This is a genomic window from Variovorax sp. 160MFSha2.1, assembly GCF_048305075.1.
GTDB lineage: Bacteria > Pseudomonadota > Gammaproteobacteria > Burkholderiales > Burkholderiaceae_C > Variovorax > Variovorax guangxiensis.
The window spans coordinates 4516733-4572768 of the sequence record NZ_CP157624.1; the positions used below are offsets into that span (position 1 = coordinate 4516733).

The 56036-nt window shown below is 67.3% G+C and carries 53 protein-coding genes (2 of these 53 running past the window's edge); 36 read left to right on the plus strand and 17 right to left on the minus strand.

All coding sequences use genetic code 11. The features are described from left to right. From ABL838_RS20585 to ABL838_RS20605, 5 genes are all read right to left on the minus strand, one after another. Positions 1-509 carry the 5' portion of a branched-chain amino acid ABC transporter permease gene (locus tag ABL838_RS20585; RefSeq protein ID WP_126024905.1) on the minus strand. It extends 364 nt beyond the left edge of the window, so only the first 509 of its 873 coding nucleotides appear in the window; the start codon lies at positions 507-509; its stop codon lies off the left edge, out of view. Between the two features lie 153 nt (positions 510-662). Further along, positions 663-1835: an ABC transporter substrate-binding protein gene (locus tag ABL838_RS20590; RefSeq protein WP_418121652.1), complete on the minus strand. Its 1173-nt coding sequence runs from the start codon at positions 1833-1835 to the stop codon at positions 663-665. A 176-nt stretch (positions 1836-2011) separates the two neighbouring features. Further along, complete coding sequence (locus ABL838_RS20595; RefSeq protein ID WP_126024903.1) at positions 2012-3001, minus strand: PDR/VanB family oxidoreductase; 990 nt, start codon at positions 2999-3001, stop codon at positions 2012-2014. A 34-nt stretch (positions 3002-3035) separates the two neighbouring features. Beyond that, on the minus strand, positions 3036-3812 hold the full coding sequence (locus tag ABL838_RS20600; protein ID WP_184641472.1) for a GntR family transcriptional regulator: 777 nt from the start codon (positions 3810-3812) through the stop codon (positions 3036-3038). A gap of 5 nt (positions 3813-3817) precedes the next feature. Beyond that, on the minus strand, positions 3818-4924 hold the full coding sequence (locus ABL838_RS20605) for an aromatic ring-hydroxylating dioxygenase subunit alpha (protein WP_184641384.1): 1107 nt from the start codon (positions 4922-4924) through the stop codon (positions 3818-3820). 150 nt (positions 4925-5074) lie between these two features. On the opposite strand from ABL838_RS20605, the gene ABL838_RS20610 reads away from it, so the two are divergent. The 4 genes from ABL838_RS20610 (at position 5075) to ABL838_RS20625 (ending at position 10337) form a co-directional block, all read left to right on the plus strand. After that, a complete protein-coding gene (locus ABL838_RS20610) occupies positions 5075-6196 on the plus strand; it encodes a 5-methyltetrahydropteroyltriglutamate--homocysteine S-methyltransferase (protein WP_126024901.1) in 1122 nt (373 codons plus the stop codon). Between the two features lie 28 nt (positions 6197-6224). After that, the gene (locus ABL838_RS20615; protein ID WP_418121653.1) at positions 6225-6890 is read left to right on the plus strand and encodes a glutathione S-transferase family protein; all 666 of its coding nucleotides are present in this window, start codon (positions 6225-6227) and stop codon (positions 6888-6890) included. A gap of 48 nt (positions 6891-6938) precedes the next feature. Further along, positions 6939-8315 carry a phospholipase D-like domain-containing protein gene (locus tag ABL838_RS20620; RefSeq protein WP_418121654.1) on the plus strand — a complete coding sequence of 459 codons (1377 nt, stop codon included), beginning with the start codon at positions 6939-6941 and terminating at the stop codon, positions 8313-8315. A 264-nt stretch (positions 8316-8579) separates the two neighbouring features. Next, entirely contained in the window at positions 8580-10337 is a 1758-nt protein-coding gene (locus ABL838_RS20625; RefSeq protein ID WP_418121655.1) for an Ig-like domain-containing protein, read from the plus strand. A 6-nt stretch (positions 10338-10343) separates the two neighbouring features. On the opposite strand, the gene ABL838_RS20630 is transcribed toward ABL838_RS20625, so the two are convergent. Beyond that, a complete protein-coding gene (locus tag ABL838_RS20630; RefSeq protein WP_126024897.1) occupies positions 10344-11426 on the minus strand; it encodes an ROK family protein in 1083 nt (360 codons plus the stop codon). Between the two features lie 111 nt (positions 11427-11537). Between ABL838_RS20630 and ABL838_RS20635 the strand changes: the two genes are divergently transcribed. Next, positions 11538-13091, plus strand: coding sequence for a glycine betaine ABC transporter substrate-binding protein (locus ABL838_RS20635; protein ID WP_418121656.1), 1554 nt, complete (start codon positions 11538-11540; stop codon positions 13089-13091). Positions 13092-13260: 169 nt separating this feature from the next. Here the strand turns inward: ABL838_RS20635 and ABL838_RS20640 are convergent, their stop codons facing one another. From ABL838_RS20640 to ABL838_RS20670, 7 genes are all read right to left on the minus strand, one after another. Beyond that, positions 13261-14697 (minus strand): aldehyde dehydrogenase family protein, encoded by a 1437-nt coding sequence (locus ABL838_RS20640; RefSeq protein WP_418121658.1) that lies wholly within the window; start codon positions 14695-14697, stop codon positions 13261-13263. 141 nt (positions 14698-14838) lie between these two features. Then, positions 14839-16194, minus strand: coding sequence for a glucarate dehydratase (gene gudD / locus ABL838_RS20645; RefSeq protein WP_418121660.1), 1356 nt, complete (start codon positions 16192-16194; stop codon positions 14839-14841). Between the two features lie 134 nt (positions 16195-16328). Beyond that, positions 16329-17315 carry a Bug family tripartite tricarboxylate transporter substrate binding protein gene (locus ABL838_RS20650; protein WP_126024893.1) on the minus strand — a complete coding sequence of 329 codons (987 nt, stop codon included), beginning with the start codon at positions 17313-17315 and terminating at the stop codon, positions 16329-16331. A gap of 5 nt (positions 17316-17320) precedes the next feature. After that, complete coding sequence (locus ABL838_RS20655; RefSeq protein WP_126024892.1) at positions 17321-17770, minus strand: nuclear transport factor 2 family protein; 450 nt, start codon at positions 17768-17770, stop codon at positions 17321-17323. Positions 17771-17824: 54 nt separating this feature from the next. Continuing rightward, positions 17825-18736, minus strand: coding sequence for a 5-dehydro-4-deoxyglucarate dehydratase (gene kdgD, locus ABL838_RS20660; protein ID WP_418121661.1), 912 nt, complete (start codon positions 18734-18736; stop codon positions 17825-17827). Between the two features lie 51 nt (positions 18737-18787). After that, positions 18788-19795, minus strand: coding sequence for a Bug family tripartite tricarboxylate transporter substrate binding protein (locus ABL838_RS20665; RefSeq protein WP_418121662.1), 1008 nt, complete (start codon positions 19793-19795; stop codon positions 18788-18790). Positions 19796-19910: 115 nt separating this feature from the next. Continuing rightward, entirely contained in the window at positions 19911-20780 is an 870-nt protein-coding gene (locus tag ABL838_RS20670) for a FadR/GntR family transcriptional regulator (protein ID WP_126024889.1), read from the minus strand. Positions 20781-21018: 238 nt separating this feature from the next. Here ABL838_RS20670 and ABL838_RS20675 point away from each other — a divergent pair, with 238 nt between their 5' ends. The 19 genes from ABL838_RS20675 (at position 21019) to ABL838_RS20765 (ending at position 43181) form a co-directional block, all read left to right on the plus strand. Continuing rightward, positions 21019-21831 (plus strand): NAD-dependent epimerase/dehydratase family protein, encoded by an 813-nt coding sequence (locus ABL838_RS20675; RefSeq protein WP_418117134.1) that lies wholly within the window; start codon positions 21019-21021, stop codon positions 21829-21831. Between the two features lie 4 nt (positions 21832-21835). Further along, positions 21836-22726 (plus strand): SMP-30/gluconolactonase/LRE family protein, encoded by an 891-nt coding sequence (locus tag ABL838_RS20680; RefSeq protein ID WP_418121663.1) that lies wholly within the window; start codon positions 21836-21838, stop codon positions 22724-22726. Between the two features lie 46 nt (positions 22727-22772). Next, positions 22773-23753, plus strand: coding sequence for a TRAP transporter substrate-binding protein (locus ABL838_RS20685; protein ID WP_126024886.1), 981 nt, complete (start codon positions 22773-22775; stop codon positions 23751-23753). Between the two features lie 134 nt (positions 23754-23887). Continuing rightward, positions 23888-24376, plus strand: a complete 489-nt coding sequence (locus ABL838_RS20690; protein WP_126024885.1) for a TRAP transporter small permease — start codon at positions 23888-23890, stop codon at positions 24374-24376. 146 nt (positions 24377-24522) lie between these two features. Then, on the plus strand, positions 24523-25818 hold the full coding sequence (locus ABL838_RS20695; protein ID WP_126024884.1) for a TRAP transporter large permease: 1296 nt from the start codon (positions 24523-24525) through the stop codon (positions 25816-25818). Positions 25819-25956: 138 nt separating this feature from the next. Beyond that, positions 25957-27531, plus strand: a complete 1575-nt coding sequence (gene garD, locus ABL838_RS20700) for a galactarate dehydratase (RefSeq protein WP_418121664.1) — start codon at positions 25957-25959, stop codon at positions 27529-27531. A gap of 80 nt (positions 27532-27611) precedes the next feature. Further along, positions 27612-28376 (plus strand): SDR family NAD(P)-dependent oxidoreductase, encoded by a 765-nt coding sequence (locus tag ABL838_RS20705; RefSeq protein ID WP_418121665.1) that lies wholly within the window; start codon positions 27612-27614, stop codon positions 28374-28376. A gap of 57 nt (positions 28377-28433) precedes the next feature. Beyond that, positions 28434-29411 (plus strand): tripartite tricarboxylate transporter substrate binding protein, encoded by a 978-nt coding sequence (locus ABL838_RS20710; RefSeq protein ID WP_369661539.1) that lies wholly within the window; start codon positions 28434-28436, stop codon positions 29409-29411. Positions 29412-29420: 9 nt separating this feature from the next. Continuing rightward, positions 29421-30488: a lactonase family protein gene (locus ABL838_RS20715; protein WP_184641399.1), complete on the plus strand. Its 1068-nt coding sequence runs from the start codon at positions 29421-29423 to the stop codon at positions 30486-30488. Positions 30489-30528: 40 nt separating this feature from the next. Continuing rightward, entirely contained in the window at positions 30529-31524 is a 996-nt protein-coding gene (locus tag ABL838_RS20720) for a Bug family tripartite tricarboxylate transporter substrate binding protein (protein ID WP_126024879.1), read from the plus strand. Positions 31525-31635: 111 nt separating this feature from the next. Next, a complete protein-coding gene (gene asd / locus ABL838_RS20725; protein WP_184641400.1) occupies positions 31636-32487 on the plus strand; it encodes an archaetidylserine decarboxylase in 852 nt (283 codons plus the stop codon). A gap of 178 nt (positions 32488-32665) precedes the next feature. Continuing rightward, positions 32666-33121 (plus strand): winged helix-turn-helix transcriptional regulator, encoded by a 456-nt coding sequence (locus tag ABL838_RS20730; RefSeq protein ID WP_369661536.1) that lies wholly within the window; start codon positions 32666-32668, stop codon positions 33119-33121. An 84-nt stretch (positions 33122-33205) separates the two neighbouring features. Then, positions 33206-33556 carry an FKBP-type peptidyl-prolyl cis-trans isomerase gene (locus tag ABL838_RS20735; protein WP_013540334.1) on the plus strand — a complete coding sequence of 117 codons (351 nt, stop codon included), beginning with the start codon at positions 33206-33208 and terminating at the stop codon, positions 33554-33556. Positions 33557-33707: 151 nt separating this feature from the next. Then, entirely contained in the window at positions 33708-34280 is a 573-nt protein-coding gene (grpE, locus tag ABL838_RS20740) for a nucleotide exchange factor GrpE (protein WP_126024876.1), read from the plus strand. Positions 34281-34398: 118 nt separating this feature from the next. Continuing rightward, positions 34399-36336 carry a molecular chaperone DnaK gene (gene dnaK / locus ABL838_RS20745; RefSeq protein WP_184641402.1) on the plus strand — a complete coding sequence of 646 codons (1938 nt, stop codon included), beginning with the start codon at positions 34399-34401 and terminating at the stop codon, positions 36334-36336. A gap of 108 nt (positions 36337-36444) precedes the next feature. Beyond that, positions 36445-37572: a molecular chaperone DnaJ gene (dnaJ, locus tag ABL838_RS20750; protein ID WP_126024874.1), complete on the plus strand. Its 1128-nt coding sequence runs from the start codon at positions 36445-36447 to the stop codon at positions 37570-37572. Between the two features lie 792 nt (positions 37573-38364). Beyond that, a complete protein-coding gene (locus ABL838_RS20755) occupies positions 38365-40287 on the plus strand; it encodes a PrkA family serine protein kinase (protein ID WP_126024873.1) in 1923 nt (640 codons plus the stop codon). 51 nt (positions 40288-40338) lie between these two features. Next, positions 40339-41631, plus strand: coding sequence for a YeaH/YhbH family protein (locus ABL838_RS20760; RefSeq protein WP_126024872.1), 1293 nt, complete (start codon positions 40339-40341; stop codon positions 41629-41631). Further along, on the plus strand, positions 41628-43181 hold the full coding sequence (locus ABL838_RS20765) for a SpoVR family protein (RefSeq protein WP_184641404.1): 1554 nt from the start codon (positions 41628-41630) through the stop codon (positions 43179-43181). Before ABL838_RS20760 ends, ABL838_RS20765 begins: the two co-directional genes overlap by 4 nt. Positions 43182-43199: 18 nt before the next feature. Here the strand turns inward: ABL838_RS20765 and aroQ are convergent, their stop codons facing one another. Both aroQ and ABL838_RS20775 read right to left on the minus strand, forming a co-directional pair. Beyond that, positions 43200-43640 carry a type II 3-dehydroquinate dehydratase gene (gene aroQ / locus ABL838_RS20770; protein ID WP_126024870.1) on the minus strand — a complete coding sequence of 147 codons (441 nt, stop codon included), beginning with the start codon at positions 43638-43640 and terminating at the stop codon, positions 43200-43202. A gap of 37 nt (positions 43641-43677) precedes the next feature. Then, positions 43678-44646, minus strand: a complete 969-nt coding sequence (locus ABL838_RS20775) for a LysR family transcriptional regulator (protein ID WP_418121666.1) — start codon at positions 44644-44646, stop codon at positions 43678-43680. Positions 44647-44757: 111 nt separating this feature from the next. Here ABL838_RS20775 and ABL838_RS20780 point away from each other — a divergent pair, with 111 nt between their 5' ends. From ABL838_RS20780 to ABL838_RS20825, 10 genes are all read left to right on the plus strand, one after another. Continuing rightward, on the plus strand, positions 44758-45432 hold the full coding sequence (locus tag ABL838_RS20780) for a Rieske 2Fe-2S domain-containing protein (protein ID WP_418121667.1): 675 nt from the start codon (positions 44758-44760) through the stop codon (positions 45430-45432). Positions 45433-45446: 14 nt separating this feature from the next. Beyond that, positions 45447-46298, plus strand: a complete 852-nt coding sequence (locus ABL838_RS20785; RefSeq protein ID WP_184641407.1) for an aromatic ring-hydroxylating oxygenase subunit alpha — start codon at positions 45447-45449, stop codon at positions 46296-46298. Then, positions 46295-46948 (plus strand): glutathione S-transferase family protein, encoded by a 654-nt coding sequence (locus ABL838_RS20790; RefSeq protein ID WP_184641408.1) that lies wholly within the window; start codon positions 46295-46297, stop codon positions 46946-46948. The genes ABL838_RS20785 and ABL838_RS20790 overlap by 4 nt, the downstream gene beginning before the upstream one ends. Before the next feature lie 38 nt (positions 46949-46986). After that, a complete protein-coding gene (locus ABL838_RS20795; protein ID WP_184641409.1) occupies positions 46987-48093 on the plus strand; it encodes an S-(hydroxymethyl)glutathione dehydrogenase/class III alcohol dehydrogenase in 1107 nt (368 codons plus the stop codon). Between the two features lie 131 nt (positions 48094-48224). After that, complete coding sequence (locus ABL838_RS20800; protein ID WP_418121668.1) at positions 48225-49154, plus strand: alpha/beta fold hydrolase; 930 nt, start codon at positions 48225-48227, stop codon at positions 49152-49154. Next, positions 49151-50035, plus strand: a complete 885-nt coding sequence (gene fghA / locus ABL838_RS20805) for an S-formylglutathione hydrolase (RefSeq protein ID WP_184641410.1) — start codon at positions 49151-49153, stop codon at positions 50033-50035. Before ABL838_RS20800 ends, fghA begins: the two co-directional genes overlap by 4 nt. A gap of 50 nt (positions 50036-50085) precedes the next feature. After that, positions 50086-50580 carry a GNAT family N-acetyltransferase gene (locus ABL838_RS20810; protein WP_240650801.1) on the plus strand — a complete coding sequence of 165 codons (495 nt, stop codon included), beginning with the start codon at positions 50086-50088 and terminating at the stop codon, positions 50578-50580. Between the two features lie 31 nt (positions 50581-50611). After that, positions 50612-51001 (plus strand): VOC family protein, encoded by a 390-nt coding sequence (locus ABL838_RS20815; RefSeq protein WP_093209674.1) that lies wholly within the window; start codon positions 50612-50614, stop codon positions 50999-51001. Between the two features lie 61 nt (positions 51002-51062). Continuing rightward, positions 51063-51506, plus strand: a complete 444-nt coding sequence (locus ABL838_RS20820; RefSeq protein WP_184641412.1) for a TfoX/Sxy family protein — start codon at positions 51063-51065, stop codon at positions 51504-51506. Next, positions 51503-52123 carry a 3'-5' exonuclease gene (locus ABL838_RS20825; protein WP_418121669.1) on the plus strand — a complete coding sequence of 207 codons (621 nt, stop codon included), beginning with the start codon at positions 51503-51505 and terminating at the stop codon, positions 52121-52123. The genes ABL838_RS20820 and ABL838_RS20825 overlap by 4 nt, the downstream gene beginning before the upstream one ends. 10 nt (positions 52124-52133) lie before the next feature. Here the strand turns inward: ABL838_RS20825 and ABL838_RS20830 are convergent, their stop codons facing one another. Then, a complete protein-coding gene (locus ABL838_RS20830; protein WP_369661527.1) occupies positions 52134-52862 on the minus strand; it encodes an alpha/beta fold hydrolase in 729 nt (242 codons plus the stop codon). A gap of 100 nt (positions 52863-52962) precedes the next feature. Beyond that, complete coding sequence (locus tag ABL838_RS20835) at positions 52963-53931, minus strand: helix-turn-helix domain-containing protein (RefSeq protein ID WP_418121670.1); 969 nt, start codon at positions 53929-53931, stop codon at positions 52963-52965. 160 nt (positions 53932-54091) lie between these two features. On the opposite strand from ABL838_RS20835, the gene gnd reads away from it, so the two are divergent. After that, entirely contained in the window at positions 54092-55516 is a 1425-nt protein-coding gene (gnd, locus tag ABL838_RS20840) for a decarboxylating NADP(+)-dependent phosphogluconate dehydrogenase (protein WP_418121672.1), read from the plus strand. A gap of 15 nt (positions 55517-55531) precedes the next feature. Then, positions 55532-56036, plus strand: the 5' portion of a protein-coding gene (locus tag ABL838_RS20845; protein WP_418121673.1) for an N-acetyltransferase family protein. The gene runs 47 nt beyond the window's last position; only the first 505 of its 552 coding nucleotides appear in the window; the start codon lies at positions 55532-55534; its stop codon lies off the right edge, out of view.

Sequence of the window (56036 nt, forward strand, 5' to 3'; positions counted from 1 at the left end):
AGCCGGCTGCCGAAGCGCGTCTTCGAAAGAATGAGCTGCAGCACCACCGTGAGCACCGCGCACACGCCGATGATGAAGAGCCGGTAGTGCCCCATGCCCAGCAGCAGCGCGCCGTCGCCGATCTCGGTGCGCCCGCGCAGCCATTCGGGCAGCTGCACGTTCTGCTGCGAAGAGCCCACGAAGTAGTCGACCGCCGCCACCGCCATGAAGGCCAGGCCGATGGAAAACAGCACCTGGTCGAGATGCGGCTTGCCGTACATCGGCCGGTAGAGCGTTCGCTCCAGCACCGCGCCGGCCAGCGCGACGACGATGAAAGCGAGCGGCAGGCACGCAAGGAACGGCACGCCCAGCTTCTGCATGGCGAACACCGTGAGATAGCCGCCCGCCATGGCGAAGGCGCCGTGCGCGAGGTTGATGAAGTTCATCAGCCCCAGCGTCACGGCCAGGCCGACGGCGAGCACGAACAGCAGCATGCCGTAGGCGATGCCGTCGAAAAGAATGGTGAGCATGCGAGGGTCTTCGATGCAGTCGCGAAAGCGGAAAGCCGAACGCAGAAGGAAGACAAAAACTACGCGAAAGTCGCAGAGAAAACCATCTTTGGTTTCCTTCTGCGACTTTCGCGGAACCTTCGCGACTTCTGCGTTCGGCTGCCCGATCCCGTATTACTTGGCTTTGCCCGGGTCCTTGACGCCCTTGATCACGTCGAATTCGACGTTGTAGAGCTGCCCGTCCTTCTTCTCGACCTTGCGCAGGTACACGTCCTGCACGATGTCGCGCGTCTGCGCGTCGATCAGCACCTGGCCGCGCGGGCTCTCGAAGACCTGGCCCTTCATGGCCGCCAGCAGCGCCTCGCCGCCGCCCTGGCCCTTGGTGGCCTTGAGCGCTTCATAGATGACGCGCATGCCGTCATAGCCGCCCACGGCCATGAAGTTGGGACGCATCTTGGGGTTGGCCTTCTCGAAGGCCTCGACGAACTTCTTGTTCAGCGCCGAGGGGTGCGCGGCCGAGTAGTGGTGCGAGGTGACCACGCCCAGCGCGCCGTCGCCCATGTCGTTGAGCTGGTCGTCGTCGGTCACGTCGCCGGTGGCGATCATGCGGATGCCGGCCTTGTCCATGCCGCGTTCCAGGAACTGCTTCATCACCGCGGCGCCGGCGCCCGAGGGCACGAAGACGAAGAGCGCGTCGGGCTTCACGTCGCGCACCTTCTGCAGGAAGGGGGCGAAGTCGGGGTTGCGCAGCGGCACGCGCAGCTTGTCGAGCACCTTGCCGCCGTTGAGCTGGAAGCGCTCGGTGAAGAACTTCTCGGCGTCGTTGCCGGGGCCGTAGTCGGCCACCAGCGTCACCACGGTCTTCACGCCGTTCTTCGGCGCCCAGTCGCCCATGGCCACCGACACCTGCGGCAGCGTGAAGCTCGAACGGACGATGTAGGGCGATGCCTCGGTGATGCTCGACGTGGCGGCGGCCATCACGACTTCGGGCGTCTTCGACTGGGTGGCGATGGGCGCCACGGCGAGCGCCAGGGGCGTCAGGCCGAAGCCGGCCAGCACGTTGACCTTGTCGTTCACCACCAGCTCCTGAGCCAGGCGCTTGGTCACGTCGGGCAGGCCGGTGTCGTCCTTGACGATCAGTTCCACCTTCCTGCCGGCCACGGTGTCGCCGTTCTGGGCCATGTACAGGCGCGCGGCGGCTTCGATCTGGCGGCCCGTGGAGGCCGACTGGCCCGTCATCGGAAGGATCAGGCCGATCTTGAACTTGTTGTCCTGGGCACTGGCCAGCGACATCGAAAGTGCAAGAGCCGACAGGGCGGCGGTCTGGATGAGATGGCGTCTTTGCATGTGTTTTCCTTAGAGGGGCGGAACGCGAACCGGGGCTATTTTCAACACTTTGCAACATCCGGCGCAGCAGGCAATCACCTAGCCGGCCACAGTCGCTGACCTTTGTTGCGCGATTGACAAATGAACTGCGCGATGATCGCGCAAGGCAGTCTTCGGCCCGTCACGGGCCGCTTGCATCAGCTGTCGGCGCGGTAGGCGGAATCGAGGGTGAGCGTGCCCACGGCACGCGACACGCAGGCGCAGATGCGGGTGGTCGATTTCTTCTCGTGCTCGCTGAGGAATACGTCGCGGTGGTCGACCTCGCCGTCGACGGCGATCACGTCCATGGCGCACAGGCCGCATTCGCCGCGCCTGCAGTCCGAGAGCGTCTGCACGCCCGCCGCATCGAGCGCATCGAGCAGCGTGCAGTCGGCAGGCACGGTGATGGTCAGGTCGTGGCGCGGAATGCGCACCTCGAAGGACTGCGTGGCCAGCCGGCCGCTGCTGCCGAAGGTCTCGAAACGCAGGTCGGCGATGGGGCGGCCCGCCGCCTGCCAGGCGCGCTTGAGGGCCTCGAGCATCGGCACCGGGCCGCAGGTGTAGAGCTGGGCGCCGGGCGGCAGCGCGGCGATGGCGGCTGCGAAGTCGATGGGTGCTGCACCCTCGTGGGCTTCGACGCCTTCGTCTCCCAGCGCCTCGCGCAGGTGCGGGAGGTAGCCGAACTCGTCGGCGTTGCGAGCGCCGTAGAGCATCTTCACCGGCACGCCGGTGCGCTTCGCATGCGCGGCCAGCCGCTGCGCCATCAGCACCAGCGGGGTGATGCCGATGCCGCCGGCCACCAGCAGGTAGCCCGGGGCCGACAGGTCGAGCGGAAAGTGGTTCTGCGGCGCGCTCACCTGCAAGCGGTCGCCCACCGCAAGCCGCCACATCGCGAGCGAGCCTCCGCGGCCGTCGTCGAGGCGCTTGACGGCGATGCGCCAGCAGCGGCCGTCGCCCTCGCCCACCAGCGAGTAAGAGCGCGTCTGCACCCTGCCCTGCGCCGTGAGCACCTGCACCTGGAGGTGGGCGCCGGGTTCATGGGGCGCGGCGAATCCGCTCTCGGGGCGCAGTTCGAACTCGCGCACGGTGGGCGTCACGTCGCGCAGAGCGACGACCTGCGCCTGCATCCATTGAAGATCGCTTTTCATCGGGGAACACCAAGGGGGAAAAAAAGAAAGTGAATCAGCCGCGCCGGCGGATCAGCTGCACGCCCGGCAGCGGACGCTGCTCGGCGGTGGGCGTGCCGTGCAACGCTTCGCGCAGGTTGCGCCGCGCGATGCGGCTGTGTTCGCGCATCAGCGCCTCGGCGCGCGAGCCCTCGCCGGACTCGATGGCATCGAGCACCTGCACGTGCTGGTCCTGCGCGACCACGAGCATGTCGCGCGCGGCCGGCGAATTGGCCTGCACCACGACGAAGCCCGAGGGCGAGGCGAAAGGCAGGTTGATCACGCGCTCCAGCTGCTGCGCGATGACGGGGCTGGCCGCCATCTCGCACAGCAGCGCGTGGAAGCGCTCGTTGTGCGTCACGTAGCGCGAGAAGGCGGCGTCGTCGAGCGCGGGCTCGCGCAGCAGTTCGTCGATGCGCTGCAGGCAGGCGCGCGCCTCGCGCAACACCACCGGCGCGGCGCCGCGCTCGGCCGCGAGCCGGGCCACCAGGCCTTCGAGCGTGCCGCGCAGCTCGATGGCGTCGGCCACGTCGCGCTCCGAGAAGGTGCGCACCGCATAGCCGCCGTTGGGCAGCGCCTCGAGCAGGCCCTCCTGTTCGAGCCGCATCAGCGCGGTGCGCACCGGCGTGCGCGACACGCCGAGCTGCTCGGAGATCGCCACCTCGGCGATGCGCGCGCCGCCGGGCAGTTCGCCCGCGAGGATCATCTCGCGCAGCCGCAGCTGCGCCTTGACGGCCTGCGAACTGCCGCTGTCGCCGGGCTCGGCGGCAGCGGAGATGGCCGCGACCTTCACACGGCTCACGCGGCCTCCTTCTCGGCCGGCCGGATCGGGATCGCCGCGCGCGCGGGCCTCTCCTTCTCGACCATGCGGTCGATCAGCTTGCGCGCCCACATCGAGCCGGCGTCGATGTTGAGGTTGTAGAACTGGTGGTCGGGGTGCTCGTCGATGGCCTTCTGCTGCGCCTCGAGCACGAGTTCGTCCTCGCGGAAGATGCCGGCGACGCCTTCGCGCAGCTCATGCGTCAGGCGCTGCTCTCCCAGGCAGTAGTTGCGCGCGAAGGCCCAGAAGTACAGGCAGGTCTTGTCGGTCTCGGGCGTGATGGTGTTGAGCACATAGCCGTTGACGCCCTTGCTGCGGTCGCCCGGGTTTCCGTCGGAGGGCACCGCGCCGCTGCCGGCCTCGGCCACGCCGACGTCGATGTTCACGGTGCACGGGCCTTCGAATCGGATGATCTGCCAGCGGTCGACCTTGCCGGTGTAGCCGCGCGCATGCCTGATCTGGCCGCCCCAGAACGGCGGCGGATCGATGTTCTCCATCCACCGCGTGACGGTGGCAGAGCGGTCGCCGTGCGTGGCGACGAAGGGCGCCTCGGCCACTTCGCGGTTGCCGATGGAGGAGCCGTGCACGAAGGTCTCGTGCGTCAGGTCCATGAGGTTGTCGACGACGAGGCGGTAGTCGCAGTGGACCCGGATCATCTTGCCGTCGCCGGCCCAGGCGGGGTCGTCGTTCCAGTGCATGTCGGGAATGAGCGCCGGGTCGGCCTTTGCCGGATCGCCGGGCCAGATCCAGACGAAGCGGTGCTTCTCCGCCACCGGAAAGCTGCGCACGCAGGCCGAGGGGTTCAGCGTCTCCTGGCTGGGCATGTGGGTGCAGCGGCCCTGGCTGTTGTAGACAAGGCCGTGGTAGCCGCAGACCACCTCGTCGCCTTCGAGGCGGCCGAGCGACAGCGGCATCAGGCGGTGCCAGCAGGCGTCTTCGAGCGCGGCCACCTGGCCGTCGGTGCGGCGAAAGAGCACCATTTTCTGGTTGCAGATGGTGCGTGGCAGCAGCGCGTGGCGCACTTCGACGTCGTAGGCGGCGGCATACCAGGCGTTCAGGGGGAAGGCAGTCGTGGGCGTTTTCATGAATACTCAATGTATACAGAAATGGCGAAATTTCCAGCGAAATTGAGCATTTCGAGGGTAAACACCGAGTTCGCTGTATACAGTCATTAACGTTTCTCAGGCGCTACGATGTTCCGTTCGTTCCTCCCAAAGATCACGACGGAGTCATCCATGTCACAGCACGCCGCCTTGCCTGCCCGCTACGACCACGTGGGCAGTTTCCTGCGTCCCAAGTACCTTCTCGAAGCCCGTGAGCAGAATGCCAAGGGCGAAATCACGCCCGAGCAGCTTCGCCTCGTCGAGGACAAGGCGATCACCGAGATCGTCAGGTTCCAGGAAGACATCGGCCTGAAGAGCATCACCGACGGCGAATTCCGCCGCACCTACTTCCACATCGACTTCCTCGACCAGCTCGGCGGCGTGAAGACCGACATCCCGGTCACCATCCGCAAGCCCGACGGCACCGAAGAGCTGGCGCCTCCCGCGATGCGCGTGATCGACAAGGTCCGCCACGTCAAGGACATCCAGCTGGCCGACTTCCAGTACCTCAAGAGCCAGGTCTCGGCGGGCCGCACGCCGAAGGTGACGATCCCCTCGCCGACCATGCTGCACTTCCGCGGCGGCCGCGCCGGCATCAGCAAGGACGCCTACCCCGAGCTCGACCCCGCCTTCTACGACGACGTGGCCAAGGCCTACGGCGACGAACTGCGCTCGCTGGCCGCCGCCGGCTGCACCTACGTGCAGATGGACGACACCAACCTCGCCTACCTGTGCGACGAGCACATGCGCGAGGCCGCCCGCAAGCGCGGCGACGACCCCAACGAACTGCCGCACCGCTACGCCGCCTTCATCAACAAGGTGGTGGCGCAGAAGCCGCCGGGCATGCTCCTGGCCATGCACCTGTGCCGCGGCAACTTCAAGAGCACGCACGCCGCCGCCGGCAACTACGAGCCCGTGGCGGAAGCGCTGCTCAAGGAAATGGACCTCGACGCCTACTTCATGGAATACGACGACGCCCGCTCGGGCGACTTCAAGCCGCTGCGCTACCTGCCCAAGGGCAAGACGGTGGTGCTCGGCCTCGTGACCACCAAGTTCGGCGAGATGGAGGACAAGGACGAACTCAAGCGCCGCATCGAGGACGCCGCCAAGTACGCCTCGCTCGACCAGCTCGCGCTGTCGCCGCAGTGCGGCTTTTCCAGCACCGTGCACGGCAACAACATCGCGGTGGAAGCGCAGCGCAACAAGCTGCGCCTGGTGGTCGAGACGGCGCAGGAGGTCTGGGGCTCGACCTGAAGCCCGCTTTCTGTTGAAGTCGGGGCCCATGACGACTCACATCTACTCAGGCCCCCTCAGCATGTTCGGCGCCAAGGTCGAGATCGCGGCACGCGAGAAAGGCGTGCCCTTCGAACTGGTCATGGTGCCCTTCATCGAAGGAGACCACTATGAGCCCAAGCACCCCGAGGTGCTCCGGGTCAACCCGGTCAAGCAGCAGGTGCCGGTGCTGGTCGACGACGAGGTCTCGCTCTTCGATTCGACGCAGATCTTCGAGTACCTGGAAGACCGCTATCCCAGCCCCGCGCTGTGGCCCGAAGGCATTGCCGATCGGGCCCGTGCGCGGCAGCTGGAGCAGAAATCGGACGAGGTCTTCTTCCCGAACGTGATCAAGCTCTTCGGCCTGCAGGAGGCCATGCAGAGCGCTCCCGCGATCGCGGCCTGTGCCGGTTGCGCGCGCTTCTACGAGGAGGTGGAAGGCCTGCTCGCCACGCGCGAGTACCTGGCCGGCCCCTACTCCTTCGCCGACATCGCCTTCTACATGGCCTGCGTGTTCGCCGACCGCAAGGGCGCGGGCATGACCGAGGCCACGCCGCGCCTGCTGGCATGGCGCACGCGCGTGGGCGACCGGCCCGCGGTTCGCGCGTCGGTCGATCCGATGATGCGCTTCCTCGCCTCGCAGGGACGGGGCGTGCCGGCCTTCCTGCAGCGCTGAAGGGACACTGAAGGCACCGCGCCAGGCGCTGAGGCATCATCCCAGTCCATGCCGACCAAAGAGTTCGACTGGCTGCCTTCTCCCTCGCAGCACTTTCTCGTCGTCACTTTCGCGCTGCTGGTCTATGTGCTGACCACGCGCGCGCGCCGCGAGCAGCGCGCTCCCACCACCGCCATCGCCTGGGTCATGGGGCTGGTGCTGATGCCCTATTTCATCCTGCCGATGTACCTGCTGTTCGGCCAGCGCAAGCTGCGCCCGGCGGGCTCGCCCCGGCCGCCGCGCTCGGTGCCGCCGGGCCATTGGGCCGCCGACCTGATCGAGAGCTTCGGCCTCGCGCCGCCGGGGCGCAGCGCGATCCGCATGCACGCCGACGGCGAGGCCGCGCGCGAGGCGCTTTGGGAGGTGATCGACGGCGCGCGCGAGCGCATCGACGTGTGCACCTTCATCATCGGCGACGACCCGCTGGGCCACGCGGTGCTGGAGCGGCTCGCGCAACGGGCGCGCGAGGGCATCAAGGTGCGGGTGCTGCTCGACGGCTTCGGCGCGCTTTCGCTGCCGCGCCATCACTTCGACCGGCTGCGCGCGGCGGGCGGCGAGGTGGCGGTGTTCCGCCCCTTCTTCAGCCTGCGCCGCATCGGGCCGCGCAACCTGCGCAACCACCGCAAGTTCACCATCGCCGACGACGGCTGGCTGTGGTCGGGCGGACGCAACCTCGCCGACGAGTACTTCACCGGCAACGACGAGCATCCAGAGGCCTGGCGCGATCTTTCCTTCGACCTGCGCGGCAGCGTGGCGGCCGCGGCGGCGCGCCAGTTCGACCACGACTGGGCCTCGGTGCGCAGCCGCAAGGCGCGAGCCATCACCGCGCCCGATGCGGAAGGCCCTGGCACGGCCATGGCGCAGTTCCTGCCGAGCGGCCCCGACCAGACGGAAGACACGGCGCATGCACTGCTGATCGACGCCTGCTTCCGCGCCGAGCACCGCATCCTCGCCATCACGCCCTACTTCGTGCCCGGCGACGGCCTGCGCGATGCCCTGCGGCTGGCCGCGCGCCGCGGCGTGCAGGTGACCATCGCGATGCCCGCCCGCTCCAACCACCGGCTGGCCGACTTCGTGCGCGCACGCGCCATGCGCGACCTCGCGCGCGCGGGCGTGAGCTTTCGCATGCTGCCCTTCATGGCCCACGCCAAGGCGGTGGTGGTCGACGAAGAGCTCGCGATGTGCGGATCGATCAACCTCGACCTGCGCAGCCTGCTGCTCAACCACGAGGCGGCGGTCGTGTTCTACGGGCAGGACCACATCGAATGGCTGGCCGAGTGGATCGAAACCACGGCTTCGGCCGGCGAGCCCTATCGCGCGCGGCGCCCGGGGCTGCTGCGCGACGTGGCCGAGGGGCTGCTGCTCACCGTTGCTTTCCAGCTCTAGGCGCCCGAGGGCCGGAGCGGGGTCTGTAATCCAAGATGTACAGATGCAACAAATCTGAAACCAATTGAACAAGCACACTAAAATACCCACCGGTTTCGGGGATTGACAAACCTTCACGTCCCGCCGGGTCATCACCGGACGGGCACCGGCGGATCTCCCGGCACCCCCTGCCTGGCGGGGTAGCCCGCTCGGGCGCGGCCCTTCACCGGGCCCCGCCGGAGCGCCGTTCGTGGAGTCTTGCGCCCCGGTCCCCGGGGAAAACCGATGCGAGCTTTCTTCTCGCTGCGCGCCCTGGCGAATCTGGCGAACCCGGCCCTGATGCTGGCGACAACGCTTTTCGCACTGTCCGGAATCCCGTCGACCGCCTTCGCCGCCATGGACGAGATCGGCCGGGCCGCCCCGAGCACCCATCGCCTGAAGTTCATCGTCGATCCCGAACTGGCCGCCGACATCGGCCCCGCTGAAGCCGGCCGCCGGCTCGCGCAGTACGTGGCCGACGTCAACACCGTGTTCACGCGCGAGACGGTGCGCAGCTTCTCCTTCGACCCCGCCGCCGACCTGCAGCTGACCGCGCCCGCCAACGCGCCGCAGTGCAGCTACAGCGGGTTGGTCAATGGCGAGGTGGTGGTGTGCGTCTCGAAATCCATCCGCGGCTACAGCCACGGCGGGCTTTCCACGAGCTGGACCTTCCCGCAGAAGGGCGTGGCCTGGAACCTGAACTGGATCGCCATCCACGACCCGCTGCGCCTGACGCGCGCCCCCACGCCGGGCGCGCCCGAGTCCACCGAGAAGGACTACCTCGCCCGCCAGCTCAAGACCCTGCTGCACGAACTGGAGCACGTGTTCGGCGCGGGCTCGGGCGAGTACTACAACAGCGTCGCGGTGACCGACACCACCGGCGTCGCGCCCGTCACCGACCTCGCGCTGGCCAGCGACAGCGACCGCTACTGGTGGAGCCGCCAGCACTGGCGGCTCGACCCGCTGCTGGGCACCGTCTTCGAGCAGCGCCGCGACCCGGCCTCCAACCGCGTCGCCACGCTGGAGATGATCCGCTTCACCGCCGGCACCAAGGCCAACATCGACACCGACTGGACCGACTGGCCCAAGCTCGGCAGTTCGAAATTCATGGCGGGCACCGCAGCCACGCAGGTGCGCGTCACCGACCGCGACACCGGCGCCGCCCTGCCCGGCGCACAGGTGTCGGTATGGCGCAACCCGGGCCCCGGCAAGCCGCTGGTGATGCTCGCGACCGGCGTGGCCGACGCCTCGGGCCGCTACCAGTTCGACTGGGACTGCGGCTTCAGCTGCTTCGCCGTAGGCAAGACCACGCTGCTGGTGAAGGCGCGCTCGGCCAACCGCGCGCCCGGCGCGACCTGGTTCACCATCTTCGATGCCTTCGAGCAGAAGGCGGTGCACGGGCAGACGATGTTCACCATCGACCTCCCTCTCGGCAGCCCCGACACCACTGCGCCCACCGTGTCGGTGGCGGCGCCGTCGATGGCCACAGTGGGGCAGCTCACCGTCATCGCGCCCGCGGTGGTCGACAACGCGAGCATCGTCGGCGTGAAGGTGGTGAGCCGCGACAGCATTCCGATCTGCACTTTCACCGCCCCGCCCTACACCTGCAGCTGGACGCCGAGTGCGCCCGGCGTGCAGACCATCCGCGTGATCGCGCTCGATGCGGCCGGCAATTCGGCCGTGGCGTCGGCTAACGTGATAGTCAACGCGCCTTCGGACATCGTGCCGCCGGCCGTGGCGCTGGCGGTGCCGCCCAGCGTGCCGGTGGGCGTGCCCGCAAGGCTCTCCGCCAACGCATCCGACAACGTGGGCGTGGCCGAGCTGAAGTTCGTCGTCGACGGCAGGACCGCCTGCACGCTGCGCGCCGCGCCGTATGTCTGCGCATGGACGCCGAAGCGCCCCGGCGCCGCGAACATCGAAGTGCGCGCCATGGACGCGGCGGGGAACATCGCCAGCACCTCCGCCAGCATGCGCATCGAGGGCCTGCGCGCCGAAGACCTCTGAAGCGGCTCAGTCCCGGTTGGTGAAGCTCGCGTTGCCCAGCCCGGTGCCGATGGTAAGCACGCCCCAGTGCCGCACGTCGCGCATGAAGGGCAGCTCGCTCAGGCCCTGCACCACCGCGTCGTTGTGCATCAGCACCAGCGTCGGGCCCGAACCCATCATCGGCATGCGGCGCCACAGCTGGCTGGGCAGGTGGAAGGCGTGGCCTTCCCAGTCGCCCGGCAGGTTCTGCGCGCCGCGCGCAATGGAGCCGTCGGGGCGGATCAGGCCCGGGCAGCCGATGCCGATGAAGGGCGCGAGCCGGATCTTCTTGCGCTCGCTGTAGAGGATCATGTCTTCGAGCATGCAGGCGATGTGATCGACCATGCCGCCGCGGTTGGGGCCTTCGTCTGCATGGCGCCACTTCTCGCGCCGCACCACCTTCGCGAGCGAGAAGTCGGGTGCCTTGCGGTGGCGCGTCTTCACGATGCCGCAGCGCACGTTGGTGCCGCCTATGTCCACGGCAAGGATCGCGTCGTGCCCCTTCAGCATGGCCGGCGGCACCAGATGCACCCAGCCGATCAGGCCGCCGTCGTCCACGTCGTGCGAGAGGCGCGCGATCTGCACGTGCACGCCCAGCTCCTCTAGGATTGCGCCGGTCTGCAGAATGGCGCGCTCGCCCACGTCGCTCTCTGGAAAGCCGCCCCCGATCACGATGCGCTGCACCTTCTTCCACGAGGGCTGGCGCATGAAGCGCTGGATGACCTGGGCCAGCTCCTGCGCGAACTCCTCGATGGCCACGTGCATCAGGTCGGTGGCTTCCGACGCCTTCTTCTCCTGCAGCACGCGGTCGAGTTCCTTCTTGCCGAGATCGCGCGAATGCGAGTTGCCCAGCGGATCCTTGCCCTTGCGGCGGCGGCGCTTGCGCCAGTGTTCGAGCAGTTCGCGGAAGGCTGTCTGGCTGGCCTGGTCGCCGACGAAGCCATCCTTGTCGCGCAGCTGGAGGCTGTAGCCGTCCACCTGCAGGCCGGGCAGTTCGCGCAGGCCGTGGACATCGGGGCCGGGGAGCGGGGCATCCTTCGCGGCCTGGGTCTTGGGGGTCTTTTTCTTCATCGCGGATCACTGTGGTCCCGAACGGCCGCCAGCCCCATCGGCACCGCACACCAAGGCGTGTAGGAGATCGACGGGTACGCGCAACGGGAGCTTGTCTATACACTGGCCCGGATGCACCTGCCCCGCAGCCTCCTGCGCGCCGCCCTGCTCTTCGCCCTCGCCTGGATTGCCCTGTGCGGCATCGCGCGGGCGGCGGACGAGACGTTGCGCGTCGGCTCCAAGCGCTTCACCGAGTCGTACATCCTCGCCGAGCTGCTGGCGCAGACGGCGGCGCCACACACGGCCACGCCACCCGTCGTGCGGCAGGGGCTGGGCAACACGGCCATCGTGTACGAGGCGCTGCGATCCGGTGCCATCGACCTCTACGCCGAGTACACCGGCACCATCGCGCTCGAGATCCTCAAGGGCGCGCCGGCAGGCACGCGCGAGGAGATGAACGCCGCGCTCGCGCCGATGGGCCTGGGCGTGGCGATACCGCTGGGTTTCAACGACGGCTATGCGCTCGCGGTGCGCGCCGCCGACGCCGACCGGCTGGGCCTGCGCACGCTGAGCGACCTCGCGAAGCACCCGGAGCTGAAGTTCGGCCTGTCGAACGAATTCATCGGCCGCGCCGACGGCTGGAAGGGCCTGGCCGGGCGCTACGGCTTCACGCAGACGCCCACCGGCCTGGACCACGGCCTGGCCTACGACGCGGTGGCCGCGAAGCAGATCGACGTGATCGACATCTACACCACCGACGCCAAGATCGACCACCTCGGCCTGCGCGTGCTGGAGGACGACAGGAAATACTTTCCGCGCTACGACGCCGTGGTGCTCTACAAGCTCGACCTGCCCAAGCGGCTGCCCAAGGCCTGGGCCGCGCTGAAGACGCTCGAAGGCAAGGTCGACGAGCACGCAATGATCGCGATGAATGCGCGCGCCGAACTGCAGGGCGTGCCCTTCGACGTGATCGCGCGCGACTTCCTGGCGAGCGCGGGCGGCAAGGACGCGAAAGCGCGGCCGAAGGAAGAACGCCGGGGCTTCACGGCCAAGCTGTTCGGCCCCGACCTGTGGAAGCTCGCGCGCCAGCACCTGCTGCTGGTGGCGCTGTCGGTGGGCATCGCCATCCTCGTCGGCGTGCCGATCGCGATCCTGGTGTTTCCGCACATGCGGCTGCGCGCGGTGGTGCTGGGTTTCGCGAGCCTGCTGCAGACCGTGCCCTCGCTAGCGCTTCTGGCCGTGCTGATCTCGATGCTGGGCGCCATCGGCGCGCTGCCGGCGCTGATCGCGCTCACGCTCTACTCGCTGCTGCCGATCATGCGCAACACGGTGACCGGCCTGGCCGAGGTGCCCAACGGCCTGCGGCTGGCCGGCACCGCGCTGGGCATGACGCCGCCGCAGAGCCTTCGCCTGGTGCTGCTGCCGCTCGCGCTGCCCACGCTGCTCGCGGGCGTGCGCACGGCCACGGCGATCGCCATCGGCACCGCGACCATCGCGGCCTTCATTGGCGCGGGCGGCTTCGGAGAACGCATCGTCACCGGCCTGGCCCTCAACGACCGCGAACTGCTGGTGGCAGGCGCACTGCCGGCGGCGGCACTGGCCCTGCTGAGCGAAGGCGTCTTCGAACTAGTCGAATACCTCATGCGCAGGCGCCGCCGGGCACCACCATCGTCGATGCCAACTTGACGCCGTCGCGAAGACGGGAGCGGACAGCCGAACGCAGAAGAAATACAAAGCTACGCGAAAGTCGCAAAAGAACCCGAACACCATTTTTTTGGTATTCCTTTCGCGCCCTCTGCGAAACCTTCTCGCCCTCTGCGTCCGGCTGCCCTCTCCCGCTCCCGATCCCCGAAGCTCAGGCCAGCGTGTAAGCCGTCTTCACCGTCGTGAAGAACTCCTGCGCATAGCGCCCCTGCTCGCGCGGACCATAGCTGGAGCCCTTGCGGCCGCCGAAAGGCACGTGGTAATCGACACCCGCCGTCGGCAGGTTGACCATCACCATGCCGGCCTGGCTGTGGCGCTTGAAGTGCGTGGCGTACTTCAGCGAGGTGGTGGCAATGCCGGCCGAGAGGCCGAACTCGGTGTCGTTGGCCGTGGCCAGTGCCTCCTCGTAGTTCTTCACGCGGATCACGCTCGCCACCGGGCCGAAGATCTCTTCCTTGTTGATGCGCATCGTGGCGGCCGATTCGCTGAAGAGGGCCGGCGACATGTAGTAGCCGTCGGTCTCCAGCTTCAGCAGTTCGCCGCCAGCCGCCAACGTGGCGCCCTCGCTCTTGCCAATGGCGACGTATTCCATGTCCTGGTCGAGCTGCGACTTCGACGAGACCGGGCCCATGTCGGTGCCCTGCGCGAGCGCGTCGCCCACCTTGATCTTCGCCATGCGTTCCTTCATGGCCTCGATGAACTTCGGATAGATGCCTTCGGTGACGATCAGCCGGCTCGACGCGGTGCAGCGCTGGCCGGTCGAGTAGAAGGCGCTCTGCACGCTGAGCTCCACGGCCTGCGCGAGGTCGGCGTCGTCGAGCACCACCTGCGGGTTCTTGCCGCCCATCTCGAGTTGCACCTTCTTGTGGTTGGTGACGCACTGCACCGCGATGTTGCGGCCCACGCCCACCGAGCCGGTGAAGCTGATCGCATGGATGCCGGGGTGGTTGACCAGCGCATTGCCGATCACGCTGCCGCGTCCCATCACCAGGTTGAACACGCCGGCCGGAATGCCCGAGCGGCTGATGATCTCCGCGATCGCCCAGGCGCAGCCCGGCACGAGGTCGGCGGGCTTGAGCACCACGCAGTTGCCGAAGGCCAGCGCAGGAGCGATCTTCCAGGCCGGAATGGCGATGGGGAAGTTCCACGGCGTGATGAGGCCCACCACGCCCACCGGCTCGCGCGTGATCTCCACGCCGATGTTCGGCCGCACCGAAGGCAGCACCTCGCCCGACAGGCGCAGGCACTCGCCCGCGAAGAACTTGAAGATGTAGCCCGCGCGCGCGGCCTCGCCGATGCCCTCGGCCTTGGTCTTGCCCTCCTCGCGCGCCAGCAGCGTGCCCAGCTCTTCCTTGCGCGCGAGGATCTCGTTGCCGATCTTGTCGAGCGCGTCGGAGCGTGCCTGCACGCTGCCCGTGGCCCAGGCCGGGAAGGCCGCCGTGGCGGCGGCCACGGCGGCATCGACGTGCGATGCATCGCCCTGCGTGTACTGGCCGATCACGTCGGACAGGTTGCTCGGATTGACGTTGGGGCTGTAGCCGGCGCCTGCACGCCATTCGCCGCCGATGAGGTTGTCGAAGTTCTGCATCTTGGGTCCTTTTTCAATACGGTTCAAAGAATCGCCAGTCATTCCGGGAATACCGCGGAACCGGCTTTGCCGGGCCGCAGGTATTACCCCCTGCAAGGGGGTTGGCGGCCACACGAAGTGGGCAAGCCTGGGGGTGATTCTCTACCTGACCAGGCAGGGCTTCTTGTTGTCGAAAGTCCACCCCGGGATCAGGTACTGCATGGCCTGTGCATCGTTGCGCGCCCCCAGGCCGTGCTTCAGGTAAAGCTGGTGCGCCTTCTCGACTGCATCCATGTCGAGTTCCACGCCCAGGCCGCCGCGCGTGGGCACCTTCACGAAGCCGTCTTCGATCTTCAGCGGGTCCTTGGTCAGATGCTGGCCGTCCTGCCAGATCCAGTGCGTGTCGATGGCCGTCACCTTGCCCGGCGCGGCCGCCGCCACGTGCGTGAACATCGCGAGCGACACGTCGAAGTGGTTGTTGGAGTGCGAGCCCCAGGTCAGGCCCCAGGCCTGGCACAGCTGCGCGACGCGCACCGAGCCTTGCAGGGTCCAGAAATGCGGGTCGGCCAGCGGGATGTCGACCGACTGCAGCGAAAGGCTGTGCACCATCTCGCGCCAGTCGGTGGCGACCATGTTGGTGGCGGTGGGCAGGCCGGTGGCGCGGCGGAACTCGGCCATCACCTCTCGGCCCGAGAACACGCCCTCGGCGCCGCACGGGTCTTCGGCATAGGCCATCACGCCGTGCAGGTCGCGGCACAGGCGAATGGCGTCCTGCAGCAGCCAGCCGCCGTTGGGGTCGAGCGTGACGCGGGCCTTGGGAAAGCGCTCGTGCAGCGCGCGGATGGCTTCGACTTCTTCCTCGCCGCGCAGCACGCCGCCCTTGAGCTTGAAGTCGGTGAAGCCGTAGCGTGCATGCGTGGCCTCGGCCAGGCGCACGATGGCCTCGGGGGTCATGGCCTCCTCGTGGCGCAGGCGGAACCAGTCGTTGTCGGCGTTCGGGTCGCTCTCGTAGGGCAGGTCGGTCTTCCTGCGGTCGCCCACGTAGAAGAGGTAGCCGAGCATCTGCACCGCGTCGCGCTGCTGGCCTTCGCCCAGCAGGGCCGCCACGGGCACTTCGAGGAACTGGCCCAGCAGGTCGAGCAGCGCGGCTTCGACGGCCGTGACCGCGTGGATGGTCACGCGCAGGTCGAAGGTCTGCAGGCCGCGCCCGCCGCTGTCGCGCCCGGCGAAGGCGCTGCGCATGCCGTTGAGAATGGCGTTGTGCCGGCCGATGGGCTGGCCGACGATGAGGTCGCGCGCGTCTTCCAGCGTCTGCCGGATCTTCTCGCCGCCGGGCACTTCGCCCACGCCGGTGTGGCCGGCGCTGTCGGTCAGGATCAGCAGATTGCGCGTGAAGAACGGGCCGTGGGCGCCGCTCAGGTTCATCAGCATGCTGTCGTGGCCCGCGACGGGGACCACGCGCATGCCGGTGACGACGGGGGCGCCTGACGGCGACGAAGTGGAATCTGAAAGCGTCATCGTTGAATCAATCCAAAACCGAGCCGGTCTTTTCGGGGAACACCGAGGAACCGGCTTTGCCGGGCCTCAGGTGTTGCCCCCGGCGAGGGGGTAGGCGAAGCGACACGAAGTGCGCGAAGCCTGGGGGAGTGCCATTAATCCGCGGTGATGTGGCGGGCTTCGATCAATGTCTTCCATCGCGTCCATTCGCGCAACTGGAAGGCGGTGAATTCCTCGGGCGTGCTGGCGACGATCTCCAGGCCCTGGTCGAGCATGCGCTTCTTCGTCTCCGGGTCCTGCATCGCCGCGATGACCGCGTCGCTCAGCTTCTTCTTCACGGCCGGCGGCAGGCCCTTGGGCGCGGCCATGCCCTGCCATGAATAGACCTCGGCGCCCTTCACGCCGGCCTCGGCCAGCGTGGGCACGTCGGGCAGCACCGGCGAGCGCTTGTCGCCCGTGACGGCGATGGCGCGCAGCTTGCCGCCACGGATGTGCGGCAGCACGGCATTGACGTTCTGGAACGAGAAGTCGACCTGGTTGCCCAGCAGGTCGTTGACCGCGGGCGCGCCGCCCTTGTAGGGAACGTGCACGCCTTCGGTCTTCGTCTGCTGCCAGAAGAGCTCGGCCGAAAGATGGTCGGACGAGCCGTTGCCCGAACTCGCGAACGAGACCTTGCCCGGCGTCTTGCGCAGCAGCGCCAGCACGTCGGCCACGGTGTGTTCGGGTCGCGCGGCGTTCGCGACGAGCACGTTGGGGGCCTGAACTGGCACGCTGATGTAGTCGAAGTCCTTGGTCGCGTCGTAGGGCACGCTCTTCTGCAGGTGCGGGGTGACGACGAAGGCGCCGAGAGAGGAGACCAGCAGCGTGTAGCCGTCGGGCGCGGCGCGCTTGACCTGGCCGGTGCCGATGGTGCCGGTGGCGCCGGGCCGGTTGTCGACGACGAAGCTGCCGCCGAGCTTGGTCTGCAGTTGCAGCGCGATGGTGCGCGCGACCATGTCGGTGGAACCGCCCGCCGGGAATGGCACGATGATGGTCACGGGCTTCTGCTGGGGCCATGCATCGGCTTGCGCCGAGGCAGGCAGCGGCAACAACGCGACCGAGGCGGCCGCGAGGGCGGCCCCGAGAAGGACTCTCTTCTTCATTCGGACTAGATCCTCACGGCCTGACGGGCCAGCAGCTTCCAGCTGCCGCCCTGCTTCTGCCAGACGCCGAGGATCTTCAGCGCCACCTTGCCGGGCTTGCCCGAATCGTTGGTGTCGGCCGTGAGCGTGTGGCGCACGATGGCGGTATTGCCGTCGACCACCTTCACGGTCTGGTCGGTGATGGCGATGGTCACGAAGTCGGACTTGCCGTCGAGCAGGTCGGCGATGAAGCTGGTCTTGGTGTCGACCTTGCCGCCCGAGTGGCCGTAGCTGAGGTCGTCGGCCACCAGCGCGCCGAGCGCGGGGCCGGTGGGGTCGATCATCGCGATGCGCAGGCGCTCGGCGGCGGCGGCCACCTCGGGCGCGGCCGACGCGGCATTGCCCGAGGGCATCACCGAGCAGGCCGAGAACAGGGCCGCCGAGGCGGCGACCAGGAAGAGCTTCTTGAGGAACATGGCGTCTTGTCTCCGTTGTTGTGATGAGGGTCGGTTCGTCCGCCGGGTGCCGGCTTACTGCGGGCCGAGCGATTCGATCAGCGCCTTGAGCTGCTCCATCTCGGCGGGCTTCAGGTCGGTGAGCGGTGCGCGCACGGGGCCGGCGTCGTGGCCGACGATCTTCGCGCCGGCCTTCACGATACTCACCGCGTAGCCCGGCACGCGGTTGCGCAGCTCGAGGTACGGCATGAAGAAGTTCTTCAGCAGGCGGTGTTGGGTCGGCAGGTCGTCGGCGGCGACGGCCTTGTAGAAGTCCATGGCGGTCTTCGGAATGAAGTTGAAGACGGCCGACGAATACACCGGCGTGCCCATCGCCTTGTAGGCGGCGGCATAGACCTCCGCGGTGGGCAGGCCGCCCAGGTAGGCGAAGCGGTCGCCCATCTTCTGGTAGATGGCGACCATGGCCTCGATGTCGCCCACGCCGTCCTTGAAGCCGACGAGGTTGGGATTGCGCTCGGCCAGCGCGGCCAGCGTGTCGGGCTTCAGGCGGCTGGTGGCGCGGTTGTAGACGATCACGCCGAACTTCACGCTCCTGCACACGGCCTCGACGTGCGCGGCCAGGCCTTCCTGGCCGGCTTCGGTGAGGTAGTGCGGCAGCAGCAGGATGCCGTGCGCGCCGGCCTTCTCGGCGGCCTGGGCGCACTGGATGGCGAAGCGCGTGGGGCCGCCGGCGCCCGCGATGATCGGCACCACGCCGCGACAGGTATCGACCGCGGTCTGGATGATGCCGGGGTACTCGTCGCCGGTCAGCGAGAAGAACTCGCCCGTGCCGCCGGCCGCGAACAGCGCGCTCGCGCCGTAGGGAGCCAGCCATTCGAGGCGCTGCTGGTAGCCCTTCTTGTTGAAGTCGCCGTTGCTGTCGAAGTCGGTCAACGGGAACGAGAGCAGGCCGGAGCCCATGATGGTCTTGAGTTCTTGCGGGTTCATCGGGAAGAGTCCAGTGAAGATTTGGGAAAGGAAAAAGATGGATGAGGCCGGTCAGTCGAGCCTGACGTTCGCCTCTTTGATGACCTGGGCCCAGCGCGCGCGCTCCTTGGCGAAGAACTGGTCCTGCTCGGGCGCGGTCATGGTCACGACCTCGGCGCCCTGGCCCGCGAGGCGGGCGCGGATGTCGGCGGTGCGGATGATGCGCACCAGCTCGCGGTTGAGCCGGCTGACGATCGCGTCGGGCACGCCGCGCGCGGCGACCATGCCCTGCCAGGTGCCCGACTCGTAGCCGGGAGCGCCCTGCTCCGCGATGGTCGGCACGCTGCCGATCAGCGGCATGCGCGTGGCCTTGGACACGGCGATCAGCTTGAGCTTGCCGGCCTGCACCTGCGGGTAGGTGGCGAGCATGCCGTTCATGAGCACCTGCGTCTGGCCCGAGACGGTGTCGAGCACGGCCTGCACGCCGCCCTTGTAGGGCACGTACTCCCACTTGGCGCCGATGCGGCGCTGCAGCTCGATGCCCGCGAGGTGCGCGGTGCTGCCGCTGGCGGTAACGGCGAAGTTGAGATCGCTTTTCTTCGAGAGCTCGACCAGCTCCTTCAGCGTGTTCGCCTGCACCGAAGGGTGCACCACCAGCAGGTGCGGCGAATAGGCCAGCATGGAAACGCTGCGCAGGTCCTTCGACGGATCGAAAGGCAGCTTGGGATAGAGCGACGGGCTGATGGCCAGCGCGCCGAGGTCGCACAGCATCAGCGTGTAGCCGTCGGCCGGCGCCTTGGCCAGCAGGTCGGCGCCGAGGTTGCCGTTGGCGCCTGCCTTGTTGTCGATGATCACCGACTGGCCCAGCGCCTCGGACAACGGCTGGCTGATGGCCCGCGCGATGATGTCGGACGAACCGCCTGGCGGGTACGGAACGATGATCCGGATCGGCTTCGAGGGCCAGTTGCCGGTGCCGCCCTGCGCACCGGCCGCGGCCTGCGCGAAGGAGCGCGCCGGCAGGCTGGCGGCCAGGGTGGTTGCCAGTGCGGCGCCGAGTGCGCCGCGTCGGGAGATGGTCATGCTGCCTCCAGTTGTTCGATGGTCGTCATGGCCTTGCGCGCGACGGGCCGCACAAGTTATCAGTCATCGTACAACTAGAGAGATGACTTGTCCAGCATGGCGGACAAGAAAAATATCAGTGAGAGGAAGCGCCGTCGGTCGACGGCACGGCCGCATCGGCGGCACCTGCCGCGGATGCATCGGCTTTCGCCTTCTGCTGCGCCGCCTCCTGCGCCATGCGCAGCCGCTCGCGGCTGTTGGTCAGGTGGATGCGCATCGCGGCGCGCGCCGACTCGGGGTCGCGCCGCGCGATGGCCGCGTAGATCTCTTCGTGCTCGCGATTGACGCGGCTCAGGTAAGGCGCCCCGCCCTCGTGCGTGCGGATGGCGCTGATGCGCGTGCGCGGAATGAGCGTGGTGCCCAGGTGCCGCATGATGTCCGCGAAGTACGGGTTGCCGGTCGACTCGGCGATCTGCAGGTGGAAGCGGAAGTCGGGCCCCACCGTGTCGCCCGCCGCCACCACGTTGCGCTCGAAGTCGTCGAGCGCCTGGCGCATGGCCACCAGCTGCTCGTCGGTGCGGCGGCTGGCGGCGAGGCCGGCCGATTCTGTCTCCAGGCTGATGCGCAGCTCCAGCACGGCCAGCACGTCCACCGACGCGGCGATCTCGCCCGGATCGAGGCGGAACACCCCGCCGGTGCGCGGCTGCAGCACGAAGGTGCCGACGCCGTGCAGCGTCTCGACCAACCCCGCGGCCTGCAGCTTCGACAGCGCCTCGCGCACCACGGTGCGGCTCACGCCGTAGGCCTGCATGATGGCCGACTCGGTCGGCAGCTTGTCGCCCGGCCGCAGCGACTGGCTGCGGATCTTCTCGCCCAGGTCTTCCACCAGCCCGTGCGCGAGGCCGCGCGCGCGCTGGCGCGGACGCCCCACGAAGGAAGAAGCCGAAGAGCCCGCCTCCGCCGGAGCGTCCGACACCAAGGGATTACCCGCAGTCGTCTGAACCATGGCCACGATGATAATCTCCAAACTAGTTGTACGACAACAGATAACTTATCACCCAACTCCCAAGCGTCGCGGGCTTGTCCGCCAGCGGCCTTCGGTTTCCACGGCACCGAAATGCAGCGCCTTTTCGACCTAGCGACCTCGACCTTGCTTCACCGGCATCGTACCGGTCGCTCCGGCGAAACCGCCGCGACGGCGGCCCCTCGGAAACCATGACTCCTGCATGCAAGGACGGCCAACCATGACAGACAACAACAAGATGAACCGCCTCCTGCTGACCGGCGCGGCCGGCGGCCTCGGCAAGGTGCTGCGCGAGCGGCTCAAGCCCTATGCGAACGTGCTGCGCCTGTCCGACATCGCCTCGCTGGCGCCGGCCACCGGCGCGAACGAGGAAACCGTGCCCTGCGATCTCTCGGACAAGGCTGCGGTGCATGCACTGGTGGAAGGCTGCGACGCCATCGTCCACCTGGGCGGCGTGTCGGTGGAGCGGCCCTTCGAGGAAATCCTCGAAGCCAACATCAAGGGCGTGTTCCACATCTACGAGGCAGCGCGCCGCCATGGCGTGAAGCGCGTGGTGTTCGCGAGCTCGAACCACGTGATCGGCTTCTACAAGCAGAGCGAGCACATCGACGCCCATGCCGCGCGCCGGCCCGACGGCTATTACGGCCTGTCGAAGTCCTTCGGCGAGGACGTGGCGCAGTTCTACTTCGACCGCTGGGGCATCGAGACGGTGAGCATCCGCATCGGCTCCTCCTTCCCCGAGCCGGCCAACCGCCGGATGATGAGCACCTGGCTGAGCTACCGCGACCTGACCGCGCTGATCGAGAAGTCGCTCTTCACCCCCGGCGTGAAGCACACGGTGGTCTACGGCATGTCGAACAATCGCGACGTGTGGTGGGACAACAGCGCCGCCGCGCACCTGGGCTTCGTGCCGCAGGACAGCTCCGAAGTGTTCCGCGACAAGGTCGAGCAGCAGCCTCCGGTGGCACCGACCGACCCCAACGCCATCTACCAGGGCGGCGCCTTCACTGCACAGGGGCCATTCGGCGATTGAGGCGATGCAAGCTGAACTCGTCCTCGACGCTCGCAACGGCACCGGCGAGAGCCCGGTGTGGCATGCCGCGCAGCAGGCGCTGTACTGGGTCGATATTCCCGCGCGCACGCTGAACCGCTGGCATGCGGGCGAAGGCCACGCGCAGTGGAAGGCCGATGAAATGATCGCCTGCATCGCGCCGCGCGCCGACGCGCCCGGCGAGTGGATCGCCGGCATGGAAAGCGGCCTCTTCTCGCTGAAGCCGCAGGCCGACGGCACGCTGGCCTGCGCGCCGCTCGCCTCCGTCGACCACGCCGCGCCCGCCATGCGCTTCAACGACGGCCGCTGCGACCGCCAGGGCCGCTTCTGGGCCGGCACCATGCTGCTGGACATGGCGGCTGGCGCACGCGTCGGCCGCCTCTACAGCTACGCCAGCGGCAGCACGAAGGCCGACCAGCGCCTCGACGACTTCATCGTGCCCAACGGCCTGGCCTTCAGCCCCGACGGCCGCACGATGTACCTCTCGGATTCGCACCCCACGGTGCAGGCCGTCTGGGCCTTCGACTACGACACCGCCACCGGCACGCCAGGCAACCGCCGCCTCTTCGTCGACATGAAGCCCCTGCCCGGCCGCCCCGACGGCGCCGCCATGGACACCGACGGCTGCTACTGGATCTGCGGCAACGACGCCGGCCTGGTGCACCGCTTCACTCCCGACGGCCGGCTCGACCGCTCGCTCGAAGTGCCGGTGAAGAAACCCGCCATGTGCGCCTTCGGCGGCGCGGGCCTCGACACCCTGTTCGTCACCTCGATCCGCCCCGGCGGCATCGACCTGTCGGACCAGCCGCTGGCCGGCGGCGTGTTCGCGCTGCGGCCCGGCGCGCAGGGCGTGCCCGAGCCGGCCTTCGGCAGCTGATTCCTTTTTTTCAACAACCACCAAACCAAACCAGAGGACGAGACAAATGAAATTCGCCAAGAAGACCCTGATCGCAATTTCCGCGTGCGCCGCAGCCGCGCTGACCACCATGGCTGCACACGCCACCGAGTTCCGTTCGGCCGACATCCACCCCGACGACTACCCCACCGTGACCGCGGTGAAGTTCATGAGCGAGCGCCTGAAGGCGCTGTCGGGCGGCAAGCACAGCATCAAGGTGTTCAACAACAGTGCACTCGGCAGCGAGAAGGACACGATCGAGCAGGCCAAGATCGGCGCGCTGCAGATGGTGCGCGTGAACATCGCGCCCATGAACAACATCTGCCCCGAGACGCAGGTGCCGACCATGCCCTTCCTGTTCCGCTCGGTCGACCACCTGCACAAGGTGCTGGACGGCCCGATCGGCGAAGAGATCCTGAAGTCGTGCGAGAAGCAGGGCTTTGTGGGCCTGGCCTACTACGACAGCGGCGCGCGCTCGATGTTCACCGCCAAGAAGCCGGTGCGCAGCTTCGCCGACATGAAAGGCCTGAAGGTGCGCGTGCAGCAGTCCGACCTGTGGGTGTCGATGCTGGAAGCCATGGGCGCCAACGCCACGCCCATGCCCATGGGCGAGGTCTACACGGGTCTGAAGACCGGCCTGATCGACGCCGCCGAGAACAACTACCCCACCTATGAAAGCGCGCGCGCCTTCGAAGTGGCCAAGTACTACAGCAAGACCGAGCACTCGATGGCGCCCGAGATGCTGCTGTTCTCCAAGCGCGTGTGGGACAAGCTCTCCGCCGAGGAGCAGGGCTGGATCCGCCAGGCCGCCAAGGAGTCGGTGCCCTACATGCGCAAGCAGTGGGAAGAGCGCGAAGTGAAGTCGCTGGCCACGGTGAAGGCCGGCGGCGCCGAGATCATCGAGGTCGACAAGGCCCCGTTCCAGGCGGCGATGAAGCCGGTGTACGACAAGTTCATCACCGACGCGAAGCTCAAGGACCTCGTGAAGCGCGTCCAGGAAACGAAATAGGGCTCGCCCCCAGGCTTGCTCACTTCGTGTAGCCGCCACCCCCTACCGGGGGCAACACCTGAGGCCCGGCAAAGCCGGTTCCTCGGTGTTTCACGAATGGGCAGCCCTCCCCACCATCTCTCGCGCTGGAAAATATGTACACCAAACTTTGCCGCACCCTCGCGCGTGCCTGCATGTGGTTGGGCATCCTCGGTCTCGTGGCGGTCATCTGCGCCGTGAGCTGGCAGGTGTTCGGCCGCTACGTGCTCAACAACACCCCCACCTGGGCCGAAAGCCTCGCGCTGCTGCTGGTGCTCTACGTCACCATGCTCGGCGTGGCCGTGGGCGTGCGCGACGCGGGCCACATCGGGCTCGAATCCTTCCTCGTCCTCGCACCCGACTGGCTGCGGCTGAAGATGGAATACCTCATCCACGCGCTGATCCTGCTGTTCGGCCTGGCCATGGCCTGGAACTGCGCCGAGCTGGCCGGTTCGGTTTGGGAATACCGGCTGCCCACGCTGTGGATCTCCGAGGGCTGGAAGTACGTGCCGGCCTCGGTCGCGGGCGTGCTGATCGTCCTCTTCTCCATCGAACACATCATCGCCCTGGCTCAAGGCCGCGAAGTGGAACCCGCCTGGGGATAACGAATGCACACCCCCAGGCTTCGCGCACTTCGTGTCGCTTCTCCAACCCCCTTGCAGGGGGCAATGCCTGCGGCCCGGCAAGGCCGGTTCCGCGGCATTCCCCGAACAGTCCATAGCGCCCCCACCACCGGCGAGGCGGCCAGATCATGACCATTCCTCTGTTGATTCTCTGCCTCTCGTTCACGCTCTTCCTCCTGCTGGGCGTGCCGGTGGCTTTCTCCATCGGCCTGTCGGCCCTGGCCACGCTGCTGTATGAAGGCCTGCCGCTGGCGGTCGGCTTCCAGCAGATGACCTCGGGCATGGGCATCTTCTCGTTCCTCGCCATCCCGTTCTTCATCTTCGCCGGCGAGCTGATGCTCTACGGCGGCATCGCGGACCGCATCGTCAACCTGGCGCGCGACCTCGTGGGCCACGTGCGCGGTGGCCTCGGCATGTCGAACGTGGTGGCCTGCACGCTGTTCGGCGGCGTCTCGGGCTCGCCCGTGGCGGACGTCTCGGCCATGGGCGCCGTGATGATCCCGATGATGAAGAAGGAGGGCTATCACGCCGACTACGCGGTCAACGTGACGACCCACGCCGCACTGGTCGGCGCGCTGATGCCGACCAGCCACAACCTCATCATCTATTCGCTGGCCGCGGGCGGAAAGGTGTCGATCGCGGCGCTGATCCTCGCGGCGCTGCTGCCGGCGGCGGTGCTCACCGTCAGCAACCTGGCGGCCGCCTACCTGGTGGCGGTCAAGCGCGGCTACCCCGCCGGCACCTTCCCGGGCTGGGCCATCGTGGCGCGCTCGTTCGCGGCGGCGCTGCCGGGCCTGTTCGTGGTGCTGCTGATCCTGGGCGGCATCCTGTCGGGCATCTTCACGGCCACCGAGTCGGCGGCGGTGGCGGTGCTCTACGCGCTGGCCCTCACGATCTTCGTGTACCGCACGCTGAAGTGGGAGCACTTCGTCAAGGCGGCCTCGAAGGCTGTGCGCACCACCGGCGTGATCCTGCTGCTGATCGGCATCTCCAGCACCTTCGGCTACCTCATCAGCCTGTACGGCGTGGCCGAGCTCACGGGCCAGATGCTGTCGCAGGTCACGAGCACGCCGTGGGTGATCTTCCTGCTGATCAACATCATCCTGTTCGTGCTGGGCACCTTCCTGGACATGGCGGCCACCATCCTGCTGTGCACGCCGATCTTCCTGCCCATCGCACAGCAGTACGGCATGACCTCGGTGCAGTTCGGCATCGTGATGCTCATCAACTGCGCGCTGGGCCTGAACACTCCCCCCGTGGGCACGACCCAGTTCGTCGGCTGCGCGATCGGCGGGGTGTCGGTGGGAACGGTGATGCGCACCATCTGGCCGTTCTACGGGGCGCTGATCTTTGCGCTGGGTGTGGTCACCTTCGTGCCCGCGTTCTCCACATGGCTTCCCAGCATGTTCATGGTGGTGAAATGACGCACACCCCCAGTCTTCGCGCACTTCGTGTCGCGCGCGCCTTCCCCCTTGCAGGGGGCAACACCTGCGGCCGGCAAGTCCGGTTCCGCGGTGTTCCACGAAAAGACCGCGTTTTTTCTGTCGTCTTCGAAGCCTGATATGTCCGAGACCGCAAGACCTCCGCTCTACATCCGCATCCACGCGGCCGACAACGTGGCCATCGTCGCCAACGACGGCGGGCTGAAGGCCGGCGCGGAGTTCGCCGACGGCCTGCGGCTGGTGGACAACGTACCCCAGGGCCACAAGGTTGCGCTGGTCGACCTCGCCGAAGGCGCTGCCATCCGCCGCTACGACGTGGTGATCGGCTACGCACAGAAGGCGCTGCCGCGCGGCAGCTGGGTGCACGAGCGCGTGATGCGGATGCCGACCGCGCCCGAGCTCGACGGCCTTCCCATCGCGACGGTCAAGCCCCCTGCCCTGCCGCCGCTGGAGGGCTACACCTTCGAGGGCTACCGCAACGCCGACGGCTCGGTGGGCACGCGCAACATACTGGCCATCACGCAGACGGTGCAGTGCGTGGCCGGCGTCACCGAGTTCGCGGTGCAGCGCATCAAGGCCGAGCTGCTGCCGAAGTACCCCAACGTCGACGACGTGGTGGCGCTGGAGCACACCTACGGCTGCGGCGTGGCCATCGACGCACCCGACGCCGTCGTGCCCATCCGCACGCTGCGCAACATCAGCCTCAACCCCAACTTCGGCGGCGAGGTGATGGTGGTGAGCCTGGGCTGCGAGAAGCTGCAGCCCGAGCGGCTGCTGCCGCCGGGCAGCATTCCCATCGCCGACCAGCGTGCCGGCACCACGCCCGATACCGCGCTCGACGTGGTCTGCCTGCAGGACGACGCGCACGTCGGCTTCATGTCGATGATCGATTCGGTCATGCGCCAGGCCGAGGAGCACCTCGCCCGGCTCAACGCACGCAGGCGCGAGACCGTGCCCGCCAGCGAACTGGTGGTGGGCGTGCAGTGCGGCGGCAGCGATGCCTTCTCGGGCGTCACCGCCAACCCGGCGGTGGGCTTCTGCACCGACCTGCTGGTGCGCGCGGGCGCCACTGTGATGTTCTCCGAGACCACCGAGGTGCGCGACGGCATCGACCAGCTCACCTCGCGCGCGTCCACGCCCGAGGTGGCCGAAGCCATGATCCGCGAGATGGCCTGGTACGACGCCTACCTGAAGAAGGGCATGGTCGACCGCAGCGCCAACACCACGCCGGGCAACAAGAAGGGCGGGCTCTCCAACATCGTCGAGAAGGCGATGGGCTCCATCGTCAAGTCGGGCTCGGCGCCCATCACCGGCGTGCTCGCGCCCGGCGAGAAGGCGGCGCACAAGGGCCTGATCTACACGGCCACACCCGCCAGCGACTTCATCTGCGGCACGCTGCAGCTGGCCGCCGGCATCAACCTGCACGTGTTCACCACCGGCCGCGGCACGCCCTACGGACTGGCCGAGGTGCCGGTGATCAAGGTCGCCACGCGCAGCGACCTCGCGCGCCGCTGGCACGACCTGATGGACGTGAACGCGGGCCGCATCGCCGACGGCGAGGCCACCATCGAGGACATCGGCTGGGAAATGTTCCGCCTGATGCTCGACGTGGCCAGCGGACGGAAGAAGACCTGGGCCGAGCACTGGAAGCTGCACAACGCGCTGGTGCTTTTCAACCCCGCGCCCGTGACCTGAGCAAGGCGCTGCGCGACGCGCGGGTTCACGTCTTTCTGATTTCCTTTCTAAGACCTGTCTCTTCATCAACGGAGCCCCTCATGGAAGACCTCAAGGACAAGACAGCCCTCGTCACCGGCGCCAGCACCGGCATCGGCGCGGCGGTGGCCATCGCCTTCGCCGCGCGCGGCATGCGCGTGGCGGTGCACTACAACAGCTCCGCCGACGCGGCGAACAAGGTGGTCGACACCATCCGCGCGGCCGGCGGCACCGCCTTCGCGCTGCAGGCCGACGTGCGCGACACGGGCGCGATCCGCGAGTGCGTGAAGCAGGCCTCGTCGCAGTTCGGCGGCCGCATCGACGTGCTGGTGAACAACGCGGGCAGCCTGGTCAAGCGCGTGCCCATCGCCGAGTTCGACGATGCACTCTTCGACGAAGTGCTGCACATCAATGCGCGCTCGGTGCTCGCTTTCTGCCGCGAGGTGGTTCCGCTGATGCGCAAGAGCGGCGGCGGCAACATCATCAACGTGACCTCTGTCGCGGCACGCACCGGCGGCGGGCCTTCGGCCTATCTGTACGCAGGCTCGAAGGGCTTCGTGAGCACGGCGACGCACGGGCTGGCGAAGGAGCTGGTGGGCGACCGCATCCGCGTGAACGCGGTGGCGCCGGGCGTCATCCAGACGCCCTTCCAGGACCGCTTCTCCACCCCCGCGATGCTGGAGAACTTCCGCGCCGGCATTCCGATGGGCCGCATCGGCACGCCGGATGAATGCGTGGGCGCATTCCTCTACCTCGCATCGGAACAACTCTCGGGCTACGTCACCGGGCAGGTGATCGAGGTGAACGGCGGGCAGTACATGCCCTGACGCGCACCCACCCTTTCAACACTTCAACGCTCAACCACAACAACGGAGACAAGGATCATGAAACGCAAGCAGTTCATTCGCGGCATCGCCGCCCTCTCGGCCACTGCCGCCCTCTCGCTCGGGCTGGCGGCACCGGCCGCCGCACAGGCCGATTTTCCGAACCGCACCATCGAACTGCTCGTGCCCTACCAGCCCGGCGGCGGCACCGACGGCCTGGCGCGTGCATTCTCGGAAGCGAGCCGCAAGCACATCTCGCAGAGCATCGTGATCGTCAACCGTCCCGGCGCGGGGGGCGCCATCGGCTGGACCGAGGTGATCAATTCCAAGCCCGACGGCTACAAGCTCGCCGTGCTCACGGTCGAGCTGCTGACGCTGCCGCACCTGGGGCTGGCCAAGTTCAACTACGACGACTTCCAGCCGATCGCTCAGCTCAACGCCGATCCGGCCGCGATCACGGTGAAGGCCGACGCGCCGTGGAACACCATCGAGGAGTTCCTGGCCGCCGCGAAGAAATCGCCGGAGAGCGTGCGCGTGGGCAACTCGGGCAACGGCTCGATCTGGCACCTTGCCGCCGCCGCGCTGGAAGACAAGACCGGCGCCAAGTTCGGCCACATCCCGTTCCAGGGCGCTGCACCCGCGGTGCTGGCGCTGCTGGGCGGCCACATCGAGGCCGTGGCGGTGAGCCCGGCCGAGGTGACGACGCACGTGCAGGGCGGCAAGCTCAAGGTGCTGATGGTGATGGCCGACAAGCGCGTGAAGGGCTTCGAGAAGGTACCCACAGCCAAGGAGCGCGGCATCGACCTGTCGATCGGCACCTGGCGCGGCCTGGGCGCGCCGAAGAACACGCCGCCCGAAGTGATGGCGAAGCTGCGCGAGATCACCGCGAAGACCGCCGCCGAACCGCTGATGCACGAGGTGATGGACAAGCAGAACCTGGGCTATGTCTACACCGACGGCGCGGTGTTCAAGGAAACGCTGGCGAAGGACAACGTGTACTTCAAGCAGCTCATCACCAAACTCAACATCAAGCCCTGAGCCCCGGCCATGAAGAAGACGACCATCGCATCGCTGCTGTGGCTGGCCGCGGCGGTACCCGCATCGGCCGCCACCTGGGTCTACGTGTCGAACGCCGACAGCCAGGAAATCTCGGTGCTCGAGCTCGACAGGAGCCAGGGAGCGCTCAAGCCGGTGCAGACGCTGAACGTGGGCGGCACGGTGATGCCGATGGTGGTGAGCCGCGACAAGCGCGTGCTGTACGCCGCGCTGCGCTCGCAGCCGTTTCGCGTGACCGCGCTGTCGATCGACGGCGCCAGCGGCAGGCTGCGGAAGCTGGGCGAGGCGCCACTGGCCGACAGCATGGCCAACATCGACCTCGACGCGAGCGGCAAGTGGCTGTTCGCGGCCTCCTACCAGGGCGGCAAGATCACGGTCAACGCCGTGGGCAAGGACGGCGCGGTGGGGCCGATCAACCAGCTGATCCAGACGGCGCCCAACGCGCACGCCATCCACGCCGACGCGAGCAACCGCTTCGTGCTCGCCACCAGCCTGGGCGGCGACAACGTGTCGAGCTGGCGCTTCGACGCGGAGAAAGGCCTGCTCTCGCCCAACGATCCGCCGCTGACCACCACCGCCGCGAAGTCGGGCCCGCGCCACTTCGTGTGGGACAAGGCGCAGCGTCACGTCTACCTGCTGGACGAGCTCGACGCCGCGCTGCACGTGTTCGCCTGGGACGCCGCGCGCGGCACGCTCAGGCTCGAACAGAGCACCACCACCCTGCCCGCCGGTTTCACCGGCAAGCCCTGGGCCGCCGACCTGCACCTGACGCCGGACGGGCGCTTCCTCTACGCGTCGGAGCGCACCTCGAGCACGCTCTCGACATTCAAGGTCGACGCCGCTACGGGGCAGCTGCAGCCGCTGGGCCAGACGCCGACCGAGAAGGGGCCGCGCGGCTTCGCCATCGATTCCACCGGCCGCTACCTGATCGCGGCGGGACAGGAATCGAACGGCATCTCCCTCTACGCCATCGACGCCGACACCGGCGCGCTGGGCACGCCCCAGCACCTGGAGGTGGGCAAGAACCCGAACTGGATCGAGATCGTCGACCTGCCCTGAAGGGCAGCCGGCGCCAACTGACAACCCAAGGAGACTTCGCATGCAACGCCGCACACTCATCCGCACCGCCCTCGCCTCTTCGGTCGCCGCCGCGCTTCCGGCGGCATTCGCCCAGGGCAGCAGCAACTGGCCCACGGGCAAGCCGATCACCTACCTCGTGCCCTTTCCGGCGGGCGGCACCACCGACGTGCTGGGCCGGCTGATAGGACAGAAGCTGGGCCCCGCGCTGGGCACCACGGTGATCATCGACAACAAGGGCGGCGCCGGCGGCAGCGTGGGCTCCGAGATCGGCTCGCGCGCCGCGCCCGACGGCTTCACGCTGGTGGGCGGCACGATCAGCTCGCACGCGATCAACGTGAGCCTGTACCCCAAGCTCGGCTACGACCCGCAGAAGTCGTTCGCGCCGGTGACGCTGATCGGCACCAACCCGGTGGTGCTGGTGGTGAACCAGGCGAGCCCCTACAAGACGCTGAAGGACGTGATCGCCGCGAGCAAGGGCAAGGCGGGCGGGCTCTCGTCGGCATCGGCCGGCACGGGCACCTCGCAGCACCTGGCGCTGGAACTGCTGGCCTACAAGTCGGGCGTGAAGTTCACGCACATCCCGTACAAGGGCAGCGGCCCGGCGATCCAGGACGTGATCGGCGGGCAGGTCGACATGATGTTCGACACCACGGTGGTGGCCGGCCCGCACATCCAGAGCGGCAAGCTGCGCGCGATCGCGGTCACCTCGTCGAAGCGGCTGGCCTCGATGCCCGACGTGCCGACGGTGGCCGAGTCGGGCGTGCCGGGCCTGCAGGACTTCGAGGTGGTGTCGTGGCAGGCGATCTTCGTGCCCGCGCACACGCCCGCGCCGGTGGTCGACCGGCTGCACACCGAGATCCGCAAGATCCTCGCGACGCCGGAGATGCAGGACAAGCTCAAGGGCTTCGGCATGGAGCCGGCCGACCTGAGCACGGTGCAGATCGCGGCCTTCCAAAAGGCCGAGGTGGAGAAGTGGGCGCAGGTGATCAAGGCGGCGGGGATCAAGCCCGACTGATCCGGCGCGATCGGCGGGGTTGGCCGGAAGAACCAAGGGAAGCTTCCTACGTCCCGGGCGAAAAGCCCTTTATAGAATGCCCCTCCGATCCGCTTTCCAGATCATTCCCACGTGTCCGACCGCTCCGCCGTACTGCCCCAATACCTGTTTCCCAAGCAGGCCCTGACCAATTTCGCCGGCTGGGTCGCGGGCAAGGAACGGGGCGCCGTGACGACGTGGATCATCCGGCGCTTCGTGGCCAAGTACGGCGTGGACATGGGCGAGGCGCTCGAGTCGGACATCAGCCACTACAAGAGCTTCAACCAGTTCTTCACGCGCGAGCTCAAGCCCGGCGCCCGGCCCATCGCCCAGGCCGACCTGATCTGCCCCGTGGACGGCGCGATCAGCCAGTTCGGAGCGATCGAAGGCGACCAGATATTCCAGGCCAAGGGCCACAACTACACGACCACCGCACTGGTGGGCGGCGACGCCACCCTGGCCGCGAAGTTCGCGCACGGCAGCTTCGCCACGCTCTACCTGAGCCCGAGGGACTACCACCGCATCCACATGCCCTGCGACGGGCGGCTGGTGCGCATGATCCACGTGCCGGGCGACCTGTTCTCGGTGAACCCGACGACGGCGCGCGGCGTGCCCGGCCTCTTCGCGCGCAACGAGCGCGTGGTGTGCGTCTTCGAATCGGCGCGCGGGCCCTTCGTGCTGGTGCTGGTGGGTGCCACCATCGTCGGCAGCATGGCCACCGTGTGGCATGGCGTGGTCAATCCGCCGCGCGTGGGGGAGCTGCGCGAGTGGCACTACACCGACCAGCAGATCGACATCCGCAAGGGCGACGAGATGGGCCGGTTCTTGCTGGGCTCCACCGTCGTCATGCTCTTCCCGGCGCCCGCGCTGGCTTTCAACCCGCAGTGGTCGCCCGGCCGCGCGATCCGGTTGGGCGAAGCCATGGCCGAATACACCAATTTGTGAGGCTTTGTCTCACAAGCCGCATCCAGCTTGCCTTGACAGCTACAAAACTAGTAGCATCCTCATCGATTGCGCTATAGTCGCCGCCCAACGAGACGGTTCATAACCAACCACAAGAACGCGAGGCATCGCCCTGCCCCCGCAGGTCGACGGCCCGCCCAGCTTCGAGGAGATGATGTCGATGAGTACCAAGGAAAACGCAGCCATCAGCCAGCTGCTCGCCCTGCTCGAAGCCCGTTATGCGCTGCGCGTGCTCTGGGCCCTGCGCGACGGCCATGCGCAGACCTTCCGCCTGCTGCAGGACAGCGTCGGCGGCATCACTCCCAACACGCTCAACACCCGCATCAAGGAACTGCGCGAGGCCGGCCTCGTGGGCCATGGCAGCGACGGCTACAGCCTCACGCTCAGCGGGCAGGACCTGCTCAAGCGCCTGTCCGACCTGCAGGCCTTCGCCGGCAAATGGCAGCTCGGCCAGCAGAAGAAGGCTGCGGCAACTGCGCCTGCTGCGCCGGCCGCAACCGCCTCCGCCGCTCCCGCCATGGCTCCCGCTGCGCCCCCGGCAGCGCCCTCCCCCGAACCTCCTCCGGCGCCTGCGCCTACACCCGCGCCGTCCGGCGACGACAGCAGCCACGGCTGACGGACGGCGGGGCTGCCCGCCGGGCCTCGGTAAACTCCGCGCCTTCGATCCACGGATCTCACATCGACGCAAGGAGCGTTTCCCATGCCCACCACTCCCTCCGGCCTGCAATACGAAGACACCGAAGTCGGCACCGGCGCCGAAGCCAAGGCCGGCCAGCACGTGCACGTGCACTACACCGGCTGGCTCTACAACGACGGCGTGCAAGGCGCCAAGTTCGACTCCAGCCGCGACCGCAACGACCCCTTCGCGTTCTCGCTGGGCGCGGGCCAGGTCATCAAGGGCTGGGACGAAGGCGTGGCCGGCATGAAGATCGGCGGCAAGCGCACGCTGATCATTCCCGCATCGCTGGGCTATGGCGCGCGCGGCGCGGGCGGCGTGATCCCCCCGAACGCCACCCTGAAGTTCGACGTCGAACTGCTCGACGCCCACTGAGCATCCCAGCTGACGGCTCCAAGGCCCGGTTTCGGGCCTTTTTCGTGTCTCGGAGGTCGTTTCGACCCCATTTTTTCGCTTGAAATGCCTTCGGCCAGCCCCATGTGGCTGGCTATCGTTTGTTTTCCGGCACGTGCCGGTTCTTTGAAAAATGTCTGACCCGCAACAATCCGCACAGAATTCTCAAATGCTGCAAGGCGAGCCCAGCCCCGAAGAACTGGAGGCAGCGCAAGCCGCCAACGAAGCCGAGGCGCTCGATGCCCTGGCCGTCGCCCAGGGCGAGCTCGCCGCGCTGCAGACCAAGAATGCCGAGCTTGCCGATCAGTACCTGCGCGCCCAGGCGGACGTGCAGAACGCCCGCCGCCGCGCGGACGAGGAAGTCAGCAAGGCCCGCAAGTTCGCCGTCGAGGCTTTCGCCGAAAGCCTGCTGCCGGTGACCGACAGCCTGGAAGCCGGCCTGGCCGTCAAGGACGCCACGCCCGAGCAGATTCGCGAAGGCGCCGAAGCCACGCTGCGCCAGCTCAAGAGCGCGCTCGAACGCAACAAGGTGATCGAAGTGGCCCCCGCGCCCGGCACGAAGTTCGACCCGCACCAGCACCAGGCCATCTCGATGGTCCCCGCCGACCAGGAACCCAACACCGTGGTCACCGTGCTGCAGAAGGGCTACACCATCAACGACCGCGTGCTGCGCCCGGCGCTGGTCACGGTCAGCGCCCCGAAGTGACCCGCCGTTCGGCGACGCACAAGATTCCCACAGGAAATCCCCGCTTCATGCCTTGAATCGCGACGGGTTATCCACAAGTTCATAACAACATATTTTTCAGGCTTTCAGGAGTAAGAACATGGCAAAGATCATCGGCATCGACCTCGGCACCACCAACTCGTGCGTGTCGATCATGGAAGGCAACACCACGCGTGTGATCGAGAACTCGGAAGGTGCACGCACCACGCCGTCGATCGTCGCGTACCAGGAAGACGGTGAAGTGCTGGTCGGTGCCTCGGCCAAGCGCCAGGCCGTGACCAACCCCAAGAACACGCTGTACGCGATCAAGCGCCTGATCGGGCGCAAGTTCGAGGAAAAGGAAGTCCAGAAGGACATCGACCTGATGCCCTACACCATCGCCAAGGCCGACAACGGCGACGCATGGGTGGAAGTGCGCGGCAAGAAGATCGCCCCGCAGCAGGTCAGCGCCGACATCCTGCGCAAGATGAAGAAGACCGCCGAAGACTACCTCGGCGAGACCGTCAGCGAAGCCGTGATCACGGTGCCCGCCTACTTCAACGACGCCCAGCGCCAGGCCACCAAGGACGCCGGCCGCATCGCGGGCCTCGACGTCAAGCGCATCATCAACGAACCCACCGCCGCTGCCCTGGCCTTCGGCCTGGACAAGCAGGACAAGGCCGACCGCAAGATCGCCGTGTACGACCTCGGCGGCGGTACCTTCGACGTGTCGATCATCGAGATCGCGGACGTCGACGGCGAGAAGCAGTTCGAAGTGCTTTCGACCAACGGCGACACCTTCCTGGGCGGCGAAGACTTCGACCAGCGCATCATCGACTACATCATCGGCGAGTTCAAAAAGGAACAGGGCGTCGACCTGAGCAAGGACGTGCTGGCACTGCAGCGCCTGAAGGAAGCCGCTGAAAAGGCCAAGATCGAGCTGTCGAACAGCGCGCAGACCGACATCAACCTGCCGTACATCACGGCCGATGCATCGGGTCCGAAGCACCTGAACATCAAGCTGACCCGCGCCAAGCTGGAGAGCCTGGTCGACGAGCTGATCGAGCGCACCATCGCTCCCTGCCGCCTGGCCATCAAGGACGCCGGCATCAGCGTGGGCGACATCAACGACGTGATCCTGGTCGGCGGCATGACCCGCATGCCCAAGGTGCAGGAGAAGGTGAAGGCCTTCTTCGGCAAGGAACCGCGCAAGGACGTGAACCCCGACGAGGCCGTGGCCGTCGGCGCCGCCATCCAGGGCCAGGTGCTCTCGGGCGACCGCAAGGACGTGCTGCTGCTGGACGTGACCCCGCTGTCGCTGGGCATCGAGACCATGGGCGGCGTCATGACCAAGATGATCGCCAAGAACACCACGATCCCGACGAAGTTCGCGCAGACCTTCTCGACCGCAGAGGACAACCAGCCGGCGGTGACCATCAAGGTGTTCCAGGGTGAACGCGACATCGCCGCAGGCAACAAGCTGCTGGGCGAATTCAATCTGGAAGGCATTCCGCCGGCATCGCGCGGCACGCCGCAGATCGAGGTGAGCTTCGACATCGACGCCAACGGCATCCTGCACGTCGGCGCCAAGGACAAGGGCACCGGCAAGGAAAACAAGATCACCATCAAGGCGAGCTCGGGCCTGTCGGAAGACGAGATCCAGAAGATGGTGAAGGATGCCGAGCTGAACGCCGCCGACGACAAGAAGAAGCTCGAGATCGTTCAGGCGCGCAACCAGGGCGAAGCGATGGTGCACAGCGTGAAGAAGTCGCTGGGCGAACACGGCGCCAGCCTCGAAGCCGCCGAGAAGGAAGCGATCGAGACCGCGATCAAGAACCTGGAAGAAGCCCTCAAGGGCGAGGACAAGGCCGCGATCGAGGAAAAGACGAACGCGCTGATGACCGCAAGCCAGAAGCTCGGCGAGAAGATGTATGCCGAATCGCAGGCCGCGGCCGGCGCGTCGGCAGCAGCCGGCGCGGCTGGCGCGGAAGCTGCATCGCACGCACAGGCTGACGACAACGTGGTCGACGCCGAAGTGAAGGAAGTCAAGAAGGGCTGATCTCCAGCCCGCCGACCAAGGCTGGAACACCTGAAAGGGTGCTCCAGCCTTTCTCGCTTCAAGTCACCCGAGTTCCCGCTGCTTCCCTGATCTCCCGATCGACCTGCCATGGCCACCAAACGCGACTACTACGAAACCCTCGGCGTCCCCAAGAACGCCAGCGAAGAAGAAATCAAGAAGGCTTATCGCAAGCTCGCGATGAAGCACCACCCGGACCGCAATCACGGCGACACCGCGAAGGAGGCCGAGGCCAAGTTCAAGGAGGTCAAGGAAGCCTACGAAATGCTGTCCGACGGCCAGAAGCGCGCGGCCTACGACCAGTACGGCCATGCCGGCGTCGACCCGAACATGCGCGGCCCGGGCGCGGAAGGCTTCGGGGGCTTCGCTGAAGCCTTCGGCGACATCTTCGGCGACGTGTTCGGCGGCGGGCGCCGTGGCGGCGGCCGGCAGGTCTTCCGCGGCAGCGACCTGAGCTACGCGATGGAGATCACGCTCGAGGAAGCAGCCGAGGGCAAGACCACCGAGATCCGCATTCCCACCTGGGACGAATGCGAGACCTGCCACGGCTCGGGCGCGAAACCCGGCACCAAGCCCATCACCTGCACCACCTGCCACGGCGCGGGCGCGGTGCAGATGCGCCAGGGCTTCTTCAGCGTGCAGCAGACCTGCCCCACCTGCCACGGCAGCGGCAAGATCATTCCCGAGCCCTGCACCGCGTGCCATGGCCAGGGCAAGATCAAGCGCAACAAGACGCTCGAAGTGAAGATCCGCGCCGGCATCGACGACGGCCAGCGCATGCGCGTGACCGGCAGCGGCGAGCCCGGCGTCAACGGCGGCCCTCCGGGCGACCTGTACATCGAGATCCGCCTGAAGAAGCACGACATCTTCGAGCGCGACGGCGACAACCTGCACTGCGTGGTGCCGGTGAGCGTGACCACGGCCGCGCTCGGCGGCGAGATCAACGTGCCCACACTGAAGGGCGCGGCGGCCATCGACATTCCCGAAGGCACGCAGAGCGGCAAGCAGTTCCGCCTGCGCGGCAAGGGCATCAAGGGCGTGAACTCAAGCTACCCGGGCGACCTGTACTGCCACGTGCGTGTGGAGACGCCGGTGAAGCTCACCGAGTACCAGCGCAAGCTGCTGAAGGACCTCGACGATTCGCTCAAGAAGGGTGGAGAGAAGCACAGCCCCACCGACAAGGGCTGGTTCGACAAGGCGAAGGAATTCTTCAGCTGATCGTCCTGCACCCGCCGGACCTGCCGCTGCGCAGGAGACCGGCGTTGTGCTCACGGCCGGCCGCAATGGCCGGTTCGAGATGTGGAGTCCCGTTGCGAGGCGGGGCCCCATCACTTCATGGCTTCAATGCGAACCGGGGTGCCTCGCCGCCTCGCTGCAGATGGGGTGGCTGGAAAGCAGCCTCCCCCATCGGCCACTTCATCCCCGAAGCAAATCCGGCCTCATTGACCGGCGCACCAGCCTCTAGGGCTCTAGCGCACCGAGGCGGTGCATCCGCACCAGGAGGATCAGGCCGACCCTGTCCCGGGCGCGATACCGACACCGACTCACGCGAGTCACCTATCCGAAGGTGGCTCAGGGTTTGCTTTTATATTTTTTTGGGTTGAGCAATAAACCGAACGGCAGATCGCGCGTTATTGCGACAGGAACGCCTGTTTTTTGAGCCTCGAAGCTCAATAGGCGATTTTTTCCCGGAGAAAAGGCAAAAACGGACGATGGCCATTCGGCATAGGTGTTTTCACCCGGAGAGAATCAAGAAAGCGAGCCTTTAAATTTACCTGAAATCTGGAAATTTGTTCCTTGCTTTTTGTGGAACTTTACTTGGCGTCGTGGTTCTGAATTAACAAATGATTTGCCGGGTTCAATCTTTGCTTTATGCTGATTGTTAGCAGATTGTTGTAAGGGAGTTTTCCACGGCATGCAGCCATGGGCAGGCACACCTTTAAATGTTGCGCAAGGCCTTTGCTGCACGCCATCGGGCCAAAAGCCCACCGACCTGAAGGAGGCGTGACCATGGATGTGATCAGCAACTTTGCCGCCCGCTACGAGCGCACCCGCGAGGAAGTCATCTCGCTGCAGGATTACCTGGACACCTGCAAGCGTGATCCCATGGCGTACGCCACTGCCTCCGAGCGCATGCTCAAGGCCATCGGCGAGCCCCAGCTGGTCGACACCCGCAACGACCCCCGCCTTTCGCGCATCTTCGCGAACAAGGTCATCAAGATCTATCCGGCATTCAAGGAGTTCTATGGCATGGAAGACGCCATAGAACAAGTGGTGTCCTATTTCCGCCACGCCGCGCAGGGGCTGGAAGAAAAGAAGCAAATCCTTTACCTGCTGGGCCCGGTGGGCGGCGGCAAGAGCTCCATCGCGGAGCGCCTGAAGCAGCTCATGGAGCACGTGCCCTTCTATGCCATCCAGGGCTCGCCGGTGAACGAATCGCCGCTGGGCCTCTTCAGCGCGGTCGAGGACGGCGAGATCCTTGAAAAGGAATACGGCATCCCGAGCCGCTACCTGAATCGAATTCTCTCTCCCTGGGCCGTCAAGCGGCTCGAGGAGTACGGCGGCGACATCCGCCAGTTCAAGGTGGTCAAGCGCTTTCCCTCGGTGCTGCGGCAGATCGCGGTCGCCAAGACCGAGCCCGGTGACGAGAACAACCAGGACATCTCCTCGCTGGTCGGCAAGGTCGACATCCGCAAGCTCGAGACCTTCGCCCAGGACGACCCCGACGCCTACTCCTACTCCGGTGGCCTGTGCCTGGCCAACCAGGGCCTGCTGGAGTTCGTGGAAATGTTCAAGGCGCCCATCAAGGTGCTGCACCCGCTGTTGACGGCCACCCAGGAAGGCAACTTCAAGGGCACCGAAGGCTTCGGCGCCATACCCTTCGACGGCATCGTGCTCGCACACAGCAACGAGAGCGAGTGGAAGGCTTTCCGGAACAACAAGAACAACGAGGCTTTCCTCGACCGGATCTACATCGTCAAGGTGCCCTACTGCCTGAGGGCCTCGGAAGAGATCAAGATCTACGAGAAACTGGTGCGCAACTCCTCGCTCGCCAACGCTCCCTGCGCCCCCGGAACGCTGCGCATGATGGCCCAGCTCTCGGTGCTCACCCGCCTGAAGGAGCCGGAGAACTCCAGCACCTTCAGCAAGATGCAGGTGTACGACGGCGAGAACCTCAAGGACACCGACCCCAAGGCCAAGTCGATCCAGGAGTACCGCGACTACGCGGGCGTCGACGAAGGCATGAGCGGCGTCTCCACGCGCTTCGCCTTCAAGATCATCTCCAAGGTCTTCAACTTCGACAGCTCCGAGGTGGCCGCCAACCCGGTGCACCTGATGTACGTGCTCGAGCAGCAGATCGAGCGCGAGCAGTTCCCGCCGGAAGTCGAGCAGAAGTACATCAGCTACATCAAGGAGCTTCTGGCGCCGCGCTATGCGGAGTTCATCGGCAAGGAGATCCAGACCGCCTACCTCGAGAGCTACAGCGAGTACGGCCAGAACATCTTCGACCGCTACGTCACCTACGCCGACTACTGGATCCAGGACCAGGAGTTCCGCGACGTGGACACCGGCGAAGTCTTCGACCGCGCCTCGCTCAACGCCGAACTCGAGAAGATCGAGCGGCCCGCGGGCATCGGCAACCCGAAGGACTTCCGCAACGAGATCGTCAACTTCGTCCTGCGCGCGCGGGCCGGCAACGCGGGGCGCAACCCGGCGTGGACCAGCTACGAGAAGCTGCGCTCGGTGATCGAGAAAAAGATGTTCTCCAACACCGAAGAGCTGCTGCCGGTGATCAGCTTCAACACCAAGAGCAGCGCCGACGAGCAGAAGAAGCACGAGGACTTCGTGACCCGCATGGTCGAGAAGGGCTATACGGCCAAGCAGGTGCGCCTGCTGTGCGAGTGGTATCTGCGGGTGCGTAAAAGCTCATAGAAAAACGGCCCTTCCGATCGTTCTCTCTTTGCAAGGAGCGTTGACAACATCGTGGCCATCCTGCAGCAGATCATCGACCGCCGCCTGTCGGGCAAGAACAAGTCCATTGGCAACCGCGAGCGCTTCCTCAGGCGCTACAAGGGGCAGATCCAGGAAGCGGTGAGGCGCGCCGTCAGCGGCCGCAACATCCGCGAACTGGAGCAGGGCGAAGATGTGACGCTGCCGCGCCACGACGTGTCGGAGCCCGTGTTCGGCCACGCCCGCGGCGGCGACCGCGAGTACGTGCACCCCGGCAATCAGGAGTACCTGAAGGGCGACCGCATCAAGCGGCCTGAAGGCGGCGGCGGAGGCGGCTCCGGCAGCGGAGAGGCCAGCGACAGCGGCGAAGGCGAGGACGACTTCGTCTTCCGCCTCACGCGCGAGGAGTTCATGCGCGTCTTCTTCGACGACCTCGCGCTGCCACACCTCATCCGCACGCAGATCGCCGACGTGCCCGAGTGGAAGAGCCACCGCGCCGGCTTCACCAGCGACGGCTCGCCCAACAACCTGCACGTGGTGCGCTCGATGCGCGGCGCCCTCGCCCGCCGCATCGCGCTGGGCGGCGAGCCGCGCAAGGAGCTCAAGCGGCTGGAGGCGCACCTCGAAAGCCTGCGCAAGCATCCGCAGGTCGAGCAGCCCTTCATCCAGAAGGAAATCCGCGAGACGGAAGAGCGCATCGCCGAAGTGCGCCGCACCATGCGGCACGTGCCCTACATCGACCCCATCGACCTGCGCTACCGCAACCGCGTGAAGACACCGGTGCCCAGCGCCAAGGCCGTGATGTTCTGCCTGATGGACGTGTCGGGCTCGATGGACGAGGCGCGCAAGGACATGGCCAAGCGCTTCTTCATGCTGCTGTACATGTTCCTCACGCGGCACTACGAGAAGATCGACCTGGTCTTCCTGCGCCACCACACGCAGGCGCAGGAAGTGAGCGAGGAAGAGTTCTTCCACGCCACCGAGACCGGCGGCACGGTGGTGTCCAGCGCGCTGGTGCTGATGGACGAGATCATCAAGGCGCGCTACCCCAGCGGCGAATGGAACGTGTACGGCGCGCAGGCCAGCGACGGCGACAACTGGCACCAGGACAGCGGCCGCTGCCGCGAGCTGCTGGTCGAGAACATCCTGCCGGTCGTGCGCTACTACGCCTACGTGCAGGTGGCCGAGACCGAGCAGAACCTGTGGCAGGAATACCAGCAGCTCGAAGGCGTGGAGCCCAACTTCGCGATGCGCAAGGTGTCCGACGCTCAAGATATCTACCCGGTCTTCCGCGACCTGTTCAAGAAGGAAGGGGTCACGTCATGAACACCGCCATCACCGCCCCTCCTCCGGCCACCAGCCTCCCTCGACTGGACCGCCTGCCCAGCCCTTCGGACTGGACCTTCGAACTCATCGAGACCTACCACTCGGAGATCGCCAAGACGGCCCGGGGCTACGGCCTGGACGTGTACGCGAACCAGCTCGAAGTCATCACGGCCGAGCAGATGATGGACGCCTACGCGAGCGTGGGCATGCCCATGATCTACCGGCACTGGTCGTACGGAAAGCAGTTCATCTCGACCGAGAAGAACTACAAGCGCGGCCATATGGGGCTGGCCTACGAGATCGTCATCAACTCCGACCCCTGCATCGCCTACCTGATGGAGGAGAACACCATGGCCATGCAGGCCCTGGTGATCGCGCATGCGGCCTACGGGCACAACAGCTTCTTCAAGGGCAACTACCTGTTCCGGATGTGGACCGACGCCTCGTCCATCATCGACTACCTGGTGTACGCGCGGCACTACATCGCCGAGTGCGAGGAGCGCCAGGGCCTGGACGCGGTGGAAGAGCTGCTCGACTCCTGCCATGCGTTGATGAACTACGGCGTCGACCGCTATCGCCGCCCGCAGAAGCGCTCGCTGGCGCAGGAAGCCGCCCAGCGCGCCGAGCGCGAGCGCCACATGCAGCAGCAGGTGAACGACCTCTGGCGCACGCTGCCGCGCAAGAGCGAGCAGGCGGCCGAGGCCGACGCTGCCAAGCGCTTTCCGTTGGAGCCGCAGGAGAACCTGCTCTACTTCATCGAGAAGAACGCCGCGCTGCTGGAGCCGTGGCAGCGCGAGGTGGTGCGCATCGTGCGCAAGATCGCGCAGTACTTCTACCCGCAGCGCCAGACCCAGGTCATGAACGAAGGCTGGGCCACCTTCTGGCACTACACGCTGCTCAACACCATGTACGACCGCGGCCAGCTCGCCGACGGCTTCATGATGGAATGGCTCAGCTCCCACACGGGCGTGATCTTCCAGCCGCCGGTGGGCCACCGCGCCTACAGCGGCATCAACCCGTACGCGCTGGGCTTCGCGATGTACACCGACCTGCGGCGCATCTGCGAGAAGCCCACCGAGGAAGACCGCCGCTGGTTCCCCGACTTCGCGGGCACCGACTGGCTGCGCACGCTCGACTACGCGATGCGCAACTTCAAGGACGAGAGCTTCATCGGCCAGTTCCTGAGTCCGAAGACGATGCGCGACTTCCGCTTCTTCGCGATCCGCGACTTCCAGAGCGAATCGGAACTGGAGGTGTCGGCCATCCACGACGACAGCGGCTACCACGCGCTGCGCGAATCGCTCTCACGCCAGTACGACATGGGAAGCCGCGAGCCCGACATCCAGGTGTGGAACGTGGCCATGCGCGGCGACCGCTCGCTGACGCTGCGCCACACGCAGCGCAACAACCTGCCGCTGCACGACACGGCCGAAGAGGTGCTCAAGCACGTCGCCCGGCTCTGGGGCTTCGACGTGCACCTGGAGAGCATCGACAGCCAGGGCCGCATCAGCCGCAGCTGGAAGGCCTCGGCGCCCAAACAACTCTACTGAGCGCGCCGCGGGCCCGGGTCAGGCCGCCAGCGCCGTGATGGCGAGGATGTAGCCCTTCACGCCCAGCCCCACGATGATGCCCTTCGCCGCCGGCGAGATGTACGAGTGGTGGCGGAACTCCTCGCGCGCATGCACGTTCGAGATGTGCAGTTCGATCAGCGGCACGCTCGCGCCCTTGATGGCGTCGTGCAGCGCGATCGAGGTGTGGGTGTAGGCGCCGGGGTTCATCACCACGCCGATCATGTTGCCCGCCGCCACTTCGCGGCCGGCCTCCTGGATCCAGTCGATCAGCACGCCTTCATGGTTCGACTGGCGGCATTCGATCTCGACGCCGAACTTCGCGCCCGTTTCCTTGCACAGGCGCTCGACGTCGGCCAGCGTGTCGCGTCCGTACTGTTCGGGCTCGCGCGTGCCGAGCAGGTTGAGGTTGGGGCCGTTGAGGACGAGGATCTTCTTCATGATGGTTGTCTGGCGGAATCTGGCGAACAGACGCCGATTATGGTCTCGCGGCCGTCCTGCGCCTGCGCGCGGCGGACGAGCCGACGTAGTAGTTGTACGAGTCGATGTCGACCACGCAGCGCGCCATCAGGTCGACGAAGGAGCGCAGCTTCCGCCCCATGTAGCGCTGCCGCTGGTAGGCGCAGTAGATGCGCCGCGGCTCCGGCTGCCACTGCGGCAGCACCGGCACCAGCACGCCCTGCTCCAGCTCGGGCCGCACGAAGAAGGCGGGCAGCAGCGCGATGCCCAGGCCGTCGATGCAGAAGGTCTTCATCACCCAGTGGTCGTTGGTCTCGAAGGCCGGCTCGGGGCCGAACGCGAAGCTGGCCGCGCCCGACACCAGCAGCACCTGCGAGCGCTCCGAAGGCTCCTTCATCACGATGGACTGGTGCGCCACCAGCTCATCGGGTGACGAGGGCACCCCGTGCCGCGCCAGGTACTGCGGGCTCGCGTACAGCCCGTAGTTCAGCCGCCCCAGCAGCCGAGCCACGAGGTTCGGCGCATCGGGCGGCTCGGAGCACACGTAGCAGTCGACGTCGTCGATCCGAGGCGCATGGAAGCCGCTGGCCACGTCGAGCTGGCAGCGCACGTGCGGATGCTCCTCGAGGAACAGCTTGACCACATGGCAGACGAAGGAGGTGCTGAACTGCGTGTCCGACAGCAGCGAGAGGCTGCCCGACACGCCCGTCGTCAACGCGTGGACTTCGGTGCTGGCCTCTTCGAGCCGGCCCTTCACCTCGTCGAGCAGCCCTTCGCCGCGCACAAGAAACGCGCGGCCGGCCTCGGTGAGCGAGATGCGGCGCGGGCTGCGCAGCAGCAGTTGCGCGCCCAGCAGCTCCTCCAGCCGCGTGAGCTGCCGGCTCAGGGTGGCCTTGGAAACGCCGGAGAGGCTTTCGGCCTTGGTGAGACTGCCGCTCCTGGCGATCAGCACGAAAGCCTCGACCAGGGCGAGATCGATGCGGCTCATGCGGCCCAGCGTTGCAGGAATGAAAAGCAGCGTCTCTTCATGTGACTTTCATCGGTGCGGCGGAAGCGGTACGGTATCACCGGCGAACAGTTCGCTTCCCACGATCCCTCCATGAACACTCCACAACACACGGCCGCGTGGCACCCCGTCGCGCGCTCGGCCGACCTGCGCCCGGGCGCCAACATCGTCGCCGGCTTCGCCCAAGCCCAGGAACTTGCGCTCTGGCGCGCCGCCGACGGAACCGCCCAGGCCTGGGAAAACCGCTGCCCCCACCGCAGCGTGCGCTTCACGCTCGGGCAGGTCATCGACAACCGCCTGGCTTGCGCGTACCACGGCTGGCAGTACGAGGCCGGCAGCGGGCAGTGCACCAGCATTCCGGCGCACCCGGCCATGCAGGCGCCGCGCAACGTCTGCGCGAAGACCTTCGGCACGGCGGAGGCGGCCGGGATGCTGTGGGTGAATCTTTCGCCCGAGGCTGCACCGGTTCCAGACGAACTGCGCGATGCCGTTCCCACCGGCTGGCACTTCTGCCGCACGCTGACGGTTCGCGCGCCCGCCCAGGCCGCTCGTGAAGCGCTGGAGAGCCACGGCATGGCCAGGGTTTCCTCCTCCTGGCGGGGCCGGATCGGCGGCACGGAAACCGTCGCCCTCGTCCTTGACGCCCAGCCCCGGCTCGCCTTCATCCACCTGTGGACGGAAGCCGCCCCCGGCTCGGCCGCCATGAAAGCCTTGCACGCGGCCGCCCGCCAGCTGCGCACCGAAATCGAAGCCCTGCCCCAGGGTTGAAAGAAGAGAAACCCATGCCCTTCGTCACCGACGATCCCAACATGCTCGACGACTGGCTGGTCGTCGGCCCCGCGCCGGCGCCAACGGCCTCGCGCGAAACCCGGCTGCTCGGCGAAACCGTGCGGCTGTCGACCGATGCCGACGGCACTCCCCGCTGCAGCCTCGGCGACACCCCGCTCGCCGTGCAATCCAGCTACGGCTATCTCTGGGTCTGCCCGAGCGGCCGCCCCGCTCGCCCGCTGTTCGACTTTCCCGAATACGGCGAACCCGGCCGCCGTCGCGTCGACTGCGGCGGCATCGGCGTCGCGGTGTCGGGCCTGCGGGTGATCGAGAACTTTCTCGACATGGCGCACTTTCCCTTCGTGCATGCCGACTACCTCGGCAAGGTGCCGCACACCGAGGTGGCGCAGTACCAGGTGCAGGTGGAGCCCGCCACCGGCGAGATCTGGGCCACCGACTGCCGCTTCTGGCAGCCGCGCGCCTCCGCCGCGCACGACGCCTCGGGCAGCGAGGTGCTCTACAAGTACCGCGTGATGCAGCCCTTCTCGGCCATGCTCTACAAGAGCAGCTTCCGCGCGGGCGAGCTCGATGCGATCGGCATCTTCCTGCAGCCGGTCGACGAGGAACACGTGATCGCCCACACCCTGCTGGCCTGCTACGACGACCATTCCACCGACGCCGAGCTCATCGCCTTCCAGCACACCATCTTCGGGCAGGACAAGCCCATCCTGGAGAATCACGCCTTCAAGCGCATGCCGCTCGAAGGCCGCGCCGAGACGCCCACGCGCGGCGACACCTCCTCCGTCACCTACCGGCGATGGCTGCGCGAGCGCGGCATGCGCTTCGGCGTGAGGGCTGCGGCATGACGACGGCGACGCTGAAGCTCTACGACTACCCGCTCTCGGGCAACTGCTTCAAGGTGCGGCAGATGCTGGCCTGGCTGGGCGTGCCGTACCGGACGGTGCCGGTCGATTTCTTTCCCGGCCGCGAGCACAAGTCGGCCGCGTTCCTCGCCGACGTCAATCCGCTGGGCCAGTTGCCGGTGATCGGCGACGACGGCTTCTTGCTGCGCGACGCGCAGGCGATCCTGGTCTATCTCGCGAGCCGCTACGACCCGCAGGGCCGCTGGTACCCCGCCGACGCGAAGCTGCGCGGCGAAGTCGCCCAGTGGCTCGCCACCGCCGACGAGATCACCCGAACCGCCTCGGCCGCGCGGCTCCACGACGCGCTCGGCTATCACCACCTCGACATCGATGCCTGCCGCGCGGGCGCGCGCGCCGTGTTCCGCGTGCTCGACGACCACCTCGCCGAGCGAGCCACCGAAGGCCTGCGCTGGCTCGCGTCGGCGCCGGAGTCCACCATTGCCGACCTCGCCTGCTTTCCCTATGTGGCGCTCGCGGGCGAAGGCGGCATCTCGCTCGACGAGTTTCCCGCGCTGCGAAACTGGGTCTGGGATTTCCGCCACCTGCCGGGGTTCATCGGCATGTCGGGTATCTTCCCTGCTGGCCCTGCCTGAGAATCCCCTCCCATTCCCCGCTTCCGAGATCGAACATCATGAAGACCAAAGCCGCCGTCGCCTGGAAATCAGGCGCCCCGCTCACCATCGAAACCGTGGACCTCGAAGGCCCGAAGTTCGGCGAAGTGCTCGTCGAGATCAAGGCCACCGGCATCTGCCACACCGACTACTACACCCTCTCGGGCGCCGACCCCGAGGGCATCTTTCCCGCCATCCTGGGCCATGAGGGCGCGGGCATCGTGGTGGACGTCGGCCCCGGCGTCACCACGCTGAAGAAGGGCGACCACGTCATTCCGCTGTACACGCCCGAATGCCGCCAGTGCAAGTTCTGCCTGAGCCGCAAGACCAACCTGTGCCAGCTCATCCGCGGCACGCAGGGCAAGGGCCTGATGCCCGACGGCACCAGCCGCTTCAGCCTCGACGGCAAGCCCATCGCCCACTACATGGGTACCAGCACCTTCAGCAACTACACGGTCGCGCCCGAGATCTCGCTGGCCAAGATCCGCGAGGACGCACCGTTCGACAAGGTCTGCTACATCGGCTGCGGCGTGACCACCGGCATCGGCGCGGTGATCTTCACGGCCAAGGTGGAAGCCGGCGCCAACGTGGTGGTGTTCGGCCTCGGCGGCATCGGCCTGAACGTGATCCAGGGCGCGAAGATGGTGGGCGCCGACAAGATCATCGGCATCGACCTGAACCCCGCGCGCGAGGCCATGGCCCGCAAGTTCGGCATGACGCACTTCATCAACCCCAAGGACACGGAGAACGTGGTCGATGCCATCGTGCAGCTGACCGACGGCGGCGCCGACTACAGCTTCGAGTGCATCGGCAACACCAAGGTGATGCGCCAGGCGCTGGAGTGCACGCACAAGGGCTGGGGCCGCAGCATCATCATCGGCGTGGCCGAGGCCGGTGCCGAGATCAGCACCCGCCCGTTCCAGCTGGTCACCGGCCGCAAGTGGGAAGGCTCGGCTTTCGGCGGCGCGCGCGGCCGCACCGACGTGCCGAAGATCGTCGACTGGTACATGGAAGGCAAGATCGACATCGACAGCCTGATCACGCACACGATGCCGCTGGAGAAGATCAACGACGGCTTCGACCTGATGAAGCGCGGCGAATCCATCCGCGGCGTGGTCATCTACTAACCCCCAGGCTACGCGCACTTCGTGTCGCTGCGCCACCCCCCTGCAAGGGGGCAACACCTGCGGCCCGGCCAAGCCGGTTCCGCGGTGTTCCTGGAACAGGCATCAGTTCACTACTCGAAGGTGGTCTCTTGATGGAAAGAATGGAACCCCTGCGCAGGATCGAGGCGGGCGTCCTCGAAGTCGCCTACTACGAAGCCGGCCCCGCCGACGGCCCGCCGGTGCTGTTGATGCACGGCTTTCCGTACGACATCCACACCTATGCCGAAGTCGCGCCCCTGCTGGCCGACGCCGGCTGCCGCGTGATCGTGCCGTACCTGCGCGGCTACGGCGCCACGCGCTTTCTGAGCGAGGCCACGCCGCGCTCGGGCGAGCAGGCCGCGCTGGGCGCCGACCTGCTTGCGCTGCTCGACGCGCTGAAGATCGAGCGCGCCCTGCTGGCCGGCTACGACTGGGGCGGCCGCGCGGCCTGCGTGGTCGCGGCGCTGTGGCCCGAGCGCTGCGCGGGGCTGGTGTCCCTCAACAGCTACAACATCCAGAACATCGCCAAGGCGATGGAACCCGACACGCCCGACAACGAGCACAGCCTTTGGTACCAGTACTACTTCCACAGCGAACGCGGGCGCGCCGGCCTGCAGAAAGACCGCAAGGCGTTCACGAAGCTGCTGTGGAAGCTGTGGTCGCCCACCTGGAAGTTCGACGACGCCACCTTCGAGCGCAGCGCCACCGCCTTCGAGCACCCCGACTTCGTGGACGTGGTGATCCAGTCGTACCGCCACCGGTTCGGCCTGGTGCCGGGCGATCCGGCCTACGCCGACATCGAGCGCCGCCTCGCGGCCCAGCCGACGATCACCGTGCCCGCCATCACCTTCGACGGCATCGACGACGGCGTGCGTCCGCCCGCCGATGCCTCCGCCCACGCCAACCGCTTCGGCGGCCCGCGCTCGCACCGGCTGGTGCCCGGCGCCGGCCACAACCTGCCGCAGGAAGCGCCGCGCACCTTCGCCGACGCCGTGCTCGAGCTCGTGCCGGCACTGCGCAGCAACGACAAGAACCCCCAATGACCGACAACACCCCCAAGCTGCTTTCCGAGCACCGCGCCTTCGGCGGCCTGCAGCGCTTCGTCGAGCACCATTCGCTCGAGATCGGCCTGCCGATGCGCTTCTCGGTCTACCTGCCGCCGCAGGCCGCGCACGAGCGCGTGCCCGCCCTGCTCTACCTCGCGGGGCTGACCTGCAACGAGGAGACCTTCGCCATCAAGGCCGGCGCGCAGCGCATGGCGGCCAGCCTGGGCATCGCGCTGATCGCGCCCGACACCAGTCCGCGCGGCCCGGAGGTGGAAGGCATTCCCGGCGCCAGGGACAACTGGGACTTCGGCATCGGCGCCGGCTTCTATCTCGACGCGCTGGCCGAGCCCTGGGCCACGCACTGGCGCATGGAAAGCTGGATCGTGCAGGAGCTGCTGCCCCTGGTGGCCAGGCACTTCCCGATCGACGGCGAGCGCATCGGCATCTTCGGCCACTCGATGGGCGGGCATGGCGCGCTCACGCTGGCGCTTCGGCATCCGGGGCGCTTCAGGTCGCTGTCAGCCTTCGCGCCGATCTGCGCGCCCACGCAGTGCCCATGGGGCGAGAAGGCCTTCGCGGGCTACCTGGGCGAGCCTGGCGCCGACCGCGCGCAATGGCTGGCGCACGATGCCAGCGCGCTCATGAAGTCGCAGGTCACGGCGCCGTATCCGCAGGGCATCCTCATCGACCAGGGCCTGGACGACAAATTCCTGGCCGAGCAGCTGCATCCCGAGGCCTTCGAGGCCGCCTGCTTCGCCGCCGGCCAGCCGCTCACGCTGCGCCGCCACGCGGGCTACGACCACGGCTACTACTTCATCCAGAGCTTCATGGCGGACCACATCGCGCACCACGCGCAGACCTTGCGGGCCTCCAGCTAGAGCACGGCCCATCGACCGCGGCGGCGCCGCGCCGTATCATGAAACGCATCATGTCCGCCGCCCAAACTCCGGTCTTCCACCTGCGGTCGCGCGAAGGCGGCGCCGAGGAGAACATGGTGCTGGCGGGCATCTGGCGGCGCGCCTGGATTTCCGCCAACCGCGACGTGCCGCACATCGAGCCCATCGCCCACTGGCTGCATCGCGTGCATACCGAGTTCGGCCCGCCCGCCGACGTGGTGCTGGCCGAGCGCGAAGGCCAGGTGCTGGCCTTCATGGTGCTGCTCGTGAGGCGCGAGTACGTAGCCCAGCTCTTCGTCGAGCCTCATCTGCGCAACCAGGGCCTGGGCAAGGCGCTGCTCGACGAGGCCTGCGTGCGCATTCCCAACGGCTGGCGGCTGCACGTGGCGGCCGGCAACACCTCGGCGCAGCGCTTCTACGAACGCTACGGGCTGGAGCGCGGCGCGGCCGACCGCCACCCCACAAGCGGCCGCGAGCGCATCGCCTACCATTGGTCGCCCTCGCGCCCGCCGTGGCGCATCGCCTGAGCGGCCGACTTCCTTCGTTCTTCGCTTCCCCATGCGCATCGACCACATCGCACTCTGGACCACCGATCTCGAACGCTGCAAGCGCTTCTACGTCGACTACTTCGGCGCCACCGCTGGCGCGGGCTACGTCAACCCGGCCAAGGGCTTCGCCTCCTGCTTCCTGAGCCTGGGCGACGGCGCGCGCATCGAGGCCATGACCACCAGCACGCTCTCGCCCGTGCCGGCCGAAGCCGGCGCCCAGCGCATGGGCTGGACGCACCTGGCGATCAGCGTGGGCTCCGACGCCGCCGTGGACGAACTCACGCAACGCCTGAAGGCCGACGGCTATCCGCTGCTCGACGGCCCGCGCCGCACCGGCGACGGCTACTACGAGAGCGTGGTGCTCGACCCGGACGGCAACCGCATCGAGATCACCGCATGAGTGCCGCGCCGGGCCGCCCCAGGCAAGCTCGCGCCGCAGCGCGAAGCACGAAGGCACGCCGATGAGCGAGTTCGTCCAAAGCCTGCACGAGATCTTCGAGCGCCTGGGCCGCATCGAAACCAGGCGCATGTTCGGCGGCCATGGCGTCTGGCACGAGGGCCGGATGATCGCGCTGGTCGCCAACGAAACGCTCTACCTGAAGTCCGACGCTGAGAGCGCCCCGCACTTCGACAGGCTGAACCTGCAGCCCTTCACATACGTGCGCCAGGGCAAGTCGATGCCGATGTCGTACCGGCTCGCCCCGGCGGACCTCTTCGAGGACCGCGAGGAGGCTGCCCGCTGGGGCCGGCTCGCCTACGAGGCGGCACTGCGCTCGGGCCAGCCGCCGAAGCCGAAGAAACCGAAGAAAGCGCCGGCCGCAAAGAAGGTCGCCGCAAAGAAGACAGCCGCGAAGAAAGCCTCCGTGAAGAAGAAAAAGCCGACCGCGAAAGCGGCCTCCCGGTGAACGAGCGCCGCAACAACCCCGCGCTCCCGCCCCTGCCCGAGCGCGAACAGATCGCGCTGCTCGACCCCTTCGAAACCCTGACCGCCGCGAACGTCGTGGTCGTCTCCACGCTGCAGGAGGCCGAGCGCGCCGCCGCCACGCTGCTGGCGGCCGGCATCGCGGGCTTCGACACCGAATCGAAGCCCACCTTCGCGAAGAACGAGGTGTCGGGCGGCCCGCACGTGGTGCAGTTCGCCACGCGCGATGCGGCCTGGCTGTTCCAGCTGCACCGCACCGAGTGCAATCCGGTGGTGGCCGCGCTGATCGCCTCCACCGAGCTGCGCAAGGTCGGCTTCGGCCTGTCGGGCGACCTGACGCTGATCCGCAACCGGCTGAACATCGAGCCGAAGGCCGTGTTCGACATCGACGACGAGTTCCGCCGGCGCGGCTACCGCAGGTCGGTGGGCGTGAAGGCGGCGGTGGCGCTGGTGTTCGGACGCCGCTTCGTCAAGTCGCGCAAGGCGACCACCTCGAACTGGGCCAACCGGCAGCTCACCGAGGCGCAGGTCCGCTACGCCGCGAACGACGCCTGGGCGTCGATCCGCGTGTACGACGCGCTCTTCGGCGGCGGCGCCTGATCCGAAGGGCTCAGTCGCGTCCGGCCTCGATGATGGCCTGGGCGAGCCGCTTCGGGTTCGAGAAGAACATCTCGTGGCTGCCCGGGCACTCCACCAGGCGGAACAGGCCGAGCCGCTCCGACAGGCGCGGGTGCCACGGCAGGCCGTGCGGCATCGCAGTGTCCTGCTGGCAGTTCAGGTACGACTTGCCCAGCGCCAGCGCCGCCAGCGGCTGGCTCAGGCGGATCTTGTCCGTGAAGGTGCGATACGGATGGGGGTTGAGCTTCTCGTAGGCAGCCTGCGCGGTCGCGAGGTCGGCGTCGTTGATGAAGGCCTCGCGCCAGATCTCGAAGGGCAGCGTCACCGCGTTGCCGTTGGCCGCGGCGACGGCATCGAACATCGTCACGTAGTGCGGCGGCACCATGTCGTTGAGCGATTCGCCGTCCAGCGGCACGAAGGCGTTGATGTACACCAGCCGCTTGAGCCGGTGGGCGATGCGGTCGGCCACGCCCGAGATCACCATGCCGCCGTAGCTGTGGCCCACGAGGCGCACCTGCGTCAGGTCCTTCTCCTCGATGTAGCGCACGGCGGAGGCGATGGCGTCTTCGAGGCCGGTGCTGGAACGGTCGTCGCCGGGGTTGTTGCCCGCCAGCGTGGGGCAGTACACGGTGTGGCCGGCCGCGCGCACGCCGTCGGCCACGGCTTCGATCTCGGCGCCTGTATGCCACGCGCCGTGGACCAGGACATAGGTATCGGACATGGGAAGTCTCTTTCGTTGTTTCGATGCAGAGGGACTTTAGGAACGGGGCGATGCCGCGAATGGCCGATGCCTGCCACGCGGATGGCCGGTTCGCGCCAGTTCAGCGCCGGCGCCGCAGTTCGCCGGGTGTGGCGCCCAGGTGCGCACGGCATTGGCGAACAAAGTGTGATGCATCGGCCAGGCCCACGCGATACCCGATTTGGGCGATGCCCAGACGGTCGAAACGTGCATCGACCAGCATGCGGCGCGCGGCCGCCATGCGGAAACCGGCGAGCGCGGCGGCGAAGGTTGTGGGCTCCTGTGCGCTGCCTTCGCCGGCGGCCAGGCAGCGGTGCAGGCTGCGTTCGGAAATGCCCAGCCCGCGCGCCACGCTCGCCGCGGTGAGCCCGCACTCGGCGTGCCGCTCGCGCGTGGCGTCGAGCACGCGGCGGCGCAGCGCCGCCCTGCCCTTGTCCGGCGCATCCGCGGCGCCGCTGCCCGTGGCCAGGGCCAGCAGGCCGCCGAGCTGGTCGCTCAGCAGCTCGGCGGGCATCGGGGGCTTCGCCGCCAACTCGGGCGTCAGCTGCCGAACGAAGCCGCTGAGCACGCCGCCCCAACCCGATTGCCCGTCGATGCGCCGCGCCACCTGGTCGCCGGCATCGGGAATCCAGGCATCGACCCAGGCGGTGGGCAGCTCGATCGAGATGGTGTCGGCCGACTGGAGCAGGTGGAATTCGTAGAGCCGGCGCGAATCGACCAGCACCGCGTCGCCCGGGAGAAGCCGCGCCGAGCGGCCGTCCTGCACCGCCACCCAGGCCGAGTCGGCCTTGCACAGCAGGTAGAAGTAGTTGTTGCGGCTGTGGGCGATGGCCCGGCGCGTGCGGTAGACGTCCTGCGCGCTGCCGCGCACCTGGTTGACCACGATGGGCCCCAGCGGCGCAGATTCGAGCGTGGCGCCGAAGCTGCCGGCTTTGGGGCTCGTCACGTCCATCTCCAGGAAGCCTTCGCAGACGGCGCCCACCCAGTAGTCGAGCCGCTGCGAGGGCGGCACGGCGTCGGTGGACCAGCGGTGGATGGCGTCGTGGCTCATGGGGGAATGAACATAGCCAAGGCGGACCCGCTTGCCAATCGGGTTTAGACCGCCTCCGACGCCCCGCCGGGCGCCACATCGGCACAATGGCCCTCGAATCAAACCGGTGCGCGGGGCGCCGCCCCGCCTGCACATACACGAAGGAAGGACACCACAGGCCATGAGCAACAAGCAAAGCGACTTCGGACTGATCGGCCTGGCCGTGATGGGCCAGAACCTCGTTCTGAACGTGGAAAGCCGCGGCTTCCAGGTCAGCGTCTACAACCGCACCGAGGCCACCACCGAGGCCTTCATCTCCGCCAACCCGGGCAAGAAGCTGGTCGGCGCGAAGACGCTGGAAGAGTTCGTGCAGAGCCTGGCGAAGCCGCGCAAGATCCAGATCATGGTCAAGGCCGGCGCGCCGGTCGACCAGGTGATCGAGCAGCTCATTCCGCTGCTGGACAAGGACGACATCGTCATCGACGGCGGCAACAGCCTCTATACCGACACCGAGCGCCGCGACGCATACCTCGCATCGAAGGGCCTGCGCTTCATCGGCGCGGGCGTGTCGGGCGGCGAGGAAGGCGCGCGCAAGGGGCCGTCGATCATGCCGGGCGGGCCGCTTTCCACCTGGGAGGTGATGAAGCCGATCTTCGAGAGCATCTCGGCCAAGGTGGACGGCGAACCCTGCGTCATCCACATCGGCCCCGGCGGCGCGGGCCACTACGTGAAGATGGTGCACAACGGCATCGAGTACGGCGACATGCAGCTCATCTGCGAGGCCTACAGCCTGTTCAAGGCCGCCGGCTTCAGCACCGACGAGATGGCCGCCATCTTCAACGAATGGAACGAGGGGGAGCTGCAGAGCTACCTGATCCAGATCACCGCCAAGGCGCTCGAGCAGAAAGACCCGGAGACGGGCAAGCCGATCGTCGACGTGATCCTCGACAAGGCCGGCCAGAAGGGCACGGGCCAGTGGACGCTGATCAACGCGGCCGAGAACGCGGTGGTCATCAGCACCATCAACGCCGCCGTGGAAGCGCGCGTGCTCTCGTCGCAGAAGAAGGCGCGCGTGGCTGCCAGCAGGCAGCTGCAGGGGCCGAAGATCGAACTGTCGGTGGAGAAGAAGGCGCTGGTGGCCAAAGTGCACGACGCGCTCTACGCCTCGAAGGTCATCAGCTACACGCAGGGTTTCGACCTCATCAAGACCATGGGCGACAAGAAAGGCTGGGGCCTCGACCTGGGCGGCATCGCGTCGATCTGGCGCGGCGGCTGCATCATCCGCGCGCGCTTCCTCAACCGCATCACCGACGCCTTCCGCACCGACCCGGCGCTGGCCAACCTGATGCTCGACCCGTTCTTCAAGGACCTGCTCAACCGCACGCAGCAGAGCTGGCGCGAAGTGGTGGCGCTGGCGGTGAGCAACGGCATTCCGGTGCCGGCCTTCAGCGCATCGCTGGCCTACTACGACAGCTACCGCACCGAGCGCCTGCCCGCGAACCTCCTGCAGGCGCAGCGGGACTTCTTCGGCGCCCACACCTACGAGCGCGTGGACAAGCCCGAAGGCCAGTTCTTCCACACCGACTGGCCCGAAGTGATCGGCTGAACACCGTGTGACCCCATGCCGGCCCTCGACTACCCCAGCCACCTGGTCGAGGACCGGCAACTGCCCGACGGCACCCCGGTGCGCATCCGCCCGATCCGCGCCGAAGATCTCGCGATGCACACCGCCTTCGTGAACGGCCTCTCGAAGGAAACCGGCTACCGGCGCCTGCTCTCGCCGCGAACGCCGCAGCCCGACGAGCTGTGGCGCATGACGCACATCGACTACGACCGGGAGCTGGCGCTCATCGCGACCACCATGGCCGACGGCGCCGAGCAGCAGATGGGCGTGGCGCGCTACGTGCGGGGCGAGACGCCGGAGACGGCGCAGGTCGCCGAGTTCGCCATCGTCATCGCCGACGCCTGGCAGCACCACGGCCTGGCGTCCAGGCTCATGCGCAAGCTGATCGACGCCGCCAGGGCGGCCGGCGTGAGGCAGCTGGCCGACATCACCCTCTACGACAACACCGCCATGCTGGCGCTGGCGCGCAAGCTGGGCTTCAGCGTGCAGCGCGATCCGGGCA

Excerpts from the sequence above, each read along its gene's own strand:
- ABL838_RS20595 (WP_126024903.1), bottom strand. The coding sequence starts at position 3,001 with ATGAAAAGCGATCTTCAATGGATGCAGGCGCAGGTCGTCGCTCTGCGC.
- garD (WP_418121664.1), top strand. The coding sequence starts at position 25,957 with ATGTCCGAGACCGCAAGACCTCCGCTCTACATCCGCATCCACGCGGCC.
- ABL838_RS20655 (WP_126024892.1), bottom strand. The coding sequence starts at position 17,770 with ATGTTCCTCAAGAAGCTCTTCCTGGTCGCCGCCTCGGCGGCCCTGTTC.
- ABL838_RS20590 (WP_418121652.1), bottom strand. The coding sequence starts at position 1,835 with ATGCAAAGACGCCATCTCATCCAGACCGCCGCCCTGTCGGCTCTTGCA.
- dnaJ (WP_126024874.1), top strand. The coding sequence starts at position 36,445 with ATGGCCACCAAACGCGACTACTACGAAACCCTCGGCGTCCCCAAGAAC.
- ABL838_RS20630 (WP_126024897.1), bottom strand. The coding sequence starts at position 11,426 with ATGAAGAAAAAGACCCCCAAGACCCAGGCCGCGAAGGATGCCCCGCTC.
- kdgD (WP_418121661.1), bottom strand. The coding sequence starts at position 18,736 with ATGAACCCGCAAGAACTCAAGACCATCATGGGCTCCGGCCTGCTCTCG.
- ABL838_RS20835 (WP_418121670.1), bottom strand. The coding sequence starts at position 53,931 with ATGAGCCACGACGCCATCCACCGCTGGTCCACCGACGCCGTGCCGCCC.
- ABL838_RS20675 (WP_418117134.1), top strand. The coding sequence starts at position 21,019 with ATGACAGACAACAACAAGATGAACCGCCTCCTGCTGACCGGCGCGGCC.
- gudD (WP_418121660.1), bottom strand. The coding sequence starts at position 16,194 with ATGACGCTTTCAGATTCCACTTCGTCGCCGTCAGGCGCCCCCGTCGTC.
- ABL838_RS20720 (WP_126024879.1), top strand. The coding sequence starts at position 30,529 with ATGCAACGCCGCACACTCATCCGCACCGCCCTCGCCTCTTCGGTCGCC.
- ABL838_RS20795 (WP_184641409.1), top strand. The coding sequence starts at position 46,987 with ATGAAGACCAAAGCCGCCGTCGCCTGGAAATCAGGCGCCCCGCTCACC.
- ABL838_RS20620 (WP_418121654.1), top strand. The coding sequence starts at position 6,939 with ATGCCGACCAAAGAGTTCGACTGGCTGCCTTCTCCCTCGCAGCACTTT.
- ABL838_RS20765 (WP_184641404.1), top strand. The coding sequence starts at position 41,628 with ATGAACACCGCCATCACCGCCCCTCCTCCGGCCACCAGCCTCCCTCGA.
- ABL838_RS20640 (WP_418121658.1), bottom strand. The coding sequence starts at position 14,697 with ATGCAGAACTTCGACAACCTCATCGGCGGCGAATGGCGTGCAGGCGCC.
- ABL838_RS20635 (WP_418121656.1), top strand. The coding sequence starts at position 11,538 with ATGCACCTGCCCCGCAGCCTCCTGCGCGCCGCCCTGCTCTTCGCCCTC.
- ABL838_RS20625 (WP_418121655.1), top strand. The coding sequence starts at position 8,580 with ATGCGAGCTTTCTTCTCGCTGCGCGCCCTGGCGAATCTGGCGAACCCG.
- ABL838_RS20610 (WP_126024901.1), top strand. The coding sequence starts at position 5,075 with ATGTCACAGCACGCCGCCTTGCCTGCCCGCTACGACCACGTGGGCAGT.
- ABL838_RS20755 (WP_126024873.1), top strand. The coding sequence starts at position 38,365 with ATGGATGTGATCAGCAACTTTGCCGCCCGCTACGAGCGCACCCGCGAG.
- ABL838_RS20670 (WP_126024889.1), bottom strand. The coding sequence starts at position 20,780 with ATGGTTCAGACGACTGCGGGTAATCCCTTGGTGTCGGACGCTCCGGCG.
- ABL838_RS20790 (WP_184641408.1), top strand. The coding sequence starts at position 46,295 with ATGACGACGGCGACGCTGAAGCTCTACGACTACCCGCTCTCGGGCAAC.
- ABL838_RS20830 (WP_369661527.1), bottom strand. The coding sequence starts at position 52,862 with ATGTCCGATACCTATGTCCTGGTCCACGGCGCGTGGCATACAGGCGCC.
- ABL838_RS20650 (WP_126024893.1), bottom strand. The coding sequence starts at position 17,315 with ATGAAGAAGAGAGTCCTTCTCGGGGCCGCCCTCGCGGCCGCCTCGGTC.
- ABL838_RS20710 (WP_369661539.1), top strand. The coding sequence starts at position 28,434 with ATGAAACGCAAGCAGTTCATTCGCGGCATCGCCGCCCTCTCGGCCACT.
- ABL838_RS20705 (WP_418121665.1), top strand. The coding sequence starts at position 27,612 with ATGGAAGACCTCAAGGACAAGACAGCCCTCGTCACCGGCGCCAGCACC.
- ABL838_RS20820 (WP_184641412.1), top strand. The coding sequence starts at position 51,063 with ATGAGCGAGTTCGTCCAAAGCCTGCACGAGATCTTCGAGCGCCTGGGC.
- ABL838_RS20815 (WP_093209674.1), top strand. The coding sequence starts at position 50,612 with ATGCGCATCGACCACATCGCACTCTGGACCACCGATCTCGAACGCTGC.
- ABL838_RS20780 (WP_418121667.1), top strand. The coding sequence starts at position 44,758 with ATGAACACTCCACAACACACGGCCGCGTGGCACCCCGTCGCGCGCTCG.
- dnaK (WP_184641402.1), top strand. The coding sequence starts at position 34,399 with ATGGCAAAGATCATCGGCATCGACCTCGGCACCACCAACTCGTGCGTG.
- ABL838_RS20605 (WP_184641384.1), bottom strand. The coding sequence starts at position 4,924 with ATGAAAACGCCCACGACTGCCTTCCCCCTGAACGCCTGGTATGCCGCC.
- ABL838_RS20680 (WP_418121663.1), top strand. The coding sequence starts at position 21,836 with ATGCAAGCTGAACTCGTCCTCGACGCTCGCAACGGCACCGGCGAGAGC.
- grpE (WP_126024876.1), top strand. The coding sequence starts at position 33,708 with ATGTCTGACCCGCAACAATCCGCACAGAATTCTCAAATGCTGCAAGGC.
- ABL838_RS20735 (WP_013540334.1), top strand. The coding sequence starts at position 33,206 with ATGCCCACCACTCCCTCCGGCCTGCAATACGAAGACACCGAAGTCGGC.
- ABL838_RS20690 (WP_126024885.1), top strand. The coding sequence starts at position 23,888 with ATGTACACCAAACTTTGCCGCACCCTCGCGCGTGCCTGCATGTGGTTG.
- ABL838_RS20695 (WP_126024884.1), top strand. The coding sequence starts at position 24,523 with ATGACCATTCCTCTGTTGATTCTCTGCCTCTCGTTCACGCTCTTCCTC.
- aroQ (WP_126024870.1), bottom strand. The coding sequence starts at position 43,640 with ATGAAGAAGATCCTCGTCCTCAACGGCCCCAACCTCAACCTGCTCGGC.
- ABL838_RS20715 (WP_184641399.1), top strand. The coding sequence starts at position 29,421 with ATGAAGAAGACGACCATCGCATCGCTGCTGTGGCTGGCCGCGGCGGTA.
- ABL838_RS20665 (WP_418121662.1), bottom strand. The coding sequence starts at position 19,795 with ATGACCATCTCCCGACGCGGCGCACTCGGCGCCGCACTGGCAACCACC.
- fghA (WP_184641410.1), top strand. The coding sequence starts at position 49,151 with ATGACCGACAACACCCCCAAGCTGCTTTCCGAGCACCGCGCCTTCGGC.
- ABL838_RS20785 (WP_184641407.1), top strand. The coding sequence starts at position 45,447 with ATGCCCTTCGTCACCGACGATCCCAACATGCTCGACGACTGGCTGGTC.
- ABL838_RS20810 (WP_240650801.1), top strand. The coding sequence starts at position 50,086 with ATGTCCGCCGCCCAAACTCCGGTCTTCCACCTGCGGTCGCGCGAAGGC.
- ABL838_RS20685 (WP_126024886.1), top strand. The coding sequence starts at position 22,773 with ATGAAATTCGCCAAGAAGACCCTGATCGCAATTTCCGCGTGCGCCGCA.
- ABL838_RS20800 (WP_418121668.1), top strand. The coding sequence starts at position 48,225 with ATGGAAAGAATGGAACCCCTGCGCAGGATCGAGGCGGGCGTCCTCGAA.
- ABL838_RS20615 (WP_418121653.1), top strand. The coding sequence starts at position 6,225 with ATGACGACTCACATCTACTCAGGCCCCCTCAGCATGTTCGGCGCCAAG.
- ABL838_RS20730 (WP_369661536.1), top strand. The coding sequence starts at position 32,666 with ATGAGTACCAAGGAAAACGCAGCCATCAGCCAGCTGCTCGCCCTGCTC.
- gnd (WP_418121672.1), top strand. The coding sequence starts at position 54,092 with ATGAGCAACAAGCAAAGCGACTTCGGACTGATCGGCCTGGCCGTGATG.
- ABL838_RS20775 (WP_418121666.1), bottom strand. The coding sequence starts at position 44,646 with ATGAGCCGCATCGATCTCGCCCTGGTCGAGGCTTTCGTGCTGATCGCC.